At 34.0% G+C, this 44,108-nt stretch carries 46 protein-coding genes and 2 tRNA genes; 13 read left to right on the top strand and 35 right to left on the bottom strand.

Annotated elements, in window-relative coordinates:
• Positions 1-222: 222 nt before the first annotated feature.
• Positions 223-1,242 (bottom strand): proline iminopeptidase-family hydrolase, encoded by a 1,020-nt coding sequence (locus tag EYY60_RS01030; RefSeq protein ID WP_132987556.1) that lies wholly within the window; start codon positions 1,240-1,242, stop codon positions 223-225.
• Between the two features lie 272 nt (positions 1,243-1,514).
• Here EYY60_RS01030 and dcm point away from each other — a divergent pair, with 272 nt between their 5' ends.
• Positions 1,515-2,477, top strand: a complete 963-nt coding sequence (dcm, locus tag EYY60_RS01025) for a DNA (cytosine-5-)-methyltransferase (RefSeq protein WP_132987555.1) — start codon at positions 1,515-1,517, stop codon at positions 2,475-2,477.
• A gap of 1 nt (position 2,478) precedes the next feature.
• Here dcm and EYY60_RS01020 read toward each other — a convergent pair whose 3' ends face one another.
• From EYY60_RS01020 to EYY60_RS01005, 4 genes are all read right to left on the bottom strand, one after another.
• Entirely contained in the window at positions 2,479-3,255 is a 777-nt protein-coding gene (locus EYY60_RS01020) for a hypothetical protein (RefSeq protein ID WP_132987554.1), read from the bottom strand.
• Complete coding sequence (locus tag EYY60_RS01015) at positions 3,252-4,166, bottom strand: group I intron-associated PD-(D/E)XK endonuclease (protein ID WP_162847828.1); 915 nt, start codon at positions 4,164-4,166, stop codon at positions 3,252-3,254. The genes EYY60_RS01020 and EYY60_RS01015 overlap by 4 nt, the downstream gene beginning before the upstream one ends.
• A 183-nt stretch (positions 4,167-4,349) precedes the next feature.
• A tRNA-Ser gene (locus tag EYY60_RS01010) sits at positions 4,350-4,434 on the bottom strand.
• Between the two features lie 217 nt (positions 4,435-4,651).
• A complete protein-coding gene (locus tag EYY60_RS01005) occupies positions 4,652-4,990 on the bottom strand; it encodes a helix-turn-helix transcriptional regulator (RefSeq protein WP_132987553.1) in 339 nt (112 codons plus the stop codon).
• Between the two features lie 594 nt (positions 4,991-5,584).
• Between EYY60_RS01005 and EYY60_RS01000 the strand changes: the two genes are divergently transcribed.
• The 5 genes from EYY60_RS01000 (at position 5,585) to EYY60_RS00980 (ending at position 10,341) form a co-directional block, all read left to right on the top strand.
• Entirely contained in the window at positions 5,585-5,794 is a 210-nt protein-coding gene (locus tag EYY60_RS01000; RefSeq protein WP_132987552.1) for a hypothetical protein, read from the top strand.
• A 139-nt stretch (positions 5,795-5,933) separates the two neighbouring features.
• Positions 5,934-7,583: a thioredoxin domain-containing protein gene (locus EYY60_RS00995; protein WP_132987551.1), complete on the top strand. Its 1,650-nt coding sequence runs from the start codon at positions 5,934-5,936 to the stop codon at positions 7,581-7,583.
• 315 nt (positions 7,584-7,898) lie between these two features.
• Positions 7,899-8,741, top strand: coding sequence for a glycosyltransferase family 2 protein (locus tag EYY60_RS00990; protein ID WP_132987550.1), 843 nt, complete (start codon positions 7,899-7,901; stop codon positions 8,739-8,741).
• A 3-nt stretch (positions 8,742-8,744) separates the two neighbouring features.
• Entirely contained in the window at positions 8,745-9,833 is a 1,089-nt protein-coding gene (locus EYY60_RS00985; RefSeq protein ID WP_132987549.1) for a glycosyltransferase, read from the top strand.
• Positions 9,834-9,867: 34 nt separating this feature from the next.
• Positions 9,868-10,341: a class I SAM-dependent methyltransferase gene (locus EYY60_RS00980; protein WP_132987548.1), complete on the top strand. Its 474-nt coding sequence runs from the start codon at positions 9,868-9,870 to the stop codon at positions 10,339-10,341.
• A gap of 793 nt (positions 10,342-11,134) precedes the next feature.
• On the opposite strand, the gene EYY60_RS22210 is transcribed toward EYY60_RS00980, so the two are convergent.
• Together EYY60_RS22210 and EYY60_RS00975 are read right to left on the bottom strand one after the other, a co-directional pair.
• On the bottom strand, positions 11,135-11,278 hold the full coding sequence (locus tag EYY60_RS22210) for a hypothetical protein (protein WP_162847827.1): 144 nt from the start codon (positions 11,276-11,278) through the stop codon (positions 11,135-11,137).
• A gap of 120 nt (positions 11,279-11,398) precedes the next feature.
• Positions 11,399-12,265, bottom strand: a complete 867-nt coding sequence (locus EYY60_RS00975) for a class I SAM-dependent methyltransferase (RefSeq protein WP_132987547.1) — start codon at positions 12,263-12,265, stop codon at positions 11,399-11,401.
• 487 nt (positions 12,266-12,752) lie between these two features.
• Between EYY60_RS00975 and EYY60_RS00970 the strand changes: the two genes are divergently transcribed.
• The gene (locus tag EYY60_RS00970) at positions 12,753-14,471 is read left to right on the top strand and encodes an amidohydrolase (protein ID WP_208749442.1); all 1,719 of its coding nucleotides are present in this window, start codon (positions 12,753-12,755) and stop codon (positions 14,469-14,471) included.
• 93 nt (positions 14,472-14,564) lie between these two features.
• On the opposite strand, the gene EYY60_RS22205 is transcribed toward EYY60_RS00970, so the two are convergent.
• From EYY60_RS22205 to EYY60_RS00835, 28 genes are all read right to left on the bottom strand, one after another.
• On the bottom strand, positions 14,565-14,738 hold the full coding sequence (locus EYY60_RS22205) for a hypothetical protein (RefSeq protein ID WP_162847826.1): 174 nt from the start codon (positions 14,736-14,738) through the stop codon (positions 14,565-14,567).
• 126 nt (positions 14,739-14,864) lie between these two features.
• Complete coding sequence (gene sigZ, locus EYY60_RS00965; protein ID WP_132987546.1) at positions 14,865-15,428, bottom strand: RNA polymerase sigma factor SigZ; 564 nt, start codon at positions 15,426-15,428, stop codon at positions 14,865-14,867.
• A 33-nt stretch (positions 15,429-15,461) separates the two neighbouring features.
• Positions 15,462-16,025 carry a hypothetical protein gene (locus tag EYY60_RS00960; protein WP_132987545.1) on the bottom strand — a complete coding sequence of 188 codons (564 nt, stop codon included), beginning with the start codon at positions 16,023-16,025 and terminating at the stop codon, positions 15,462-15,464.
• A 68-nt stretch (positions 16,026-16,093) separates the two neighbouring features.
• Complete coding sequence (locus tag EYY60_RS00955) at positions 16,094-16,669, bottom strand: Crp/Fnr family transcriptional regulator (protein WP_132987544.1); 576 nt, start codon at positions 16,667-16,669, stop codon at positions 16,094-16,096.
• A gap of 21 nt (positions 16,670-16,690) precedes the next feature.
• The gene (locus tag EYY60_RS00950) at positions 16,691-17,425 is read right to left on the bottom strand and encodes a metallophosphoesterase family protein (protein WP_132987543.1); all 735 of its coding nucleotides are present in this window, start codon (positions 17,423-17,425) and stop codon (positions 16,691-16,693) included.
• A 6-nt stretch (positions 17,426-17,431) separates the two neighbouring features.
• The gene (arsB, locus tag EYY60_RS00945; RefSeq protein ID WP_132987542.1) at positions 17,432-18,517 is read right to left on the bottom strand and encodes an ACR3 family arsenite efflux transporter; all 1,086 of its coding nucleotides are present in this window, start codon (positions 18,515-18,517) and stop codon (positions 17,432-17,434) included.
• Position 18,518: 1 nt separating this feature from the next.
• Positions 18,519-19,133 (bottom strand): arsenate-mycothiol transferase ArsC, encoded by a 615-nt coding sequence (locus tag EYY60_RS00940; RefSeq protein ID WP_132987541.1) that lies wholly within the window; start codon positions 19,131-19,133, stop codon positions 18,519-18,521.
• Positions 19,134-19,174: 41 nt separating this feature from the next.
• On the bottom strand, positions 19,175-19,648 hold the full coding sequence (locus EYY60_RS00935) for a DUF6428 family protein (protein WP_132987540.1): 474 nt from the start codon (positions 19,646-19,648) through the stop codon (positions 19,175-19,177).
• Positions 19,649-19,681: 33 nt separating this feature from the next.
• The gene (locus EYY60_RS00930; protein WP_132987539.1) at positions 19,682-20,188 is read right to left on the bottom strand and encodes a GNAT family N-acetyltransferase; all 507 of its coding nucleotides are present in this window, start codon (positions 20,186-20,188) and stop codon (positions 19,682-19,684) included.
• Positions 20,179-20,511 carry an ArsR/SmtB family transcription factor gene (locus tag EYY60_RS00925; protein ID WP_041515706.1) on the bottom strand — a complete coding sequence of 111 codons (333 nt, stop codon included), beginning with the start codon at positions 20,509-20,511 and terminating at the stop codon, positions 20,179-20,181. The genes EYY60_RS00930 and EYY60_RS00925 overlap by 10 nt, the downstream gene beginning before the upstream one ends.
• A 153-nt stretch (positions 20,512-20,664) precedes the next feature.
• Positions 20,665-21,816 (bottom strand): IS3 family transposase, encoded by a 1,152-nt coding sequence (locus EYY60_RS00920; RefSeq protein WP_162847825.1) that lies wholly within the window; start codon positions 21,814-21,816, stop codon positions 20,665-20,667.
• A gap of 291 nt (positions 21,817-22,107) precedes the next feature.
• Positions 22,108-22,192 (bottom strand) — tRNA-Ser (locus EYY60_RS00915).
• Between the two features lie 151 nt (positions 22,193-22,343).
• Positions 22,344-22,742 (bottom strand): acyl-CoA thioesterase, encoded by a 399-nt coding sequence (locus EYY60_RS00910; protein ID WP_132987537.1) that lies wholly within the window; start codon positions 22,740-22,742, stop codon positions 22,344-22,346.
• Between the two features lie 3 nt (positions 22,743-22,745).
• Positions 22,746-23,876: a 3,4-dihydroxy-2-butanone-4-phosphate synthase gene (gene ribB / locus EYY60_RS00905; RefSeq protein WP_162847824.1), complete on the bottom strand. Its 1,131-nt coding sequence runs from the start codon at positions 23,874-23,876 to the stop codon at positions 22,746-22,748.
• Between the two features lie 2 nt (positions 23,877-23,878).
• On the bottom strand, positions 23,879-25,333 hold the full coding sequence (locus tag EYY60_RS00900) for an LptF/LptG family permease (RefSeq protein ID WP_132987535.1): 1,455 nt from the start codon (positions 25,331-25,333) through the stop codon (positions 23,879-23,881).
• A gap of 7 nt (positions 25,334-25,340) precedes the next feature.
• Positions 25,341-26,033: a LolA family protein gene (locus EYY60_RS00895; protein WP_132987534.1), complete on the bottom strand. Its 693-nt coding sequence runs from the start codon at positions 26,031-26,033 to the stop codon at positions 25,341-25,343.
• A 7-nt stretch (positions 26,034-26,040) separates the two neighbouring features.
• Positions 26,041-28,497 carry a DNA translocase FtsK gene (locus EYY60_RS00890; RefSeq protein WP_132987533.1) on the bottom strand — a complete coding sequence of 819 codons (2,457 nt, stop codon included), beginning with the start codon at positions 28,495-28,497 and terminating at the stop codon, positions 26,041-26,043.
• 13 nt (positions 28,498-28,510) lie between these two features.
• Entirely contained in the window at positions 28,511-28,885 is a 375-nt protein-coding gene (locus EYY60_RS00885) for a diacylglycerol kinase (RefSeq protein ID WP_132987532.1), read from the bottom strand.
• Positions 28,886-28,898: 13 nt separating this feature from the next.
• Positions 28,899-29,396 carry a thiol peroxidase gene (gene tpx / locus EYY60_RS00880; protein ID WP_132987531.1) on the bottom strand — a complete coding sequence of 166 codons (498 nt, stop codon included), beginning with the start codon at positions 29,394-29,396 and terminating at the stop codon, positions 28,899-28,901.
• Between the two features lie 338 nt (positions 29,397-29,734).
• Positions 29,735-29,992 (bottom strand): DUF6952 family protein, encoded by a 258-nt coding sequence (locus tag EYY60_RS00875; protein ID WP_008462029.1) that lies wholly within the window; start codon positions 29,990-29,992, stop codon positions 29,735-29,737.
• 109 nt (positions 29,993-30,101) lie between these two features.
• The gene (locus tag EYY60_RS00870; protein ID WP_007805605.1) at positions 30,102-30,410 is read right to left on the bottom strand and encodes a thioredoxin family protein; all 309 of its coding nucleotides are present in this window, start codon (positions 30,408-30,410) and stop codon (positions 30,102-30,104) included.
• 224 nt (positions 30,411-30,634) lie between these two features.
• Entirely contained in the window at positions 30,635-31,273 is a 639-nt protein-coding gene (locus EYY60_RS00865; RefSeq protein ID WP_012024184.1) for a peroxiredoxin, read from the bottom strand.
• Positions 31,274-31,398: 125 nt separating this feature from the next.
• Positions 31,399-33,012 (bottom strand): glycoside hydrolase family 3 protein, encoded by a 1,614-nt coding sequence (locus EYY60_RS00860; protein ID WP_132987530.1) that lies wholly within the window; start codon positions 33,010-33,012, stop codon positions 31,399-31,401.
• 2 nt (positions 33,013-33,014) lie between these two features.
• The gene (locus EYY60_RS00855) at positions 33,015-33,464 is read right to left on the bottom strand and encodes a GNAT family N-acetyltransferase (protein WP_132987529.1); all 450 of its coding nucleotides are present in this window, start codon (positions 33,462-33,464) and stop codon (positions 33,015-33,017) included.
• Between the two features lie 111 nt (positions 33,465-33,575).
• Positions 33,576-33,917, bottom strand: coding sequence for a hypothetical protein (locus tag EYY60_RS00850; RefSeq protein WP_132987528.1), 342 nt, complete (start codon positions 33,915-33,917; stop codon positions 33,576-33,578).
• Between the two features lie 22 nt (positions 33,918-33,939).
• Positions 33,940-35,262, bottom strand: coding sequence for an MFS transporter (locus EYY60_RS00845; RefSeq protein WP_132987527.1), 1,323 nt, complete (start codon positions 35,260-35,262; stop codon positions 33,940-33,942).
• The gene (locus EYY60_RS00840; RefSeq protein WP_449404168.1) at positions 35,249-36,742 is read right to left on the bottom strand and encodes a glycoside hydrolase family 10 protein; all 1,494 of its coding nucleotides are present in this window, start codon (positions 36,740-36,742) and stop codon (positions 35,249-35,251) included. Before EYY60_RS00840 ends, EYY60_RS00845 begins: the two co-directional genes overlap by 14 nt.
• 290 nt (positions 36,743-37,032) lie before the next feature.
• Positions 37,033-38,241: an anhydro-N-acetylmuramic acid kinase gene (locus tag EYY60_RS00835; protein ID WP_132987525.1), complete on the bottom strand. Its 1,209-nt coding sequence runs from the start codon at positions 38,239-38,241 to the stop codon at positions 37,033-37,035.
• A gap of 224 nt (positions 38,242-38,465) precedes the next feature.
• Between EYY60_RS00835 and EYY60_RS00830 the strand changes: the two genes are divergently transcribed.
• The 6 genes from EYY60_RS00830 (at position 38,466) to EYY60_RS00805 (ending at position 44,078) form a co-directional block, all read left to right on the top strand.
• A complete protein-coding gene (locus tag EYY60_RS00830; RefSeq protein WP_132987524.1) occupies positions 38,466-38,960 on the top strand; it encodes a hypothetical protein in 495 nt (164 codons plus the stop codon).
• A gap of 103 nt (positions 38,961-39,063) precedes the next feature.
• Entirely contained in the window at positions 39,064-39,504 is a 441-nt protein-coding gene (locus tag EYY60_RS00825) for a DUF6896 domain-containing protein (protein ID WP_132987523.1), read from the top strand.
• Positions 39,505-39,863: 359 nt separating this feature from the next.
• Positions 39,864-40,103, top strand: coding sequence for a hypothetical protein (locus tag EYY60_RS00820; protein ID WP_132987522.1), 240 nt, complete (start codon positions 39,864-39,866; stop codon positions 40,101-40,103).
• 181 nt (positions 40,104-40,284) lie between these two features.
• The gene (locus EYY60_RS00815) at positions 40,285-40,659 is read left to right on the top strand and encodes a hypothetical protein (protein WP_132987521.1); all 375 of its coding nucleotides are present in this window, start codon (positions 40,285-40,287) and stop codon (positions 40,657-40,659) included.
• Positions 40,660-40,779: 120 nt separating this feature from the next.
• On the top strand, positions 40,780-41,070 hold the full coding sequence (locus tag EYY60_RS00810; RefSeq protein ID WP_132987520.1) for a hypothetical protein: 291 nt from the start codon (positions 40,780-40,782) through the stop codon (positions 41,068-41,070).
• Positions 41,071-41,171: 101 nt separating this feature from the next.
• Complete coding sequence (locus tag EYY60_RS00805) at positions 41,172-44,078, top strand: FAD-binding and (Fe-S)-binding domain-containing protein (protein WP_132987519.1); 2,907 nt, start codon at positions 41,172-41,174, stop codon at positions 44,076-44,078.
• Positions 44,079-44,108: the final 30 nt, after the last annotated feature.

The raw sequence follows: 44,108 nt of genomic DNA, 5'->3' as shown, positions 1-44,108 counted from the left end.
GGGCCTCCAGCCTTTCTTTTGAGGATCCTTCCCGGCTTGTCGGGTGGGATTTTTTTTGTTTTGTATAGGGTTTGGGATTCTTCCTGGATTGTCGGGTCTTGATGAGCCAGCGGCAAGAATTGCATTCTTTTGCGAAAAGCTTCGTGGCTTGGCGGAATGTGGCAAAGGACCCAGCGATATACGGAATGAAGTGAGGCTGTAATCTATTTTATATTTTGAGAATTAGATTTTTTTCAAATCTACATTATGAATAAATTCAATAACGCCATTCATATATACTTGCTGATCATCCCACATTGCAAGATGACTTCCGTTTGGACAGTATAAATAATGTCCATTTTTAACTAATTTACTTTGCTCTTCCATTGCTTTTGGATCCATTGTGTCGTATTTGGCTCCAATCATAAGAGTTGGAATTTCTATTTCGTGCAGGCGATTTTTGATATCCCATTTTGCTAATCTACCACTTATTCCAAATTCGCTAGGACCTTGCATAATAGTATAAATTTCATTATTTATATGTTTTCCTGATCTGTTTAAGCCATCAGGCCATTCTTTTAATCGGCATAAATGCTCGTGATAGAAATTAGGAATTAAAAGTTCCATATATCTTGGATTATTAAAATCTTTTTTGGCTTCTAATGCTCGTATTTCTGCTAATATTTCAGGTTTCATTTGCTTAGCTAAAACTTCTTCAGCGTATTTTTTATATTCTGGTGCGCTGGCAACCATGTTTGAAACTAATAATGCTTTCATGTTTTTTTGATATTTTAAAGCATATTCCGTTGCGAGAATTCCGCCCCATGAATTTCCTAAAATATAAAAATTGCTATTATCTGCGCCAATTGCTTTTCGTACTTGTTCAACTTCTTCAACAAATCGTTCTGTGGTCCATAAGCTGCTGTCTTTTGGTTGGTCGCTATAATAAGAACCAAGTTGGTCATATTCGTAAAATTCAAATCCTTCACGCTGAAAAAAGGTCTCAAAACATTCCATATATTCGTGTGTCATTGCTGGACCACCATGCAATAAAAGTATTTTTATTTTTGGGTTGTTTCCAAAACGTTTTGTCCAGACTTTGAAATCACCAATAGGTGTTTTTATTGGAATCATTTTTACTCCTGCGCTTTCTATGATGTTGTTTTTTTCATAGGTGAAATAATCTTTTAGAGTAGTGGATTGAATATCTTTTTTACATGAAAAAGTTAGAATTATAACTGAAAGAAGTAGAATATGACGCATATTTTATGGTTTTAAAGTTATTATTTCAAAGTTTATTCAAACTAAATTACGAATTAAAAATTAGTCTGTCAAAATAAAGAGCTAATGTTGGTTTTCTATTTAAGTTATTGATTTTTAATATTATGTTGTTTTTGTTTCTGAGTAATGTAATTTTGATTTAAAATTATTTTTCGAAATTTTAAAAGCGATATTTTATTCGATTTTGAATAGCTATCTTTGTAAAAACGACTAAATGTAATTAAAGTCGCATAGTATAATTAGTGAGATATAAAATGAGCAATAAATTTACTGTTGGAAGTCTATATGCCGGTATTGGGGGAATTTGTTTGGGATTTAAAAAATCGGGTTTTGATTTGCTTTGGGCAAATGAATATGATAAAAATGCCTGCATTACGTATAAAGAAAACTTTAAACATAATTTAATTGAAGGTGATGTTTTGCAGTTAGATGTTGATGGAATTCCTAAAATTGATGTTCTTACAGCGGGTTTTCCGTGTCAGCCATTTTCTGTAGCTGGTTATAGAAAAGGTTTTGATGACAATAGAGGAAATCACTTTTTTAGAATATTAGATTTTGTTGACACCATGAGGCCAAAAGTGGTTTTTTTGGAAAATGTAAAAAACTTAGTAACGCATGATCACGGAAATACGATGAAAGTGATCGAAAAATCATTGCGTGACAGAAATTATTCTTTTCAGTCTAAAGTTTTGAATACTAAAGACTATGGGAATATTCCACATAATAGAGAACGTATCTTTATAGTTGCTTTTGATAAGACTGTGATTAAAAATCCGGAGGAAGTTTTTGAATTTCCGAAAGAAGATAAATTGACAAAAACGATCAAAGATCTTGTGATTAATGATAAAGTTGAAGACGAATTTTATTATAACGAAGATCGTTATATGTATAAAATGCTTCAACAAGAAATGACTTCTGATAAAACCGTTTACCAATTCAGAAGACAGTATGTGAGAGAGAATAAATCAAATGTTTGTCCAACGCTGACTGCGAATATGGGAACAGGTGGACATAATGTGCCTTTAATAAAAACTGATTTTGGATTTAGAAAATTGACACCTAGAGAGTGTTTAAGATTCCAAGGATTTCCTGATGAATTTAAAATCCCAAAAATAGCTAATTCCCATTTATATAAACAAGCAGGAAATTCAGTTAGCGTTCCTGTTATTGAAGCTGTTTCAAAGAATATAATGAAGGTTTTGAAATCTGTTAAATAGATTAATTTTGTGTTTGAGAGTTGTTAATGAATATTGAAATAAGTTTTTCTATACTGCTCATGTTTCCGCTCTGTATGTAGTAGTTTTCAGCATCCATTTTTGTGTATTTGTTTAATAAAGAATTTTGAGGCAGTATATTTTTATTAGCGATGGCCATTTTTAAATCTTCATTACTGCAATATCCTGCAATATCATATGTCCAGAATAATGAAAAAATGAGTTCTTCAATTACTGTTTTTGGAATCTGATTAGTGTACATTAAACTTTTGGAGCGAAAAAGCTTTTTGACATCAGGATTTATGCGAACCAAAATAAAATAGTCGTATGTATTTGTGGCTCCATTAACAAGATTTGGAATATATTTTCCTTCTGAAGTCCAATCTTTTGTTTCAAGAAGCAAGAGATTGGATTGTGATGCGGCTGATTTTATATTGAGTTTTTTGTTTTGAATTTCTAAATCTGAATCGTCCCAAATTCCTTCTTTATAAATTCCAAAATCAGGTTCGTTGCATTCAATGGAATTTGCTTTAAAATGATTGTAAAGGACAAGTTCAGCTAATTTTCCTTGAAAAGTATTGCAGAATTTTTCACCATTTTTTCGACTATTTTGACCTCCTGTTCTTGTGGATCTATGATGGCCTTCTCCAAAACACATTGAATAGGCAAAATTTAGGACTTTTTCGATATCCGTTTTGCCTATTGAAATACCATTAAAAAGTTTTGGGTTGTTTACAAAATAATAATCACCATCAGTTTTCTTTTCATATGTCAATTTCATACTTTTTTCGTTTCTGCCACTTCAGCAATTATATTCCAGTTTTCTTTATATTGTTTCAAGCTATTTAAATTAATGCTTGTAATTTGGCTTTCATCTAGATTATCAACATAATTCATAGGGATCAAATAACAAATCCCAACTTCTTTATCCACGGCAACATAAATATCACAATCTGCAGAAGTGATTCTTTTTCCCTTATTCGTTATGTGCGTATGGTCGATGCCTTGTCCACCTCTATCTCGATCTTTGAAACTTATAGCGTTGCTACTGGAAACCCCCTTGATTTGAAGACGCAAAAGAACATTGTTGAAATCGACTACAGCGTCATATCTGCTGGAACGGACGTCAACATTTGAACAATTATATCCTGCTAATATAGCTCTGGCTAAAAATAAAAACTGCGCACTATCTCCTGCATTTGCAGTCATTACGCCGGTATTTATATTTAAAAGATTTGTTGGAAAACCATTTGAAAAAATAAAATCGTATTGTTTTTCTAGTATTTTTTTAAGTGAAGTTTTTGTATATCCAAAATGATATGAATTTGGGATGCTGTTTTGAATAAAATTTAGCGAGTTATTAATAAAGTCATCTTTGGATATTTCGGTTATTAATTTTCTTTGCAGAATATCATCATAGAATGATTGAAGATCTGATTTTGTTATGTAATGTTGATTTGCAATTTCGACAATTCGGGCTTTTATAAAATTGATTTCGGCAAATTCTTTTACAAGTTTATCGCTAAAACTTCTTTCGTTTAATCGTGTAGTAAAGTAACCTTTTAGAAACGTTTTTAAGTTCGTTATTGAGCCAAATAAAGCAATACCATCTTCTGTATCATTAAGATTAAAATTTGCTTCATTTATCGCTTTTATGTTTAATTCAATAAATTTTATTTGGTTTTCTATCATAAGTTAAGTCTGAAACAATTAATTTCAAGATTGTCTTTTTAAATTTAAAAATCTTATCAAGAAAGAGAGTGTGAATTTACTTATAAAAAATGAAAAGTGAACCAGATTGAAGAAAATCTGCAAAAGATTAAGGTGTTGCAGAAAATAAAAAACCTTCAACAAAGTTGAAGGTTTGAAATTCAGCGGAGGAAGAGGGATTCGAACCCCCGGACCTGTTACAGTCAACAGTTTTCAAGACTGCCGCATTCGACCGCTCTGCCATTCCTCCAGTAAGATGCAATAATTTTCTCATTGCGGGTGCAAATATAATATGTTTTTTCAATTGTAGAAAATTTTTTGATACTATTTGCGAAGAAAATTGCATCTGTGTGATAAATTAAAAGATTTTCAAGGAAAGTTCAAAAAGCAGAGTGGTTTATACAATCTTTTGAAAGTGAATATTCACTTTTGTAGCAAAAAAGGTATCAGCTCCAATTAAGCAATTTCTAGATGCCACTTTTTTTTATTTTTTCTTTGAGCTCCCCATTTTCTTTTTTTAAAAACTCAATATGGTCCATAACAAAGTTTGGAACCTTAAAATAATGATTATCACTTGAATTATTATCTTTTACACTTTTGGAAATAATGATATTGTCATCTGGTTCATAAATATCATCTTTATCTACGCCTAATTCTTTGGCTATTTTTATCCATTCAAGATCAGAAATTTTCTTTAAACCTTTCTCTCTTCGACAATAATTAGGTTGAGACATTCCTATTAAATCTGCCATTTCTTCTTGAGACAAGCCTCTGTTTAATCGGGCTTTTAGTAGTTTGTTTTTCATTAAATCAATTTTAAAAAAAATAATAAAATTTAACCTATTAATTTAATTTTCTATAATAACTTGGTATAACTAACACTCGCTAGATAACAACTTAATAAGAACTTATATTCTTCCATTTTACTGTATAAAAAAATAACGAATAGAACTTTTACAAGTACAAGGAAAAGGAATAATACTACAATATTAGATTTTTTTTTCTTTGTAAGCAAAAAAAATGAATAAAATGTGTTCGAGCACATAAATAATGATAAAGTAACTATTATTTATGGTAAAATCTAAATGATTTGATAAGATAGGAAGTGATTAATTGATTCTCTTTAGCAGTTTTAATGTTGGATTTTGCATGTTTGATTAAGAGCATTTTTTGAAAAATTACAATTCATCAATTTAATTAGTTTTTGATGCAAAAAATTTTATTGAATAATTCGCATAATTTTCGCATAAAATCGTATAAGAATTATTCTCTCCGCTCTCTATATTTGATATAATTATCTTACAGTCATTTTGTAAAAGATACCAGGTGCACATGGTGGAAAGATTAAAAAGATTGTGAAGAAATTTTAAAAATAGATGTTTATCTAAAAACTTTAAATTATGAAACAAATTAAAAAATTAAGTCTTTCTAATGTAATTGGAAAATTAACAAGAAATGAAATGCGTTATGTAATGGCAGGTAGTGGAAGTGCTACTGATGGAGTTCAATGTTGTGATTCAGGTGGGAATTGCGGTAAATGTGTTCCTAGAGGAGGAGGTGGAATTGCGACTTGTAGCCAAGGTTATACATTAACATCTTGCACATTATAAATAAGCATAAAAAAGGGAGATAACATCGATTGATATCTCCCTTTAGTTAAAACTATAAATAAAAATACGTGGAGCTAGACTTCAATAAATATCATACTTTATCTTGAAATTGAAATAAATTATAAACTTAATATAAACTATGTCCCCAGATACTACCTCTATTTTTTTATATTTAGAAAAAGAAGAAATTAGCATTGATAAAACGGAATATGAATTTCAGATACAATCACATCCTGATTCACCTTCTTTATTAGCAGTTTCTGATACATTGAATTTTTTTAATATAGAGACTTTTATAGCAAAAGTTGGCTTTGAAGAACTAGAGAATTTACCGAATCAATTTATCGCACATTTGAATACAGAATTAAGTGACCCACAACTTTATTTTATTGAAAAAAAAGAAAATCAATTTTATTGCAATACTGACAAGAATTTAGTGGGAATAACAAGAAACGAATTGGAAAAACGTTGGACTGGTATTGTCCTAGTCATAGAAAAATCTGAAGATTTAGAACCATTCAAACAAAATAAAAGTTATTGGTTTTTAATTTTACAGGTTTTATTTTTTACTTTGTTTATAATAGCAGTTTCTAAATTTCAAGTAGCTTATACAAGTAAATTGTTTTTTATTTTCCCAACTGTTGGTCTTCTACTTTCGATTGCAGTACTAAAAGATTTGTTTGGTATAAAAAATAAATTAGTTAACAATTTTTGTAATATGACAGCTTATACAAGTTGTGCGGCAGTAGTTGAATCAACGAGATGGAAAATTTTTGAAATAGTAAATTTTAGTGATTTAAGTTTTATGTTTTTTGCCTCTCAATTTGTCGGATTACTGCTTTCCTTGTTTTCTCATGATACAATATCCTATTTTATAATGCAAAAAGGAGTACTTGTATGTAGCACTCCAGTTTTGCTTTTGTCTTTGTATTATCAAAAAAATGTGGAGAAAAAATGGTGTCCAATTTGTTTAGGTATCATTACTGTTGTTCTTTTAGAATTGTGTTATATATATGTTTTTAAAAATTATGTTATGGTTGTTTCCATATCATCAGCACTGATTTTTGGATTGGTTTTTGTCTCTATGATGATAATCTGGTTATCCCTTAAAAAGTTACTCACTCAAAGAAAAGAACTTTTAGAATTTCAATTGAAGAGCACTCGATTTATACGTAACTACGAAGTCTTCAAAAATTCATTGTTAGCTTCGGATAAAACAAATTATCATATGTTACCTTCTGGTAATTTAATTATTGGAAACAAAAATGCTAATCTTAAAATTACGATAATTTCAAACCCTTTTTGCAGTCATTGTGCTGAGGCTCATATTCTCATAGATGAAATATTAAAAAAGCATAAGGATAATATTTGTATTGATATGCGTTTTAATTTCGATGAAACCAATAATAATAATAATAATAATAATAATAATAATAATAATCAATTTGAAAAAGTTCATCAAAAATTGGTTCGTATATATTATGATTATGGTCAAGAGGTGTTCATGAAATCTTTACAAAATTGGTTTGAAAACAAGGATGACAGTAGATTGATCGTTTCGGAAAATTCTGGAATAAGTGATTTAAAAATTGGTGAAATACTACACAGTCAATTTTTGATGAACAAAGCGAACAATATTTCATTTACTCCCACAATTATAATCGATCAATATATTTTCCCAAAAATTTATGATAGAAAAGAGCTGATTTATTTTATTCATGATCTTTTAGAAGACGAGGAATTCTTCGAAATTAAAAGCATTGGTGTGGGTTATTTTGAGAGAGTATAAAATAATAATGTATGGCCTTTAGTGCTAGGTTATTTATCAAAAAACTATTCATAGCTTAATTTATTTCATGAAAATTGAAAAAGATTTACACACTACATCCAAATTGTTTGCAAAGACGGTGGTCCTATCTATTTGAAATTATTGCTAAATAACTGTGGAAAAATTAATATTCAGTACTTAAGGGATATAGTGAAACTACTTACGAAGGTTGCAATTTATTGCTCAACGTTGATGTAGAAGAGAAAAATGTTTTTAGAACTTTGGAAGTAAAGATTAACTTAAATAGCAATACTTTAATAAAGATTTTTTTTAAATATGAGTGTAAAAATAAGTATTATTCTTCCGTTTTATAATGCAGAGACTTACTTGTCAGATTGTATTGAGAGTATATTAGCGCAGACTTTTACTGATTTTGAATTATTAGCTATTAATGACGGGTCAATTGACGGTAGTGCTAATGTGGTAAAAACATTTAATGACAACAGAATACAGCTTATCACTCTCGAAAATAATTTTGTCGAATCACTAAATTATGGTTTAACTATTTCTAATGGTAAATACATCGTCCGCATGGATGCAGATGATTTAATGTTTCCAAAACGTTTAGAAATTCAATATGAATTTATGGAAAGATATTCGGAAATAGATTTATGTGGCTCTTGGGCTGAAAGTTTTGGAGAAGTTGTTAAGATTATGCAATATGAACATTCTCATGAAGCAATAATTAGTTCGATGTTATTATACAATTGTATTATTCATCCAACTGTAATAATTCGAAAATCTACATTATTAAATTTGAAGTTAAAATATAAGGATTATTCCTATGCGGATGATTATAAATTTTGGACCGATTTTGCATTGTCAGGAGCGAGATTTGCAAATATCCCACAACCATTAATTTACTATCGAACTTCGTCAAACCAATTAACCAATAAATACTGGGATAATATGTCTTTTGCAAGTAACAAAATTAGATTGGAATATGCAGAAGGAATAATAAATAGAATGATTGAAGACGATGGTCGTTATCTAAGCTCGATGGAGCAAATAATCTATTTATTTGAAGTTGATTTGTTAAACTTTGAACTTTTTACAAGAATGCTTTATCATTTATTTAAAAATCATCTTGAAATAAATAAATCATTTTTAAATAATTAGTTTATGGCAAACATAAAATTCAAAATAGCACTGATTGGTGATTCTTTAGGCAATAGCGGAGTTGAAAAGGTGCATGCATTGTTATCTATGTATTTTCAAAATGCTGGATTAGAAGTTCATAATATTATTTTGTGGAATTGGATTGAATATGAATACGCAGGTTCATTGCAGGTTATACATACGAGAAGCGATATGAAAAAAGTTATTAAGGAAAATAAATTTGATTGTATTGTGGATTTTAGAATTCGCTTAGATTTTTTGCAAGAATTTTTAATTTCTAGGATGATGTATCCAAAAAATGTTTGTTATACAATACATAGTGGTTTTTTAGATTTTTACTTTCCAAAATCAGCATTTTTATCGAAATTGATCTATAAAAAAAGAAATATTATAACTGTTTCAGAAGGGATAAAGGATGCTATTTTGGCTAAAAAAATATCTAACAATGTATATTGTATAAACAATCCTGTAGATTTAGATTCAATTGCGATCTTAAAACACAATTTTATACAGGAGAAGGATACAAATTTCATTTTAGCAGTAGGGAGACTTGACGAGATAAAACAATTTGATAAATTAATTTTAGCTTATTCAGATTCAATTTTACCCCAAAAAGATATAAAGCTCATTTTTATTGGTGTTGGACCATGTGAAGCAAAATATAAAGCACTTTGTTTAAAACTAGGGATGGAATTTAAAATCGAATTCAAAGGTTTTGTAACAAATCCTTTTCCTTATTTTAAAAATGCACTTTTTACCGTTTTATGTAGTAAGAATGAAGGTTTTCCAAACGTTCTTATAGAGTCACTAGCTTGTAGTACTCCTGTTATTTCATATGATTGCTTTACTGGTCCAAGTGAAATTATAATTGATAAATATAACGGACTTTTAATTGAGAATCAAAACTTTGAAGAGCTTATTTGTGCAATGAATCTTTTTGTAACAGATGAAAATTTATATTCTAAATGTAAACAAAATGCTTTAAAAAGTGTTGAAAAATTTTCATTAGAAAATATTGGCAAGAACTGGCTAGATTATTTAGGATTAAAGAATTTTATTATTCAGCCGACTAGTAAATTAAAACAAAGATAATTTCAACCAAATTGGACCTTAAAAATTTAAGAAAATGATTGGTAAAAAAATAAGATATGTACATGATGAAACTACTCATAATTTCAGAGCAGCAAATGAGGTTGTTCCTTTAATCATGAACTTGTTACAGCCTAAATCTGTTGTTGACCTTGGTTGTGGAATTGGGACATGGTTAAAAGTCTTTATAGATAATGGAGTTAATGATGTTTTAGGAATTGATGGGGATTATCTTGATAAAAAATTATTAAAAATTAACCTCCAAAATTTTAAAGAATTTGATTTAGAGAAATTATATAAATCATCGAGAAAATATGATTTAGCAATTTCTTTAGAAGTAGGAGAACATCTAAATTTCAAAAGTGCGGATAATTTTGTTAAATCATTAACGGGACTAAGTGACACTTTAATCTTTTCAGCCGCCATCCCTTTTCAAGGAGGTCAAAATCATATTAATGAGCAAAAGCCAGATTATTGGATAAAAAAAATTCAAAGTGAAGGTTATCTGTAGTTCGATGTTTTAAGACCTTTATTTTGGGATAATGAAAAAATAGATCCATGGTATAGACAAAACATTTTTCTATTTTCTAGGGAAGGAGATTTAAAAGGCAAATTCGATTCTTTGGAAAATTTTTATGGAAAGCATTTAGTCCATCCTAAAATTTTTGAATATAAGGTATTGGGACTTAATCATTACAAAAAACAATTTGAGACAATTATGCAAGCTCTACAAGAGTATAAAACACTAGATACCTAGGAGGTTTTAATGCGAATATGCTAAAATAATACAGTGTTTCGGCTAAAAATAAAAACTTTTAATCTTATAAAGAGGTTCCGCTAGTAATTAATTTATTTAATGTGGTACTTTATTTAAGCTTGAAATTAAAATCAAATAATTATTAGAATTGCTAGATATGGTTTTAATACATTTATTGTATTGTTGATTAAAATAAGATTAAATGATATTCATTTGTATCTTTTAGAATAAATATTTTTTAATTATAATATTTAATTTTTTTTCAACTTATTTTTCCTGAATGTAATATTTTTATTTGATTGGTAATGGGATTTATTACTAAATAATGAGTACATTTTCAAAATTTCCAACAGTGCCACGAATGTGCCACGAAAATTTTGGTTGTTTTTATAAATATTGAAAACAGGTATAAAAGAAAAAACCCTGCGAATCATTAGATTTGCAGGGTTTCCCGTGAATTTTAGCCTTTTTTGTAAACTTTGAAAAGTCTCTTTTTAAGCTCTCAGCGGAGAAAGAGGGATTCGAACAAAAATGTTACATCCCGCTTTTATACTGCATTTCTAATATTTTCTAACTGTTGCGCCACGATTCTGCCATCAGGATTTTCGCTATTTTTATAAATATTGAAAATTCCGGACTGGCTTAAATCCGCATAAATTAAAGTTATAATTCTTAATTGATTCGAAGACAAAAGTACACTTTTTTATAATCAACAATAACAAATAATTTTGAAGCTATTTTAAGTGAACTGACACGGAATTGAACATTTACTTATATTGACTTTTGTGGCAGAAAAGGTAGAAGCTCCACTTCAATTTTTTTCACCCATTGCCACGATCATTTCACAAGGGCCAATAAAACGATTACTGGATTCAAAACTTTTAAGTTCATTTTCGATCTCTTGCCATACAGATTCTTTTTCCGTATCTGATAAACTGCTTAACATTTGATGCAGGGCGCCAAAAGATTCTTTTTCAAACTGCACACATTTGGCGGCCGAGGTTAAATATAAGGGTGAATCAACAAGTTCAGTTCTTACATTTATAAATCCGGCATCAACAAATGCTTTTTCTATTACACCTTCAGAACCTAAACTAAACGGGCCAGGTTGACCTAATAATGGCGGAGGCAACTTTGCGCGGTTTCGAATAATTGAAACTGGGACCGAGAAAAATTTATTTTTTTCTGGGGTCGAATAAACAATTACTGCAGCTTTTCCTCCCGGTTTTAGAACTCTTAATATTTCTTTCAATGCTTTTTGTTGATTGGGAAAGTAAATCAAACCAACCCTAGAGATTACAGCATCAAATGATGCGTCATCAAGTTCCAGATTTTCACCATCCATTACCCTTGTTTCAACATTGTTTAAGTCATTTTCTCTGGCCATTTTTTTTGCATACTCAAGAATATTTGAAGAAATATCGGTAGCTAAAACATAACCAGATGGTCCAACTTTCTTTGCAGCTGTAATAGATTGTTCCCCAGCTCCGGCAGCGATATCTAGAACGTGTTTTCCTTGAGTAATATCTGCTAGTTCTAGCATTCTGTCAGTCGAAGGTCCAAGCCACTGATGAAGTGTGTCACTCCACCGATACCATGCATCTGCAGCTTCTTGCCATTGCTCTCGCGTTGTTGTTTTATACTTGACTGGATCAAAGCGTGTGTTGTTAGTTTCCATATTATCAGTATTTTAAGTTAAAATTAAGCAAAATTGACTGTAACTGATTGATAATGAGTGTAAAATTGCTTCAATCATTTAAAATTAGATTGCAATTGGCTTATTCTGTAGGGCTTGTTTTATAAAAATTAGTTGTATTAAATCTGATAAAGAAATACTGCAGACTGGTTATAGGGTTTGTGCGTGTCGATTGATAAAATTTATGGAGGGGCAGTTGCAAGACATAGAAGAAATAATAAATATGTTATCCATGCAAGTTAAACACTCGATTTTTAGCGTGTTGATTATGCCATTAAGAAGCAGCTTACAATTGAAATAAAGGTAGTATAACGTCCCTAACTTTCTGTGGCAGAGAAGGTATTCCTTCCATTTCAAATTTATCAGTGATATTGCCACTCTTTTTTTTTTTTGCAGACTAATTTTTATATTTAATTCTTAATTAGATAGTTGTGTTTTTATGATAACGAATAATTTAAAAATTAAGAATATGAAATTAACTAATCTTTTGTCATTGGCATGTATTTTAATACTAGTAGCGAGCTGTAAAAAAGAGTCTAAGATTCAGAATTCTGATGGATCAGTTATTGTTTATTATGGAGGAGATATCCTTACAATGGATGGAGATGAAGAGACTTATGTCGAGGCTCTTGTCGTAAAAGACGGAAAGATTCTTTATACTGGAGAAAAAGATGGGGCTATAAAGTCAGCAGGAGAAAATCCAAGTATGATTGATTTAAAAGGAAATACATTGCTCCCAGGTTTTTTAGATCCACATAGCCATTATATAAATTCGCTTTTGGTTGCTAACCAATGCCAGCTTTACGCTCCGCCTTCGGGAATAGGAAAGGATATCGAAAGTATTATTGCCGCCTTAAAAACTTTTGCGGAGAAGCATAATATACAAAAAGGAGAATTAATAGTAGGTTATGGATATGATGATACCGTTATGCCCAATGGGAGATTATTAAACCGAGATGACCTGGATAAAGCTTTTCCAGATAATCCAGTGCGAGTTGACCACGTTTCAATGCACGGAACAGTATTAAATAGTCTTGCTCTAAAAAAATATGGAATAGATTCTTCGACAAAAACGCCACCTGGAGGTGTCATCGTACGCAAGCCCGGAACAAATGAACCGTACGGGCTAATTATGGAAACTGCTTTTTTACCGATTATGGAGCAAGCCGAAGAAATGACACCAGAACAGGAAATAGAATGGTCAAAAGCTGGCCAGATGTTATATGCTGAAGCTGGAATTACAACTGCTCAGGAAGGGGCATCACATCTGCCTCAAATGCTGACCATGAAGAGAGTTGCTGATGCTAATGCCAATATAATTGATATAGTAGCATTTCCTTTTATTACTGATGTTGATAAAGTGCTTAAGGAAATACCTTTATCTGAATGGGGAAAATATAATAATGGATTTAAAGTAGGAGGCGTGAAAATAACTATTGATGGATCTCCACAAGGTAGAACAGCATATTTTTCAACACCTTACTTGACAGGAGGCCCTGCTGGCGAGAAAAACTGGAAAGGAGAGATGACTTTTCCGCAGGACATGGTAAATAAAATGGTTAAAAAAGTTTATGAAATGAAAGTACCATTAATTTTACATTGTAATGGAGATGCGGCAATTGATGCATTTTTAATCTCATACGAATATGCAAGAGCTGGAGATTATTCTAAGCCATGGAATGTAACTTCTATACATTCTCAATTTATGCGTAAAGATCAGATACCTAAATTTGTTAAATACGATATAAGACCTTCTTTTTATACTCTGCATACGTTTTATTTTTACGAAGCTCATTTGAAAAATCGCGGATTTAACCAGTCGCAGTATATTAGCCCAATGCGGGATGCTATTGATGCAGGACTAAAGCCAACAAACCATACCGATTTTGTTGTTGCGCCTCTAGATCAGATGATGGTTTTATGGTCGGCAGTTAATAGAATTTCAAGAGGAGGAGCAACTGTAGGAGCTGACCAAAGAGTTACGCCATATGAAGGTCTTCAGGCAATGACTATTAATGTTGCGGCGCAGTATGATGAATCAGATAGAAAAGGAAGCTTGAAAGCTGGCAAACTTGCCGATTTGGTAATTTTGGATAAAAATCCGTTAAAAGTCGATGCTGCGAAAATAAAAGACATTAAAATCATTGAAACTATTAAGAATGGATTAACAATTTACAAAAGGAAGTAAATGCATTATAGTTAAAAAGAGTTATATTGTAAATGATCATTGTATAAAAAAAGACAACTTTTTGAGTTGTCTTTTAAGTAGTAACGTGAAATATTACTTTTTGCAATCTTTCGGAGCACAAGTTGCCGAATCGTCATTACAGCAATGCGTAGAACATTTTTCAGTGCAGTTTTTCTTTGCATCAGTTTTTGATAAGTTCGCATAAGCGAAGATACTTCCAGCAGACAATACCAATGCTGCAAGAGTAAGGTACATTTTGTTTTTCATAATTTTAATTTTTAATGATTAATACTACTTAAGACGCACTAATCTAAAAATGATGCAGACTTTGATGATTTTTTTTTCTAACAGCCTGAATTTTTATATATGAATCTTCCGTTAATGATTCGGTGATCAGCATTTTCCTCCGCTGCATGATTTTTTAGATGTAACATTCATAACATTTCCACGGCAGTCTAATTCGATACTGCAGCAATCCAGAAGCATTTCCTTTAATCTGGATCTGCCTCTCTGAACCCTAGAGCGGATGGAAGGGTATGCAAGGCTGTATTTTTCTGTCAAGTCTTTCTGTTTAATTCCATGTATTTCGCTATCCATGATAATATCCCGATAGTCTTCCGGCAACCGCTCAATGAACTTTATCAGACAGCAGTCCAGACTTTCTGTATTATCAAAATCTGTTTCATGCATTATTTTCTGCATCATACATTCGGTCAGTTCTGATTTCTTATGATTGGAATTTTTTCGATAATAGTCAATAATGGAATTTCTTGTGATCGTGAAAATCCAGCTTTTTAATTTTCTTTCTTCAGTTAGTGATCCTAAATTCTCGTTTATCTTAATAAAAACTTCCTGCAAAACATCAGATGCATCTTGACTATCATTAATACGGGCCTTAATATATCTGCCCAAAACGATATAAAACTGATTATGAATAGTATTTATTTCCAAACTCATAGATTTTATGTTCTGCTTATTAAGAAAGCAGGATTAGCAACAATTGATTTTAGCTCTGAAATTATTCCAGATATGGGCTGTTTTTGGCATGCATAAGAAAACATGAAGAAGTGCCATTACGATAGCCCCCGGCAGGAGATTTACAATTAACAAATTAAAGAAGCCTGGAGATTGATTTATATTAGAAACCATTATTTCCCCATTTTGAAAAGTAAGTTTGATGGAGAGGTAAACCGCAATCGACGCAAAATGAAACCCATTTACGAATAAATGGGCAATATATTCCCAGCGTGGAAGCCCTCCCATAAACTTCCTGCTGTCTTTCTCTATAAAAGCGTCATACCCGAGCACCAGTATATCTAAAAGGACAATGGTCAAGCCTATTGCAAAAGCCGTATGATTATCTTGTTTCAAGAACAGAAAATAAAGGATTGCCGGAAAGAAAACAGCTCTCAATGTATGGGTGATGTGCTCGGTTTTACTTTCTTCCCGATTATGGAGCTGGTATTTGAAAATATGCAGATAAAAGCCGTCATATAAAGCCAAGACCGCGAATAGGACAAGAAAGAAGGATGAAATGATAATTGCTGTTTCCATTTTATTTTTAATTGATTATAAAAGCAAAACTATGGGGAAGCGTAATTAAAACTAAGGACAAATGTCCTCTATTTTTGTGCTATCTCATTTCTTATCCTGCTGAGTGTCCTGCGCGTTATTCCAAGATAACTTGCAATATCATTTACTGAAGCCTTGTTTACAACTGCAGGCTGTTCCTTAAGCATGCGTATGTATTTTTCCTTTGCGCTTTCATTGCATAAAACACTGGCATACTGCTCCATCACCATATACTGCCGCTCGGCAATTGTCCTTCCTATATTCAGCCAAAGCGGACTCTTTTGATAGAGAATCTGCAGGTCATTGTAACTGATTGTTATAAGCTGGGTATCTTCCACTGCCTGAATGGAAAGATCCGAAGGCTGCTGGGAGATAAAGCTTTTATATGAAGCTGTGAGATTATTTTCTACGCAGAAGCAGGAAGTCACTTCTTCGGATTTTTCATTTATGTAATATGTTCTGAGCAGTCCTTTTTTTATAAAGGCGGCTTCGTTGCTGGTTTTGCCGATTTCTGCAAAGTAACTGTTTCGGGCTAATGTCCTTGTTTTGAAATACGGATGGTAATTTTCAAACTCCTGATCGCTGAGAGGCACGATGCCCTTTAAAAATAATTTAAAACTTTCCATAGCAGGTTTTATTTCTATACATTAATATGCTTTTCTCAGCATAAACGCGTAAACGTCAGGGAGAGGACTTTCTTCAATAGCACGGGCTGCTTTTTCAATATCATAAGGTACTCTTATGAATTCCACTTTAATGCCGTCTTTTTTGGAAAGATTGCTGCTTTTTTCAATGGTTATCACCGCATAACAGCAGTCCGGATTTCTATCTTTTGGTTTTCCCACCGAGCCTGCATTAATGGCATGAAAATAACTGCCTTTTTTATTGGGGTTTTCCAATATGCGATGATAAGGCAGATGGGAATGTCCGCAGATAAGAATGTCTGTGTTGGAATCAAGAAAGATGTCAGTGAAATCTTTCTCATTTTTATCCTCAAGCAGATATTCCCTGTTGCTGTAAGGACTGCCATGAACCATCAAAATCTTTATAAGTCTGCTGGCCGTCTGGTATTCAAGTTTAATATGGGCAGGAAGAGCAGAAAGATATTTTATCTGCTCTTTGCCCACAATCTGATATGCGTAGCTTTCTGTGTCAGTTGAACCGTCATTGTGTATTTCGACAGCTTTGACATCATGATTTCCTGCAAGGGTAGGGATATGCTTTTTACGGATCTCATTGATCACGGCATTGGGGCATAAATTGTAGCCTACCAAATCTCCTAAGCAGTAAACAGCATCAATATTCTGCTCTTCAATATTTTTTAGGGTCTGCTCCAATGCGGGGAAGTTCGCATGAATATCCGATATTATTGCAATTCTCATATTTTCTTAAGCAGTTTCTGCAGCTGCCTGTTTTGTGAAATACTTTTTTCTGAACCAGAAGGCAAGGTTTACCAAGGCTATAAGAGCAGGGACTTCTACCAATGGACCTATAACACCTGCAAAAGCCTGTCCGCTATTTATTCCGAATACTCCGATTGCCACGGCGATAGCCAATTCAAAATTATTGCCTGTTGCTGTAAACGCAATAGAGGTCGCTTTTGAATAGTCTGCCCCAAAATATTTGCCTGTGAAAAAGCTGATGACAAACATCAAAGTAAAATAAATCACAAGCGGTATTGCAATACGCACGACATCCATAGGGATCTGAACAATAAGTTCCCCTTTCAGGCTGAACATTACAATGATTGTAAAGAGCAATGAAATAAGTGTAATTGGTGAGATAAACGGCACGTACTTATTCTCAAACCATTCAGAACCTTTTAAAGCTATCAAAGCATAACGGCTTATGATTCCCAGAGCAAATGGAATACCTAGATAGATGCCGACACTCTCGGCAATCTGTGCAATGCTGATATTGACTTCAAAACCATCATATCCAAAATAGGGAGGGAGGATGGTGATAAATATGTAAGCGTATACACTGTAAAGCAGCACCTGAAAAATACTGTTAAGGGCAATTAGCCCTGCTGCATATTCGCAGTTTCCGTCTGCCAGATCGTTCCATACCACAACCATGGCAATACAGCGAGCCAGACCGATCAGGATCACTCCGATCATGTATTCAGGATATCCGCTTAAAAACAGGAGTGCCAATAAAAACATCAAGACAGGGCCTACAATCCAATTCAGGAATAAAGATGCGCCTAAGACTTTAGTGTTTTTGAAAACCTGTCCCATCTGTTCGTATTTTACTTTTGCCAGAGGCGGATACATCATCAGGATAAGCCCTATTGCCAATGGAATGTTTGTTGTTCCGCTGGAGAATGAATTGATGAAATCTCCGCTGGAAGGAATAAAGTATCCTATTGCCACGCCTATAGCCATGGCAAGGAAAATCCAAAGGGTCAAGAAGCGGTCAAGGAAGCTTAACTTTTTGCGTCCGACGACTGGTGCACAGTTATTTGCTGACATTTTATTTTTTTATTTGTGAGAATACGTAAAACATTTCAGTTCCTATCTGCAGGCTGCGCTCCAGATAAGTTTCCTTCTGCTGAGGCGTTCCGTCAGAAATTTTTGGATCCTCAAAGGTAATCGGGATTCTTTTCTCAGCGCCTGCTATAAACGGGCATCCGCCGTCAGCCTGCGAGCAGGTCATTATGGCTGCGAATCCGCTTTCAGGATTGAAGTCGTCATCATAGGTTTTGGAAAAACCGATGACAGGAAGTTCGTCAGCTGAATATTTTATTGAATAAACCGGGTTTGACCCCTCTGATAGGGTTTTGATGCTGAATCCTGAATCCTTCAAAGTCTCCGCTGCCATTGGGAAAAGGGCAGTAGCCTCGGTTCCTCCTGAGTAGCATGAAACGTTTTTGATGCCGTAATAGGCAGCCGCAGTCTGCGCCCAAACCTGCGATAAGTGGCTTCTTCTGGAATTATGCGTGCAGATTAGGTTCAGTCTGGTTTCCAGATTGCTGTCCGCTTTTGTCTGAATGAAATCGATTAATGGCTGCAGGACTGCTTTGCGATCTTCGGAGATCTGATTGAAATCAAATGATTTGACGGTATTCTCAATTTGTGGATATAACATAATTTTTGGCTGTTATTGTTTATTGGTTATCTGTTTAATGATTAACAGCAACTTCCGCCCGGAGTGCATGAAGAAGCATTGTCTGCATTTAACTGAGATAATTTTACTTTAGGCTTGTCTGATGGAATACCGCACTGCTCCTGAGCAAGGCAGGCTGTCTGTTTATTAAGCAGAGTGAAGTTTTTGCCGTTAAAATCCAAATCGTATTTCCCGATAGTATTGTTCTGGTACTCCACTTCAATTTCATTGTCTTCAATTCCCAATACTTTTTCTGAAAGTTCAATGATGTGGATCAGTTTCTGAGGTTTAAGCCTGTGCTCGTAGTCGTTGGCATCCCAAAGCTGGAAATTTACAACTGTTTCTTTTCTTACTGTTCCTCCGCAGTCGATGAAGTTTTTGGTAACCAGGCCTACTTCGGTTACATGAAAATATTCCGGTACAAATGTGCCGTCCGGCAGTTCAAAATTTACAGCTTCCACTGTTTTAAGCACTTCTTTAATTTCTGAAAGTTTCATAATTTTTTATATTTAGTTAAACTATATTTTTTATTAAATAATAACAGAGCTTCTTCTTTCAAGAAGCGCAGTATCTCTCCAGATACCATTCTGTTTTCCGATTTTCTCCCTTGTTCCAAGTATTCTGAAACCTGCTTTTTCATGGATGCGGAGGCTTGCTGTATTCTCAGGGAAGATCCCTGCCTGAAGCGTCCAGATTCCTTCTGTTTCGCTCTGTCGGACAAGTTCCTTTAAAAGGGTCAGCCCGATTCCTTTTCCTGAATGTGCAGGATCCACATATACGCTCACCTCTGCAACCCCTGCATAAACGCAGCGTGAAGAAACAGGGGTAAGGGCAGCCCAGCCAATTACATTACCGTCTTCCTGCATCACAACCCGGCATGACTTAAGATGCGACTGGTCCCAGTCTTCCCATGAAGGGGCGCTGGTCTGGAAAGTTGCATTGCCGGTGTCTATTCCTTTTTGATAAATTATTTTTACCTGATCCCAGTGTTTGTCCGAAAGTTTTCTGATTTCCATATTTTTATAGATTAGCAGCATTCGCTTCTCTTCTTTGCCAAATGATCTGATATGTGCTCAAAGAAGCCTTTTATCTTTTCAAGTCCAGGTTCATTGATGCAATAGCAGATTGAGTTTCCTTCGATGCTTCCTTTAATCAGCCCTGCATTTTTCAATTCCTTCAAGTGCTGAGAAACCGTCGGCTGTGAAAGGGGAAGTTCGTTTACAATATCTCCGCAGATGCAGGCATCCACTTTCAATAAATATTCCATAATAGCAATACGCGCTGGATGGCCTAATGCTTTGGCTAAAACAGCCAGCTCATTCTGGCTTTCTGTAAAGTGATCTGTTTTTGTTGCTCCCATTGTTTTATATTTATATTGCAATATTACGATATTGTTTTTACTAAAAAAAGAAAATTAACTTTTTTTAGTTTTTAATGCCGATCTGCAAGGTATATAATAGCATTAGGTTTAATAATCAGCAGTGATAGTTTTTGTAATCACTGGAAAATTTATTTATTGATTATGGAACTCATCTATTGTTAAATAACCTAAAGCAGAATGTCTCCTTACTTTATTATAGAAATTTTCGATATAGTCACGAATTGAATTTCCAGCTTGTTTTTTGGTTTTATATTTATGCCGGTGTACCAGTTCCGTTTTCAGCGTTTTGAAAAAACTCTCGGCAACAGCGTTATCATAGCAGTTTCCCTTTCTGCTCATACTCTGCAGGATTTGGCTGTTTTTTGATAATGCGTAGAGAAAGATTCTGCTGGAATATTGGATTCCCCTGTCAGAATGGAATATAAGTTTCTGGTTTGGAACTAAAGGACGGTTCAGCAGGGCTTTTCTTAAGGCGGCGAAGCTTGTGTCGATTGCTTTCAGAGTTTTGCTTAATGACCAGCCTATGACTTTTCGATCAAAGAGGTCTATAACTGTAGTGAGATATGCCCATCCTTTGGCTGTTCTGATGTAGGTGATATCTGAGACCCAGACCTGGTTTTGTCTATTTACCGTAAAATTCTGCTTTAATAAATTTTCTGCCGCAGTATATCTTGGGGAGGAGAAGGTGGTTCTTTTGAATTTTAATTTTGCAATCCATCGCAGCTGCTGCTCTGCCATGATCTTTCTGACAAATGAAGGACATGCTTTTATGCCCAGGAAGGCCAATTCTCGGGATATTCTCAGGCTGCCGTATCTGCCTTCGCTCCAGTGGTAGATTTTTGAAATCTCTGATGTTATAAAAATCCTGCGTTCCACCCTGCTGGTGGCAAGTCCTTTAAGCCATTTGTAATAGCAGCTGGGATCAACCTGAAAAGCCCGACACATCTTACCTACGGGATATCTTTCTGTATTTTCTCTTATAAACTGGTAGATGGCACGTCTGCCCTGATTAAGAAGTCCGGCTCCTTCTTTTAAAATATCTCTTTCCAACCTCAGAATTTTGAGTTCCTTCTGAAGTTGGACTATTTCGTTTCTGTTCAAATCCGGACCTGCGGTCTGCTGCAGGGTGAGCTTTCCGTTTCGGAAGAGGTTTTTCCAGTGCTGCAGGCTGTTTTTGTTGATCTTCAGTTTATTGGCGGCCAGACGCACGCTTTTATGTTCCATGCAGGTCTTAACGGCCCAGATCTTAAAGTCAATGCTGTATTTTTTTCTGCTGTTTTCCATCCTCTCATAAGTTAAGTTCGTTATTCTGCCGCAAGGCATTGAGAATCATAACGTAATTTTTTTAACTTTTTAAACGGTTTTTATAAGAATTCGCCTTAGCAATTTGTGGCAGAAAAGGTATGCATTCCATTCCAACAGTGCCACGAATGTGCCACGAAAATTTTGATTGTTTTTATAAATATTGAAAACAGGTATAAAAGAAAAAACCCTGCAAATCGTTTGATTTGCAGGGTTTTCCGTGAATTTTAGCCTTTTTTGTAAACTTTGAAAAGTCTCTTTTTAAGCCTTCAGCGGAGAAAGAGGGATTCGAACCCCCGGACCTGTTACAGTCAACAGTTTTCAAGACTGCCGCATTCGACCGCTCTGCCATTTCTCCAGTATGTTGCGATCATTGCCTGATTGCGGGTGCAAATATAAGACGGTTTTTCGGTTCTCAAAACTTTTTTTGGAGTTTTTTTGAAACTTTTTTGAAATAATTTTCAAGTGTCTAGTTATCAGTATTTCTGAAAATGAGCTTTTCTGAAAAATTATTCCAAATGATCTAAAATAGGAACTGATTTTTTGTTTTCGTCAACTGCAACAAATGAAAAAGTTCCAGAAACTACCGTTTCGTGAAGCTCAGAATACATTTGTTCCATAAAGATGTCGACATGAATTTTGCAACTCGTGTTTCCAACACTAACAACTTTAGCCACTAATTCGATCAAAGTTCCAGCAGGAATTGCTTTTTTAAAATCGATTTGACCAGTTGAAATCGTTACTACTTTTTTACGGCTAAAACGTGTCGCACAAATAAAAGCAACTTCATCCATTAGATGAAGTGCTGTTCCTCCAAATAAAGTATCATAATGATTGGTTGTACTTGGAAAAACGGCTTTAAAAATTCGAGTCTCAGATTTTATGATTCTTTCTTCAATTGTCCCCATAAATTAGTAGTTTACGTACTCTGTGATTTCAAGGCCGTAACCAATCATACCAACACGTTTTGTTTGCTGAGTATTTGAAACTAATCTAATTTTTGAGATATCAATATCATGTAGAATTTGAGCGCCAATTCCGTAATCTTTGCTGTCAATAATCACTTTTGGTGCTTTTAATGTTCCTTGTGACTGTAGCGCTTTAAGTTCTGAAATCCTATTTAATAAGTTAACAGCTGTCATGTCTTGATTAATGAAAATGATAGCTCCTTTGCCATTTTCATTAATAACTTTAAACATATCGTCTAATTGTTGTTCGGCATTGTTTGTCAAAGTGCCGAGTAAATCATTATTAACTTGTGAAGAATGGATTCTAGTTAAGATTGGCTCGCCTAAATTCCATGTTCCTTTAGTCAACGCAATATGAATTTGCTTGTTGGTTGTTTGTTCGTAAGCTCTTAATCTGAATGTTCCAAAACGAGTTTCAATATCAAAATCCTCTTTTTTTACAATCAGACTGTCATGTTGCATTCTGTAGGCAACTAAATCTTCAATCGAAACTAATTTTAAGTTGAATTTTTTCGCTACTTCAATAAGTTGAGGCAGGCGCGACATTGTTCCGTCTTCATTTAAAATTTCGCAGATAACGCCGGCAGGTTTGAATCCTGCTAATCTTGCAAAATCAATTGCGGCTTCAGTATGTCCAGTTCTTCTTAAAACACCACCTTGTTTTGCAATCAATGGGAATATATGTCCAGGACGTGCCAAGTCATGTGGTTTTGTATTTGGATCAACTAAGGATTGAACCGTTTTTGATCTGTCTGCCGCAGAAATTCCAGTTGTAACTCCATTGCCTTTCAAATCAACTGAAACTGTAAAAGCAGTTTCCATGTGATCTGTATTGTTAGTTACCATGGCTCGCAAATCAAGTTCCTTACAACGACTTTCTGTGAGTGGTGTACAAATTAATCCGCGCCCGTGAGTGGCCATGAAGTTGATCATTTCTGGAGTTACTTTTTCGGCTGCTGCCAAAAAATCACCTTCGTTTTCACGATCTTCATCATCGACTACAATGATCACTTTACCTTGACGAATATCTTCTATAGCTTCTTCAATGGTATTTAGTTGTATTTTTGTTGACATAATTATTGTTTGTTTTGAGCGGGAAAAAAACGCTCGGAAATTTTCTGAAATGCTTGAGAAATTGGCGTTGTGATTGCGTCAAAATTTATTAAACCATTGTCGTTTGTTGCACGATAGGTCAATAAAATAGCCAATGGTGATAATATGAAAGATGACATCCATGATCCCATAAAAGGAGTCATACCGCCTTCCTGTGAAAGTCTTTTTCCGAAAGTATTGATAAAGTGGAAAGTGATAAAAATCAAAACCGCAAATACGATAGGTAGTCCTAATCCCCCTTTACGGATGATTGCACCTAGAGGAGCTCCAATAAAAAACATTAAAAAACATGCAAAGGCAATTACAAATTTCTCGTACAATGCAGTTAGATGTTTATTTATCTCACGTTGTTTATCTTTTAAATCTTTTTGAGTTGCTTCGATCGAATAGATATTGCTGGATACATTGCTGTTAGCCATTTTTAAGATATCTACCTTTTGTTTTGTTGTGTATAATGACAAAAGATCATTAGGCATTTGCTTTTTCTTTATGTCAGTTTTTGTCGGAATAGGGATTTTTTTGATTCCCACTCGTTGATTAATATTTTCTGAAAAAGAAATTATTTCATTATCAAGATTTTTGCTTAAAGAATCTAAAGTATAGCGTAATTCGCTAACATTCAGCATTCCGTTTGTGCTGTTTACGCTTTCTTTGTCGTCGTCAACTTTATTTAGTTCAGACAAATCAATATTGATAATTTGCTTTTTGAAAGATGCTTTTACAAATGGTATTTTAGCGCGATCTTCATATTTTTTTGGCGTAACGTCTTGGTAATAATAACCGTCATTTAAAACCAATTTTAAAATACTTGATTTTTCATTACTGATTAATTTGCCATGTTTGGCTTTTATGACAGTTTTGTTTTCACCAATATTGTTATTCTTTTCGTGAATTGTAACTCCTGTTAAGATGTTTCCGTTTTCGCCTGATTTTTTATTTACTTTGATGTTGTAAAATCCGACATCGTTAAATTGTCCTTCAGCAATTGCCATTGCAGGTTTGGCTTGGGCAATGTTTTTTCGGAAATTAACGAATTTATATTCTGCATACGGAATTACGTTATTTGCAAACCAAAAAGCGACTATACTTAAAACAAAGATGAATGCAATTAAAATACGCATCGCTCTTTGTAGTGAGATTCCAGAAGATTTCATTGCTGCAAATTCATAATTCTCGGCTAAATTTCCGAAAGTCATAATCGAAGCCAGTAAAACAGATAGTGGTAAAACTAACGGAATAATCCTTGGCATCGAGAATAATAGGAATTTCACAATCAGGATCAGATCCAGGTCTTTACCGGCAAGTTCTGAGATAAAAAGCCAGACTGTTTGAAGAATGAATATAAAAAAAAGGATTACGAATACCGTAGTAAACGTAATCAAGAATGTTTTTAGTAAGTATTTGTCTAAAATTTTCAACCCGTAATTAATCTAATTTGTTGATGTAGTATTTTGGATATTTGCTCGCTACAAAGGTAAATTGATTTTTTGATAAAGGCTGATTGGTTTTAAAAGAATTAACGGTTAAAGTTGTTTTTGTTCCGTTTTTTCCAGTTTCAATCAAATTATAGATGTGTTTTGTTTGAACGTCAATACCTAAAAGAATTTCTTTTCTCTGGTCTTTGCCACTTGTCGGAACTAATTTTATATACTGAATTTTTCGTCCTTTAACATTCTGTACAATATCCATGTTGTATTTGTAGCCAGAATTAAAGAAAGTAAGCATTTTTGAAGGCGTTATAGCATTGTCATCTTTTTCATTTACTTTAGAAATAGTAACTTCTTCATCTTCAGGGTTGATTGTATATGTTTTTTGCCCGTCGAATATTTTAGTAACTCCCATGAAGTTCAATACATATTGATTTCCCTTCATTGTTACGTTCCCTTTACTGTCTTGATTAATGTTTTCTTTAGCATTATTCAAAGAGTATTTAAAATCGATAACAATGTTGTCGTAACTTTTTATTTTAGTCGTTACTTCGTTCAATAAATCTTTGGCTTTTTTATCCTGAGCCTGAATAGAAGTGAAGCTCAAAAGCAATATAGTTGCAATTTGAAGACACTTTTTAGTCATGTTTGTGATAGAATTGTTTCTGATTTCCTGAATTTTCGTTTTCATGATGGGGTTAATTTTGTTCATTATTAAAAAATTGATCAAGAGCACTTAAATCTAGAATGTTCACGCTTCGGGCTTTACTGCCTTCAAAAGGGCCAACAATTCCGGCTGCTTCCAATTGATCAATCAATCGCCCGGCTCTGTTGTAGCCTAGTTTTAATTTTCTTTGCAGTAACGAAGCAGAACCTTGTTGTGCATTGACAATAATCTCGGCAGCTTCTCTAAACAGGGTGTCTCTTTCGGAAATGTCTATATCAAGATTGATGCCACTTTCTTCTCCAATGAACTCTGGAAGCAAATAAGCCGTGGCATACGCTTTCTGTCCGCCAATAAAATCCGTAATTTTTTCGACCTCTGGTGTATCAATAAATGCACATTGAACACGCACAACGTCGTTTCCATTTGTGTATAATAAATCTCCTCGTCCAATCAACTGGTCAGCGCCTTGAGTATCCAAAATCGTTCTCGAGTCAATTTTTGAAGTTACTCTAAAGGCAATTCTGGCAGGGAAATTGGCTTTAATTAAACCTGTAATTACGTTTACAGATGGTCTTTGTGTTGCTATAATCAAGTGAATACCAATAGCACGAGCCAGCTGAGCCAAACGCGCAATAGGAATTTCGACTTCTTTTCCAGCTGTCATAATCAAATCGGCAAACTCATCGACAACCAAAACAATGTAAGGCAAAAATCGGTGGCCTGCTTCTGGGTTTAATTTTCTTGATCTGAATTTTTCGTTGTATTCTTTAATATTACGAACCATCGCATCTTTTAATAAAGAATAACGATTATCCATTTCTGTACAAAGCGAATTTAAAGTATTGACAACTTTCGCATTATCTGTAATAATAGCGTCTTCGGTATCAGGAAGTTTGGCTAAATAATGTCTTTCAATTTTATTAAAAAGCGTAAGCTCTACTTTTTTCGGATCAACCAAAACAAATTTTACTTCTGCAGGATGTTTTTTGTATAAAAGCGAAGTTAAAACCGCATTCAATCCTACCGATTTTCCTTGTCCAGTAGCACCTGCCATTAATAAGTGAGGCATTTTGGCTAAATCGACAACAAAAGTTTCGTTTGAAATAGTTTTTCCTAAGGCAATTGGCAATTCCATTTCAGCTTCTTGGAACTTAGCAGCTCCAATAACGCTTTTCATAGAAACCATGGTTGGGTTTTTGTTCGGAACCTCGATACCAATTGTGCCTTTTCCTGGAATTGGTGCAATAATACGAATTCCTAAAGCCGATAGTGACAAAGCAATATCATCTTCTAAACTTTTAATTTTTGAAATTCTAATTCCGGCTTCTGGAACAATTTCGTATAAAGTTACCGATGGTCCAACGGTTGCTTTAATCTGAGCAATTTCAATTTTGTAGTTACGAAGTGTATCTACAATCTTGTTTTTATTTTCTTCTAACTCTTCTTGATTGATTGTGATTCCGCCAGTCGAATATTCTTTTAATAAATCGATGGTTGGGAATTTGTAATTGGATAAATCCAAAGTTGGGTCAAATAATCCAAAATCAGCAACTAGGCGAGAAGCCAGATTTTCTTCGATAATATCTTCTTCCTCTGCTTTTTCGATAACAAATGCTTCGTCATGCGTCGGAATGACTTGTGGGGTAGGTGGTGTAATAGGTTTTAAAACTGGACTCAGATCAATTTCTGATGCATGTGAAATGGTCGGTTTTAAAGCTTCTTTGTTGATTTCAAATTGACTGTCAACGGTTTTTAGATGAATATTGTCCAATTCAGGATCTTCTTCCTCAATTGCAAATTCTTCTAGATTATATGCGCTTTCCGGTTGTTGCGGTTGTTGTGGCTGAATTGGTTTTATTGATTCTAATTCAGAACTGAATTCCTTTTTGGTTGAATCAAAATAAGATTGAATCTTTTCAGGCGATACTTTTATTTTGAAAATCAAATAAACAATCAATCCGAAAAGCAAGGTTAATAAAGTTCCTGTTTTTCCGATATAATCCTGAAGGAAAAGATTTAGTTCATAGCCAATAGTTCCGCCTAATTCTGGTGCCGACGTAGCGAAAAAACCAAAAAGAATAGAAACAACAATCAAGGCAAATAAATCCCAAAACCAAGTATTTTTAAGTTTTTTGGTAGAAAGCTCCAATGCTAAAAATAGTCCGGTTAAGAAAAATAGACGAACAAAAATGAAAGATGCGATTCCGAAACCTCGGTAAACGATAAGATCAGCCAGATAAGCCCCGAATTTTCCGAGCCAGTTTTGAACCACTTCGTCGCGATTTCCAAGACTTTCAACTGCGCTTTGGTCTGCTTGCCATTGTCCGTTAACATAAAACGAAATAAACGCAACCAATAATGCGATTGAAAAGAGTATCAAAAGGCATCCCAAAACAAACTTTTGTTGTTTGGATAGTTTCCAAGACCTTATGCTTTCGCCTTTTGATTCGGTTTTTTTGTCTGCAGTTTCTTTTTTTGTTTTTGCCATTCTTGCGTTTCGCCTATATAAATTTTGGGATATAAATAATTAAGCCAATTGCTATTGCAGTCATTGCGGCAAAAAATACCGCTCCGGCAGCAATATCTTTAATAAATCCAATTCGTTTGCTGTAATCAGGATGAATAAAATCGGCAATTTTTTCAACAGCCGTGTTGAGTCCTTCAACAGCTAGAACTAAACCAATGGCTAAGGTTTGACATAGCCATTCGGTTTGTGAAATATGAAAATAGAACCCAGCAATAGTCATGATAATTCCCAATGAGAATTGAACCATAATGCTGTGTTCTGTTTTAATCAATTTTACAGCTCCATTAAAAGCATAAGTCATGCTTTTTAACCGACCTGTAACAAATGTATTATCTTTTTGAAACTCCATTTATTGGAAAATATTATAGTGCTGCTAAAGCTGCTTCGTAATTTGGTTCGTTTGCAATTTCTGCAACTTGTTCTGTGTGAAGAACTTTTCCGTTGGCATCAACAACAATGATTGCTCTTGAATGTAAACCAGCTAAAGGACCGTCGATAATTTCTAATCCGTTTGCTTTACCAAAAGCACCAGTTTGAAAATCTGATAAGTTTACAACATTTTCTAAACCTTCAGCACCACAAAAACGTTTTTGAGCGAAAGGTAAATCTCTAGAAATACATAAAACAGTAGTATTTTCTAATCCGCTTGCACTTGCGTTGAATTTTCTAACAGATGTTGCGCAAGTTCCTGTATCAACACTTGGGAAAATATTTAAAACTAATTTTTTGCCTGCAAAATTGCTTAATGAAGCAACAGACAAATCGTTTTGAACTAATTTGAAGTCAGCTAATTGCGATCCAACTGCTGGCAATTCGCCTGATGTATGAACTGGATTCCCTCCTAATGTAATAGATGCCATGATTTTTGATTAAAATTAATGAGGCTCAAAAGTAAGGATTAATATTTGAATCTAAAAGTATTTGTTAAGGGTTTAAGGAGAGATTAAGGAGGTAAATTTTTATCTTAATTTGTGTATAGATTGTACGCGGATAATACAGATTTGCTTACGCAAAAACGCGGATTTAAAGGGATTTTTTTATGATTACGTACAAAAAAAATCCGTTTAAATCCGCGACTTCACGAAATGAATCCGTGTCATCCGTGTGCCAATTACCACAATATAAAAAAAGCGTCCCTAAAATTAGAAACGCTTTCTCAGTCATGTTTTTTTGTTTTTTATTTGAAAAAGAGGCCGATTTATTTATCGATTGAGCCTAAAACACGTTTCATAAACGTATTTAAAGCTTCTTTTTTATCTGTTCCTTGAGCTACAAGTTTCTGTACTTCAAGTGCGCCGTACATGTTCGAAATCAATTCTCCAATTACGTCTAATTCTTCATCTTTTAAAGATGGAATTTCGGTCATAGCTTCCAGAACTTCGATCGTTTCGATGATATAATCCTGATCGTTTTCTTCGATGAATTGCGTTAAATGCTTAATTACGGGTAATTTCATGTTTAGATTTCTTAGATTTTTAGACATTCTTAGACTTCTTAGACCTTTTTAAAGTTTATAGACAACATTCTAAGAAGTCTAAAAATCTAAGCCAGTCTAATATCTAAATTTAAGCAATTGCGTTTACAAGATCAATTAAAACTTCTTGTTTGTTAGTTTGCGTTTCACCAACCAATTGTCCGTTTACGAAAGTTGCGAATGTTGGCAAGTTGCTCACATTAGCTAATTTTCTTGATTCAGGAGAATTTTCTGCATCAACCAAAACAAAAGTGATAGCTTCATTTTCTGTTGCTAATTTTTTGAATTTTGGTTTCATAATACGGCAATTTCCACACCATGAAGCTGAATATTGTACTACTACTTTTTCATTTTTAGCAACTAAATCTGCTAACGTATCTTCGTTTAAGTCGATTAACATAATTTCTATTTTTTAGACACTAAGTTGCTAAGGTTCTAAGATGCTAAGTTTGCTCTCGAACCGAATAACTTTGTGTGGATTTATTTGATTTTTTTTAAGTCGTTGAGATTCTAAGATCTAAGTTTAATCTTAGAATCTCTTGACTTTTTATTGTAGAATTGTATGTAAGATTCAAAAGTTAAGCTAAAAAACTTAGCAACTTAGAACCTTAGTATCTCAGCAGCTTAATTAGCGCTTAAGTATTCAGCTGTACTGATTCTGTCAGCAGACATTGCTTCTTTACCAGCTTCCCAGTTTGCAGGACAAACTTCACCTTTAGTTTGGATGTGAGTGTAAGCGTCAACCATTCTTAAGTATTCGTTTACGTTACGTCCTAATGGCATATCGTTTACACTTTCGTGGAAGATTTTTCCAGTTTCGTCAATTAGGTAAGTAGCTCTGTAAGTTACGTTTGAACCTTCGATGATAACTGAGTCAGTATCTTCGCTATAGCTTGTAGATTCGATATCAAGAATACCTAAAATGTTAGCTAAGTTACGGTTTGTATCTGCTAAAATTGGGTAAGTAACACCTTCGATTCCACCATTGTTTTTTGGAGTATTTAACCAAGCAAAGTGAACCTCGTTTGTGTCGCAAGAAGCACCAATTACGATAGTATTTCTTTTTTCGAATTCTGGTAATGCAGCTTGAAAGGCGTGTAATTCTGTTGGACATACAAAAGTAAAATCTTTTGGGTACCAAAATAAAAGTACTTTTTTATTGTTGTTTACTGCTTCTTCAAAAATGTTGATTTTTAAATTGTCACCCATTTCTGAGATAGCATCTACTGCAATACTTGGGAATTTTTTTCCTACTAAAGACATAGTTTTTGTTTTACGTTAAATATTTATTTCTGGTGCAAAAGTAGGCTATAAGTCCAGATTCTTACAATAAGATGTGATTATAAAAATTTATAAGTTGATAAATTTTGACTATTTCGTGTTTTAACTTATTGAATTTCAATATTTACGGGTAAGGATCCGCTGAAACTATTTTTTTCTAAAAATTGAATTCCTGCTGTTTTTTGAAATTCTTCAAAATCCTGATACGCTTCAACCAGTCCTAAAGCTTTTTTGAGATTAGGAATTAACGGTAAAGAATATGGATTTCCGAAAACGTAAACAATACATTTTTTGCTTTGAAGTAAATCAGAAAGTAAGCCTAAAACTTCGTTGTCAATTTCAAAATTATTCAAAGGTTTTGCTTTTGGAACAAATAAAGAAATGATAATCGTTTCGAAATTTTCTAATTCTTTTTTGATTGAAGTAATATCTGAAATTTCTAGATTTTCAAAAGCAAATTCCGGTGAAGATAATTTTGCATTTAAAGTTTTAAAGAACGTATTTTCGGTATTTTTATACAAACTCAGTTTGGCTAATTTGTTGTTTTTCTGAGCTTCAAATGCTAATTCTGCGCTAGAGTTATCGATAATTGAGGTAATCGCATTTTGAGCAATTTCCAGGTTTAATTTTGATGTTTTTTCGAAATCTAATTCGCCTGATACAGCGGTATTTCCAGAAAGGATTCCTGCTTTTTCTTTGGCTTTCATGATTCTGTTATAACTTTCTTCGATGCGTTCTGGCGATGCATTTTTAAAGATAGCTTCAATTCCTTCAGGAACATTTTCGGCAAAGCATAAAACATCGTTTCCAGCATTGAAAGCTTCCCATTCCAGTTGCCCTTTTGTTTCATATAGTTTAGAAACGCTGTGCATATTCAAGGCATCAGAAATTACTAAACCATCGTAACCCAATTTATCACGCAAAAGATCTTGAATAACGGCTTTTGATAAAGTTGCCGATGTATCTTTTCCATCGTTCAAACTCGGAACAGCCAAATGTCCAATCATAATCGAATCAACATTATTTTCAATTCCTTTGATGAACGGATATAATTCGTTTTCCATTAATTCGTCTAAAGTTTCCTTTAAAACCGGCAATCCTAAATGCGAATCGACATTTGTATTTCCATGTCCAGGAAAATGTTTTAGACAGCCTAAAACACCAACTTCTGACATTCCTTTTAAATATTCCACAGCAAAATCAGCTACTTTTTCTTTGTTTTCACCAAAAGAACGATAACCAATAACCGGATTGTTCGGATTATTATTGATGTCGGCCAAAGGCGATAAATTATACTGAATTCCGGCTGCTTTTAAATCCAATCCAATTTGTTTTCCAACTTCGTAAACCAAAGCAGCTTTGTTTTGTGGCAAAGCCCCAAGTGTAATCGCATACGGATATTGTGGTGTTTTTTCGATGCGCATTGCTAATCCCCATTCGGCATCAATACTGATTAAAAGTGGAGTAGAAGCGGCTTTTTGGTAACGAGCAATTAAGACTTTAATTTTTTCGTAACTGTCGTCATTAAAAACAACTTTTTTCTTGCTTTCGTAATTCGTTGCGGCGCTCGCACGACTGTGAAAAAAGGTCAACCCGCCAATATTATGTTCTTTAATTAGGCGTTCGGTTTCTTGAATATTTTCCTCGGTATCGTTGATAAAAACGGCAGGAAAAAAGAATTGTCCTATTCTTTGTCGTAATGCTTCGGCAGTAATTTTCATTATTATAAAGTCTTTTTCATGCAAACACTATTATCCATTTTTTCATAAGGCGGATAATTTGGAATGATGGTATAATTTAATTTTTGATATAAGTTGATGGCTTCGGGCTGGTTTTTTCCTGTTTCCAAAATGGTATACGTGTAACCCACTTCTTTGGCCCAAATTTCTAATTCGGCTAAAACCTTAGAAGCAATTCCTTTGTTGCGAAAGTCAGGATGAACGTACATTCGTTTGATTTCGGTTTTGTCGTTTTCTTTTTCGCGAAAAGCGCCACAACCAACAGGAACGCCATTTTCGTAATAAACAATCGCATGTTTTATTTTATCGGTTTTATTAAACTGATTGTAAAATGCATGATCGTCGCCATCTCTAATTGCTAAATCTTTATCTAATAAAGCAACGAGATTTATAAAATCGATATCGTCTGAATTGGTTCGTTTTAAAGTAATCATAACTTAATAAAAAAAGTTTACTTGTTTCACCATTAAGGCATTAAGTAATTTAAGCCAAACTTTATGAACTTAATTTCTTAATGGTAAAAAGAAAATTAAGCTTCGTTTAATTTATTTCAGTTTAGCCTTTTTCTGCTTAGCCAATTGCTTTTTAGTTTCAATTGCCTTTTCTAATCGGTTTTTAAAGCGGAAGAGTTTTGGCAAACCTTCCAATCGATCTATGAGTGTAATTTCTTCGTAAACCAAAATAGCTTTTTCTAAAACCCTGATTTCGTTTTCAAGATCAAGCTGATTTTTGTAGATCGTAGCTAAACGATCGTAAGGATGATTTCCTTTAAAGCTTTCCGCTACATTTTCCTCATACAATTCAATTGCTTTTTCAAGATTTCCATTTTTTTCGAACTCAGCTCCTTTCAAGTTGCGTTCGGCCTGCAAATTTTCATTGATTTCCATAGGTAAAAGTTTGATTTGGGGTTTAAACTTCTTCTGATTTTTTTCCGAAATCCTTCGGGAAAATTAAAAAACGTGATAAAATAAGACCTGGAATTGTGGTAATCAAAACCCAAACAAAAAAGTTTTGATAACCCAAATATTGTTGTATAAAACCGCTCAGCATTCCCGGAAGCATCATTCCTAATGCCATAAATCCGGTTGCAAGTGCATAATGCGCTGTTTTTGATTCTCCTTCGGCAACATGAATTAAAAACATCATGAAACCGGTAAATCCAAAACCATAACCAAATTGCTCTAAAACAACTGTAATACAAGTATAAAGATTTAATGGAGAATTTATTTCGAAAAAATATAAATTTAAATGAAGATGAAATAATTCTTGTGGTTGAAAATGAGCCAAGCCAATAAAACCAAGAATTGGGAGATGCATTGCTAAAAACATTGGAAACATCCATTTAGTAAGTCCGTGTTTTGAGATTGCAATTCCACCCAAAATTCCACCAATTGTTAAAGCAGAGATTCCTAATGTCCCATAAATGATTCCAACTGCTTCCGTGTCTAATCCCATTCCGCCTAATTCTTTAGAATCTAATAGGAATGGACTTAGCATTTTAAGCAATTGTGATTCTCCTAATCGGAAAATCAGAATAAAAGCTAACACCAATCCGATTTGTTTTTTCTGGAAGAAGCTGGTAAATATCGTTCCAAAGTTTTGGTGCGTTGTTTCTTTCTTGCTTTCTACGACATTAATCTCATTTTTTGGTGTAAAAATAAAATTGTACGCTGTTATGAATGTCATTACTAAACCAACAAAAATCATCGTGTACGACCAAGCTTTGGTATTGTCTCCATATTTATGTTCCAAATATCCAGCAAAAAGCACCACCAATCCGTTTCCGGCAAGCATTGAAAGTCTATAGAAAGTACTTCTGATTCCGATAAAGAAAGATTGTTTGTCTTCCGGCAAAACCAATAAATAGAAACCGTCGGTTGCAATATCATTTGAAGCCGAAGCAAAAGCGGCAACCCAAAATATGGCTAACGACATCATGAAAAACCCGTTCGTCGGAATCGTTAATCCGACTAATAAAAAGGCAATTGAAATTAATAATTGCATCGATAAAAACCATTTTCTTTTGGTTCCAACCAATTCAACAAGCGGACTCCAAAGCGGTTTTACTACCCAAGGAAGATATAATAAACTGGTGTAGATTCCAATGTCTTCATTTGAAATTCCGAGATTTTTGTACATAATTACCGAAACCGAAATAATTATGGCATAAGGCAATCCGGATGCAAAGTTTAAAAAAGGAATCCAGAACCAAGGGTTATTATCTGTTTTCATTAGGTTGATTTGGTGTATAGTTTTTAAATGGTTTTTTTAGATCTATGGCAGTTGGAGTGCTTTCGTTGGCATAGTAATCAATAAAAGTTACAGCGCAGGCTTTGTAAAGATTTAATTTTCCGCCAGCAATCGAAAAAGTGATTTTTCCATCAACTTCTTTTATAGTGACCTTTTCAACGATTTTGGTAGCGTCGTTAATGTCAATTTTAGAAATATTGTCGCCTCCATAAACTACCATATAGCGCACTTTTGTATTCAGCGCACTTTTTGTCGTAAAGGTATATTTTATGCTGTCTTTTGTATATTCAAGAACTTGTGGCGTATCAATAATAACATGTTTCAAATTTGGGACCGGAGCAGGAAGTGCCGGATATTTATATTGATTTTCTTCCAGATGACGAACCACATCTAAGTTTTTATCCATAAACCATTTAGAGCTGAAATAAGCGCTTCCGGAAACGTTTTTAAAGGTTCTTAGAAAATCAATTTGCGTTGGGATTTCGGTAATGAAATTCCAGCTTTTATCGCCGTCGCCTCTAATTTTATAAGACGCATGGCCAATATAAATCGCAGTATTTGGATTAGCATTTTCAGACCACCATTTTACTAGTTTAGAATAAGATGCTCTCGTATTGTTCATGCTCCAATACAATTGAGGCAAGATGTAATCGATCCATTTTTGATCCATCCAAAGCATTGGATCGGCGTATAAATCGTCGTAATTTGATGTAGATTGTGTTTCAGAACCTCTTGGATCCTGAGATTTGTTTCGCCAAACCCCAAACGGACTAATTCCGAATTGTACCCAAGGTTTACTGGCTTTAATTGTAGTTGAAATCGTGTGTACAAAGTTGCTTACATTGGCACGGCGCCAATCAGAAAGACTTAAACCTGCGCCGTATTTTTTGTATGAAGCCGTGTCGTTAAAGACTTTTCCCGGAACGGCATACGGATAAAAATAATCATCAAAATGAATCGCATCGATATCGTATTTATCGACAACTTCTTTTACGACTTTTGTCAAATGTTCCTGAACTTCAGGCAAAGCAGGATTGTAGTAGTATTTTCCTCCGTATTCGATCATCCATTCCGGATGTTTGAAAAGATCGTGTCCTGGACTTAAAAGATTTTTGTTTAAATCGAAAGTCGCACGATACGGATTCAGCCAAGCATGAAATTCAAAACCTCTATTATGTGCCTGTTCGATCATCCAAGCTAATGCATCATAGTATGGATTCGGAGCTAAACCTTCTTTCCCTGTCAAAAATCGCGACCAAGGTGCCAATTCAGAAGGATAAATGGCATCGCCAACACTTCGAACTTGAACAATTACGGCGTTATAATTTAATTTTTTGTACGTTTCTAAGATCTCAAGATAATCAGCTTTTTCTTTTTCAACATTGTCGTTGGCTGTTTTTGGCCAGTCAATATTCACAACGGTTGCAATCCACACACCTCTGAATTCGTTTTTAGGATGCATTGTTTTTTCCTGCGAAAAGGATTTCAGTCCAACGAAAAACAAAAATAGAATAGAGTATAGTAAGTGCTGATTTTTATGCATTTCAATCTTTTATTAACAAAAACCAAAAATAGTTTCTTTTGCCACGAATTACACGAATTTTCACTAATTATTTTTCAAAAGAATAATAAAGAGCAAAAAATACTGCAATTTAGTGAGTTTTTTTTCTGCCACGAATTACACGAATTGCACTAATTTTTATTCTCAAAATATCAAAAAAATAATTCGTGAAAATTCGTGGCTAAAAATATTTAGCTTGGAAATGAAATTTTTCCCATTGTTATGGATGGAATTCCTTTTTTTGAACCAAAATTATAATTTCCTCCAGCAACCGTTTCATTCGCCAAAACAGCGAATAAAACCGCTTCTTTTGCGTCGCCTGAAATTCCGAGAACGTCGCTTTTTTCAAATTTACAAGACAATAATTCCTGTAACCAACTCACCAATAACGGATTCCTCGCGCCTCCGCCCGACATATAAACTGTAAACTCTTCGATTGAGGTTTTAGTATTTTCTACCACAAACAAAACCGCTTCGGCAATCGTCTCGGCGCTAAGGCGTGTTAAAGTGGCCAGCAAATCTGATGCCGAAATATTCTCTAAACCTAATTTTACCAAAGCCGAATTCACAAAATCATGATTGAATAATTCCTGACCAATTGTTTTTGGGAAGCTTTTCTGGAAGAAGGCATCGCTTTTTAATTCACTTAAAAGTGTTTGATTTACAACGCCGCTTTTAGCGATTTCAGCATCTTTATCGAAACTTTTTTCAGGGAAAAACTGTTTCGTGAAAATATCAATTAAAGTATTTGCGGTTCCGGTATCGGTTACAAAAACTTCCTCGGCATTTTGTGAGGCTGGTAAATACGTGAAATTTGCAATTCCGCCCATGTTGAGCATAATACGGTTTTCGCCTTTTTTGCTGAACAACAAATAATCGCCATAAACCGCCAAAGGCGCGCCTTCACCGCCCGCAGCAACATGCTTTTGTCTGAAATCTGAAAGTGTTATGATTCCGGTTTTAACTGCAATATGATCGCCGTCGCCAATTTGCAAAGTCGCATTAGGAAATTTTTCCTGCTGATGCAAAAACTTTGGCGCGTGCAAAACTGTTTGTCCATGTGAAGCAATCAAATCAACTTCGTTTGCGGGAATATTCCATTTTGAAAGACAATCATTAATCATTCCGGCATGTAAATCGGCAATCCATTCGTTTAGTAAAACCAAATGCTGAAAATCGATTGTTTTTTTAGCAAACACTTTTCTGATTTCAGTTTTAATGTCTTCGTTGTAATCGATGGTCTCAAATTGCTCGATTTTTACAACTGTATTTTCGCCTTCGCCCGAAACTTCACAAAGCGCCAAGTCAAGTCCGTCAAGCGAAGTTCCTGACATTAAACCGATTATTTTTCGGGTTTCTTTTTGAGCTATTTTGTAAAGGGCGGTTATGTTTTTATTCATTTTGATGGAATGCTTTTTTGATAATGCTAAAATGGGATTATTTTGGATAAAATTACATTGAAATTGTAAAAAAATAATGAAAAATAAACAGGTATAAGTACGTATTTATTTAAATGAGTTAATTAATATTTTTGGTATAAAGTTCATTTATAATTTATAAGAGACAGCTAATGTTCATTAGTATTTCATCAAACAACGAAGAATATTTTTTTAAAACCAAAACTATGAGACCAAAACTATTCATGTTTTTAACGATTATCATTATTTTATTACAATCATGTAAAGACGCCAAAAATGAATCTAATTTAAAAGTTAGAGAAGAAAAACCTATTGAATTTTCGAAGACTTTTTTAGGTTCTAAGGATTTAATTCTGTCAAAAGATACTATGAAGAAGTCAATAAAATTCAAGTTTAGAGATTATGAAATTCCATTAAATGTCACTTTGCTTTCAGGGTTAGATAAGGAATCTTGCAATAGAATTGTTTATTTGAAAATTGTAAAAGATGAAAAGTTTGTCAGTAAAGTAAATATTTTGAATTTGGATGCGAATTTGGTTCCTTGTGCGATGGAATTTAAAGATGGTGAAACAAAGGATACTACTAAGTATGAATCAGCAGTTATCAATTTAGAATTGAAAGTTAACGAAGGAATAAAAAAATACGATTTTAAAGGTTCAATCGGTAATATTACAAGTTTAGGGGTTTACAAAAGTCATTAATTTTTTTTTATATGATTATTTATATCGCGGATTACAAATCCGCGCTAGCGTTATTCTATTGCGGTTGTAAATCAAATAAAATCAATTTATATTTGATTAAATTATGATCGAAAAAATCCTATCAGACTACGTTGCATTTATCAGAAACTTTGAAGCTTTATTAAAAGATAAACATAAACAAGATATAAATCCATGTTCATTTTCAATTAGTTTTTTTGAAAGAAAAGGAACAATTGAGGGAATTGAATATTGGTTTCATGGAACAGGTTGTACAGCCGAAAAAGATGGTGTCATTTATGCCTATGATATTTCACTTTTTGAAAAAGACATAATTGAGTTTTCTCAATGGAAACTTACAGAGCTCATAAGAACTCATCCTGAATATCAGAAATTAAACTATAGTGAGGATTATATCGAGTACGAACTTTATCAACTTATAAATAAAGGAATTTTAGAATGGTTGACTATTGAAGGAATTGAAGGAACTCCTTTTGGATGTGTTTTTATGGCGTATAGGATTATTCAGGAATCACTTTTATTTTAAAATTAAACAAAAAATGAAGTCAACATTTGCCTACATTTTCCATTTTTTATATTGGGTTTGGTTTATCTATTTTTTCTTTTATACTACTCAAGAAATAATAACATTGAAACAAATTGTAGTAGGAGAGGGCATAATTTTTATGGTAGTATCGACTTTTGTATTATTTTTTGTGGGACTGTTTCTGTATGTATTTACACTTTCTTTAGAAATTTCAAATGAAATAAATAAACGTTTACAATCTTTTTCTCTGCTTGTTTGTGTAATTTTAGTTGTCCTATTTTTTCTTGCTTTTAGAGGAAATAGCTCGTTGCACGCATGATATTTATGTTTTAACTCAAATATAAGTTTAAATAATATCAATGAAGTATATAAAAGATGAAAATGTTTTTGTGTTGATTGCTGGAATCGCATTTTTTGCGTTATTAATTTGGTGGATAAGATCAGGAGATATAAAAGAATCTAAAAAGTTAGAAGAAGAAGGTTTAGAATTGGATTCAATGACTAAAATGCGTAGTTGGAGAGTTTATATTATTGCAGGATTTGGAATTATTGTTATGTCCATTGAAGTTCTGAAACGTCTATATCAAACTATATTTTAATAAAATCTTTATGAAGCCAAGTTCCCCGATAGCCTGGATTTACAACCCGTGCCTGCAAAGATTGGACACAATAATAAGCTGAAAATTCCAAACTTTAAGGGCTATTTCCTTATTTTATTTATATTTGTTTTAACCCAAGTGTACACCAATTTTTAATCTATTATAAATAAAATAAGCTGTTATGGAAGAAAAAAAAGAGATGAATATTATTGTTGCGGTGTTTTTGATTGCCTTAATCTTTATCAATTTATTTAGTGCTTTTTCATCTTTAGAATTGAGTAAAGCTATAATCAAATACGAAAATGTTTCTCCTTTTTGCGCTTATGGTTTAGTAGCATCTAAATTAGTATATTGTGTTTTCATAGCTTTTTTATTTAGATGGAGCATGTGGGGTTTTTATGGATTGCTGGCTGTTTCGCTGGTTCAATTTGTCATTCTGCTCATGATGAAAGCTGAAATGTTAACAGCATGTTATCCCTTTATTTATTTAGCTATTGTTTATTTTGTATTGCAAATTAGCCAAAAGGGTGAAAGTGCGTGGGATAACTTGGAATGATGAATTTTCAAAATATAAATTCCGAAAAGAGAAAAAACCGATAGCGCGAATTTGCAATCCGTACCCGCAAAGATTGGAAGCAATAATAAGTGGAAAAAGATATACTTTACAATCATTAAGATGAGTTACGAAAAAATCAAAGAAGAATTTATTAAAAGTGCGGAAGCCTATATAAACGCAAAGCGCCAGCCTTTTGAAAAATTATCAGGCATCGAACTAGTAAATGCAAAATCTCACTATCTGGATAATTATCAAGATTATATTACGCACCTAAACTTTACATTAAACGCATTGATTGAAGAACATTCGATATCTTTTCAAACCCTTGAAGAGGCAAATGCTTTTCAAGATTATATAAAACCCACTTTTGAAATTCTTGGAAGAAAGTTTACAGAAGGACTTATTGATTAAATTCCAAAAACAATCCCCAAGAAAACCTTTGTCTCTTTGTAACTATGTCCCTTTGCCCCTAAAAAAAATCCCTATTTTTGTAATTCAAAAGAAAAGCAAAAATGTCAACACTTAAAGATTTAGAGCAATTAGCCGGCGAACTCGAGGGCACACTTTTATACGATGATCTTCATAAAACACTTTATTCGACAGATGCATCGGTGTATCGGATTCGGCCAAATGCGGTGGCTTTGCCTAAATCTACGGCTGATATTAGCAAATTAATTCGCTTTGCGGGAAAACATAATATTTCGGTTACGCCAAGAACGGCTGGAACTTCACTTGCCGGACAAGCTGTTGGCGACGGACTTGTGATTGATGTTTCGAAGCATTTTACCAAAATATTGGGTTATGATGCCGAGAAAAAAACGGTTACCGTTCAGCCAGGTGTGATTCGCGATGAATTAAATTTATATTTAAAACCATACGGTGTATTTTTCGCGCCAATTACTTCGACTTCAAACCGAGCGATGATTGGCGGAATGGTAGGAAATAATTCTTCGGGAACCACTTCGATTCGTTATGGCGTGACGCGTGATAAAATTGCCGAAGTAAAAGCGATTTTGAGCGATGGAACAGAAGTAGCTTTTGGCGAATTGACTTCGGCGGAATTTATCGAGAAAACCAAAGGCGATTCTTTAGAAAATAAAATCTATAAAAGCGTTTACGACGAACTCTCGGTTAAAGAAAATCAGGAAGAAATTATAAAAGAGTTTCCGAAACCGGAAATTCACAGACGAAATACAGGTTACGCCGTTGATATTCTGCTAAAATCAGAATTATTTGGCGGAACTGAACCGACAATCAATCTTGGAAAATTACTTTGCGGAAGCGAAGGAACTTTGGCCTTTACAACCGAAATCACTTTAAAAGTTGATGATTTGCCTCCGCCTCATAGTATTATGGTTGTGGCGCATTATCATACGATTCAGGAATCTTTGGAATCTGTTGTTGTGGCGATGAAACATCATTTGTACACTTGCGAAATGATTGACGACACGATTTTGGATTGTACAAAAACGAATAGGGAACACATTAAAAACCGTTTCTTTTTGGTTGGAGAACCTAAAGCGATTATGCTTTTTGAAGTCGCTTCACACACTTTAGAAGATGCCGAAAATCAGGCAAACGCTTTAATCGCTGACTTAGAAAAACACAATTTTGGATATGCCAGCGTTAAATTATTTGGACCAGATATTGACAAAGCCAATGAACTTAGAAAAGCCGGTCTCGGACTTTTAGGAAGTATTGTAGGCGACGATAAAGCTGCCGATTCTATTGAAGATACAGCGGTAGAATTAAGCGATTTACCAGCGTATATTGCAGAATTTTCGGCGATGATGTTGCGCCATGGACAAGAAGCGATTTATTATGCGCATGCCGGCGCAGGAGAATTGCATTTGCGTCCGGTTTTGAATTTGAAGAAAAAGGAAGATTTAAAATTATTCAGAACCATTGCGACCGAAGTAGCGCATTTGGTAAAAAAATACAGAGGTTCATTGAGCGGTGAACACGGCGATGGAATTGTGCGCGGTGAGTTTATCCCGTTTATGATTGGCGATAAGAATTACGAATTGCTGAAAAGAATCAAATTGGCGTTTGACCCGAATTCGGTTTTAAATATCGGGAAGATTGTCAATGCTTTGAAAATGGACGAAAATCATCGTGTCATTTCGGGAAGAGTAGAACCGGATATTAAAACGTTTCAGGATTTCTCAGACAGTTTAGGAATTTTGCGTGCTGCCGAGAAATGCAACGGTTCTGGCGATTGCCGAAAAATGCCATCGGCAGGCGGAGCGATGTGTCCGAGTTATCGTGCGACGCGAAATGAGAAAGAAACGACTCGTGCACGTGCCAATGCTTTACGCGAATATTTGACGTATTCTGAAAAAGAAAACAAATTTGACCAGAAGGAATTATACGAAGTTTTTGAGTTGTGTGTAAGCTGTAAAGCCTGCGCTAGCGAATGTCCAAGTAATGTTGACGTTGCAACTTTGAAAGCGGAATTTTTATACCAATATCAAAAAGCAAACGGATTTTCAACCCGAAACAAGATTTTTGCTAATAACGCGAAACTGAATAAAATGGGAAGCAAATTCCCATCGATTACGAATTTTATTTCGAATCAGTCATTGGTGAAAAAAACAATGGGAATTGCACCGGAAAGACAAGTTCCGTTATTGGCGAAAAAGACGTTTAGAAAATGGTATGAAAACAATAAACCTAAAAACGCCGATTTCCCAAACGGTCAATTGTATTTATTCGTTGATGAATTTACCAATTATTACGACGTAAATATCGGGATTGATGCTTTTGAATTGTTGACGAAATTAGGTTACGAAGTTTTAATCGTCAATCATGAAGAAAGCGGCAGAACTTATCTTTCGAAAGGATTTTTGGAAGAAGCTAAAAAGATCACGGATATCAATGTCAATATTTTCAAAAATTTAATTTCGAGCAACGCACCGTTAATCGGAATTGAGCCTTCAGCAATTTTGACTTTCAGAGATGAATATTTACGCTTAGCTTCAGATAAAGAAAATGCGGAGAGAATTTCGCAAAATGCTTTTACAATCGAAGAATTCTTCAAAAAAGAAATCATCGACGGGAAAATAACGCCAGATTCTTTCTCTGAAGAAACTAAAGAAATCAAAATTCACGGGCATTGTCATCAGAAATCATTGAGTTCAGTTGAAGCGACTTTTGCCATGCTGAATCTTCCTAAAAATAATACGGTTACGATTTATAATTCGGGCTGTTGCGGAATGGCAGGTTCTTTTGGTTATGAAAAAGAACATTATAAAGTGAGTATGCAAATGGGAGAGGACACACTTTTCCCAAAAGTACGCAACACTGCCGAAAATGTAAAAATCGCCGCTGCAGGAACGAGCTGTCGTCATCAAATTTATGATGGAACTAAGCGTGAAGCGCAACATCCGGTTAGTATTTTGAGGAGTTGCTTGAAGTAAGTTTAACGGCAAAGCTTTTATTTCACGCAG

It is taken from the genome of Flavobacterium zhairuonense, assembly GCF_004352915.1.
GTDB classification, from domain to species: domain Bacteria; phylum Bacteroidota; class Bacteroidia; order Flavobacteriales; family Flavobacteriaceae; genus Flavobacterium; species Flavobacterium zhairuonense.
Note: the sequence above shows the minus strand (reverse complement) of the source record. Positions and strands in the feature narration are given on the sequence as shown.

What these genes read in the sequence shown, in the direction of transcription:
- EYY60_RS00820 (WP_132987522.1), top strand. Translation starts at nt 39,864, where the DNA reads ATGAAGTATATAAAAGATGAAAATGTTTTTGTGTTGATTGCTGGAATC.
- EYY60_RS00865 (WP_012024184.1), bottom strand. Translation starts at nt 31,273, where the DNA reads ATGTCTTTAGTAGGAAAAAAATTCCCAAGTATTGCAGTAGATGCTATC.
- ribB (WP_162847824.1), bottom strand. Translation starts at nt 23,876, where the DNA reads ATGTCAACAAAAATACAACTAAATACCATTGAAGAAGCTATAGAAGAT.
- EYY60_RS00990 (WP_132987550.1), top strand. Translation starts at nt 7,899, where the DNA reads ATGAGTGTAAAAATAAGTATTATTCTTCCGTTTTATAATGCAGAGACT.
- EYY60_RS00875 (WP_008462029.1), bottom strand. Translation starts at nt 29,992, where the DNA reads ATGAAATTACCCGTAATTAAGCATTTAACGCAATTCATCGAAGAAAAC.
- EYY60_RS01030 (WP_132987556.1), bottom strand. Translation starts at nt 1,242, where the DNA reads ATGCGTCATATTCTACTTCTTTCAGTTATAATTCTAACTTTTTCATGT.
- EYY60_RS00975 (WP_132987547.1), bottom strand. Translation starts at nt 12,265, where the DNA reads ATGGAAACTAACAACACACGCTTTGATCCAGTCAAGTATAAAACAACA.
- EYY60_RS00955 (WP_132987544.1), bottom strand. Translation starts at nt 16,669, where the DNA reads ATGGAAAGTTTTAAATTATTTTTAAAGGGCATCGTGCCTCTCAGCGAT.
- EYY60_RS00985 (WP_132987549.1), top strand. Translation starts at nt 8,745, where the DNA reads ATGGCAAACATAAAATTCAAAATAGCACTGATTGGTGATTCTTTAGGC.
- EYY60_RS01020 (WP_132987554.1), bottom strand. Translation starts at nt 3,255, where the DNA reads ATGAAATTGACATATGAAAAGAAAACTGATGGTGATTATTATTTTGTA.
- EYY60_RS00980 (WP_132987548.1), top strand. Translation starts at nt 9,868, where the DNA reads ATGATTGGTAAAAAAATAAGATATGTACATGATGAAACTACTCATAAT.
- EYY60_RS00895 (WP_132987534.1), bottom strand. Translation starts at nt 26,033, where the DNA reads ATGAAAACGAAAATTCAGGAAATCAGAAACAATTCTATCACAAACATG.
- EYY60_RS00925 (WP_041515706.1), bottom strand. Translation starts at nt 20,511, where the DNA reads ATGGGAGCAACAAAAACAGATCACTTTACAGAAAGCCAGAATGAGCTG.
- EYY60_RS00815 (WP_132987521.1), top strand. Translation starts at nt 40,285, where the DNA reads ATGGAAGAAAAAAAAGAGATGAATATTATTGTTGCGGTGTTTTTGATT.
- EYY60_RS01015 (WP_162847828.1), bottom strand. Translation starts at nt 4,166, where the DNA reads ATGATAGAAAACCAAATAAAATTTATTGAATTAAACATAAAAGCGATA.
- EYY60_RS00935 (WP_132987540.1), bottom strand. Translation starts at nt 19,648, where the DNA reads ATGAAACTTTCAGAAATTAAAGAAGTGCTTAAAACAGTGGAAGCTGTA.
- EYY60_RS00855 (WP_132987529.1), bottom strand. Translation starts at nt 33,464, where the DNA reads ATGATTACTTTAAAACGAACCAATTCAGACGATATCGATTTTATAAAT.
- EYY60_RS00845 (WP_132987527.1), bottom strand. Translation starts at nt 35,262, where the DNA reads ATGAAAACAGATAATAACCCTTGGTTCTGGATTCCTTTTTTAAACTTT.
- sigZ (WP_132987546.1), bottom strand. Translation starts at nt 15,428, where the DNA reads ATGAGTTTGGAAATAAATACTATTCATAATCAGTTTTATATCGTTTTG.
- EYY60_RS00830 (WP_132987524.1), top strand. Translation starts at nt 38,466, where the DNA reads ATGAGACCAAAACTATTCATGTTTTTAACGATTATCATTATTTTATTA.
- EYY60_RS00970 (WP_208749442.1), top strand. Translation starts at nt 12,753, where the DNA reads ATGAAATTAACTAATCTTTTGTCATTGGCATGTATTTTAATACTAGTA.
- EYY60_RS00885 (WP_132987532.1), bottom strand. Translation starts at nt 28,885, where the DNA reads ATGGAGTTTCAAAAAGATAATACATTTGTTACAGGTCGGTTAAAAAGC.
- EYY60_RS00920 (WP_162847825.1), bottom strand. Translation starts at nt 21,816, where the DNA reads ATGGAAAACAGCAGAAAAAAATACAGCATTGACTTTAAGATCTGGGCC.
- EYY60_RS00870 (WP_007805605.1), bottom strand. Translation starts at nt 30,410, where the DNA reads ATGTTAATCGACTTAAACGAAGATACGTTAGCAGATTTAGTTGCTAAA.
- tpx (WP_132987531.1), bottom strand. Translation starts at nt 29,396, where the DNA reads ATGGCATCTATTACATTAGGAGGGAATCCAGTTCATACATCAGGCGAA.
- EYY60_RS00995 (WP_132987551.1), top strand. Translation starts at nt 5,934, where the DNA reads ATGTCCCCAGATACTACCTCTATTTTTTTATATTTAGAAAAAGAAGAA.
- EYY60_RS00835 (WP_132987525.1), bottom strand. Translation starts at nt 38,241, where the DNA reads ATGAATAAAAACATAACCGCCCTTTACAAAATAGCTCAAAAAGAAACC.
- EYY60_RS00850 (WP_132987528.1), bottom strand. Translation starts at nt 33,917, where the DNA reads ATGGAAATCAATGAAAATTTGCAGGCCGAACGCAACTTGAAAGGAGCT.
- EYY60_RS00950 (WP_132987543.1), bottom strand. Translation starts at nt 17,425, where the DNA reads ATGAGAATTGCAATAATATCGGATATTCATGCGAACTTCCCCGCATTG.
- EYY60_RS00860 (WP_132987530.1), bottom strand. Translation starts at nt 33,012, where the DNA reads ATGAAAATTACTGCCGAAGCATTACGACAAAGAATAGGACAATTCTTT.
- EYY60_RS01005 (WP_132987553.1), bottom strand. Translation starts at nt 4,990, where the DNA reads ATGAAAAACAAACTACTAAAAGCCCGATTAAACAGAGGCTTGTCTCAA.
- EYY60_RS00840 (WP_449404168.1), bottom strand. Translation starts at nt 36,742, where the DNA reads ATGCATCCTAAAAACGAATTCAGAGGTGTGTGGATTGCAACCGTTGTG.
- EYY60_RS00960 (WP_132987545.1), bottom strand. Translation starts at nt 16,025, where the DNA reads ATGGAAACAGCAATTATCATTTCATCCTTCTTTCTTGTCCTATTCGCG.
- EYY60_RS22205 (WP_162847826.1), bottom strand. Translation starts at nt 14,738, where the DNA reads ATGAAAAACAAAATGTACCTTACTCTTGCAGCATTGGTATTGTCTGCT.
- EYY60_RS00940 (WP_132987541.1), bottom strand. Translation starts at nt 19,133, where the DNA reads ATGTTATATCCACAAATTGAGAATACCGTCAAATCATTTGATTTCAAT.
- EYY60_RS01000 (WP_132987552.1), top strand. Translation starts at nt 5,585, where the DNA reads ATGAAACAAATTAAAAAATTAAGTCTTTCTAATGTAATTGGAAAATTA.
- EYY60_RS00810 (WP_132987520.1), top strand. Translation starts at nt 40,780, where the DNA reads ATGAGTTACGAAAAAATCAAAGAAGAATTTATTAAAAGTGCGGAAGCC.
- dcm (WP_132987555.1), top strand. Translation starts at nt 1,515, where the DNA reads ATGAGCAATAAATTTACTGTTGGAAGTCTATATGCCGGTATTGGGGGA.
- EYY60_RS00890 (WP_132987533.1), bottom strand. Translation starts at nt 28,497, where the DNA reads ATGGCAAAAACAAAAAAAGAAACTGCAGACAAAAAAACCGAATCAAAA.
- EYY60_RS00825 (WP_132987523.1), top strand. Translation starts at nt 39,064, where the DNA reads ATGATCGAAAAAATCCTATCAGACTACGTTGCATTTATCAGAAACTTT.
- EYY60_RS00910 (WP_132987537.1), bottom strand. Translation starts at nt 22,742, where the DNA reads ATGGGGACAATTGAAGAAAGAATCATAAAATCTGAGACTCGAATTTTT.
- EYY60_RS00805 (WP_132987519.1), top strand. Translation starts at nt 41,172, where the DNA reads ATGTCAACACTTAAAGATTTAGAGCAATTAGCCGGCGAACTCGAGGGC.
- arsB (WP_132987542.1), bottom strand. Translation starts at nt 18,517, where the DNA reads ATGTCAGCAAATAACTGTGCACCAGTCGTCGGACGCAAAAAGTTAAGC.
- EYY60_RS00930 (WP_132987539.1), bottom strand. Translation starts at nt 20,188, where the DNA reads ATGCTGCTAATCTATAAAAATATGGAAATCAGAAAACTTTCGGACAAA.